The sequence below is a fragment of the Microbacterium jejuense genome (genome assembly GCF_019511665.1).
Classification (GTDB): Bacteria; Actinomycetota; Actinomycetes; order Actinomycetales; family Microbacteriaceae; genus Microbacterium; species Microbacterium jejuense_A.
On sequence record NZ_JAEUAW010000002.1, the window covers coordinates 114772 to 171921 of the forward strand.

Annotated in this window: 52 protein-coding genes and 1 pseudogene (2 of these 53 cut by a window edge); 24 read left to right on the top strand and 29 right to left on the bottom strand. The window is 69.7% G+C overall.

The window, feature by feature from the left end:
- Both JNB62_RS02480 and JNB62_RS02485 read left to right on the top strand, forming a co-directional pair.
- On the top strand, nt 1-654 hold the end of the coding sequence (locus JNB62_RS02480) for a YhgE/Pip domain-containing protein (protein WP_220299302.1). It extends 1200 nt beyond the left edge of the window; 654 of the gene's 1854 nt are visible here — the last part of the coding sequence; its start codon lies beyond the left edge, outside the window; the stop codon is at nt 652-654.
- 283 nt (nt 655-937) lie between these two features.
- Nucleotides 938-3559 (top strand): penicillin acylase family protein, encoded by a 2622-nt coding sequence (locus JNB62_RS02485; protein WP_220299303.1) that lies wholly within the window; start codon nt 938-940, stop codon nt 3557-3559.
- Between the two features lie 63 nt (nt 3560-3622).
- On the opposite strand, the gene JNB62_RS02490 is transcribed toward JNB62_RS02485, so the two are convergent.
- Both JNB62_RS02490 and JNB62_RS02495 read right to left on the bottom strand, forming a co-directional pair.
- Entirely contained in the window at nt 3623-4435 is an 813-nt protein-coding gene (locus tag JNB62_RS02490; protein ID WP_223230887.1) for a MerR family transcriptional regulator, read from the bottom strand.
- Nucleotides 4419-4964, bottom strand: a complete 546-nt coding sequence (locus JNB62_RS02495) for a VOC family protein (protein WP_220299304.1) — start codon at nt 4962-4964, stop codon at nt 4419-4421. Before JNB62_RS02495 ends, JNB62_RS02490 begins: the two co-directional genes overlap by 17 nt.
- A 91-nt stretch (nt 4965-5055) precedes the next feature.
- On the opposite strand from JNB62_RS02495, the gene JNB62_RS02500 reads away from it, so the two are divergent.
- Entirely contained in the window at nt 5056-5523 is a 468-nt protein-coding gene (locus JNB62_RS02500) for an SRPBCC family protein (protein WP_220299305.1), read from the top strand.
- 4 nt (nt 5524-5527) lie between these two features.
- Nucleotides 5528-6319 carry an SRPBCC domain-containing protein gene (locus JNB62_RS02505; RefSeq protein WP_220299306.1) on the top strand — a complete coding sequence of 264 codons (792 nt, stop codon included), beginning with the start codon at nt 5528-5530 and terminating at the stop codon, nt 6317-6319.
- 15 nt (nt 6320-6334) lie between these two features.
- On the opposite strand, the gene JNB62_RS02510 is transcribed toward JNB62_RS02505, so the two are convergent.
- Genes JNB62_RS02510 through JNB62_RS02520 form a run of 3 tightly spaced genes read right to left on the bottom strand, consistent with a single transcriptional unit; the run spans nt 6335 to nt 7475 of the window.
- Nucleotides 6335-6811, bottom strand: coding sequence for a hypothetical protein (locus JNB62_RS02510; protein WP_220299307.1), 477 nt, complete (start codon nt 6809-6811; stop codon nt 6335-6337).
- Nucleotides 6808-7005: a hypothetical protein gene (locus JNB62_RS02515; protein ID WP_220299308.1), complete on the bottom strand. Its 198-nt coding sequence runs from the start codon at nt 7003-7005 to the stop codon at nt 6808-6810. Before JNB62_RS02515 ends, JNB62_RS02510 begins: the two co-directional genes overlap by 4 nt.
- A 26-nt stretch (nt 7006-7031) precedes the next feature.
- On the bottom strand, nt 7032-7475 hold the full coding sequence (locus JNB62_RS02520) for a VOC family protein (RefSeq protein ID WP_220299309.1): 444 nt from the start codon (nt 7473-7475) through the stop codon (nt 7032-7034).
- Between the two features lie 130 nt (nt 7476-7605).
- Here JNB62_RS02520 and JNB62_RS02525 point away from each other — a divergent pair, with 130 nt between their 5' ends.
- Nucleotides 7606-8154 (top strand): CGNR zinc finger domain-containing protein, encoded by a 549-nt coding sequence (locus JNB62_RS02525; RefSeq protein WP_220299310.1) that lies wholly within the window; start codon nt 7606-7608, stop codon nt 8152-8154.
- Nucleotides 8155-8166: 12 nt separating this feature from the next.
- On the opposite strand, the gene JNB62_RS02530 is transcribed toward JNB62_RS02525, so the two are convergent.
- Nucleotides 8167-8607 carry a VOC family protein gene (locus tag JNB62_RS02530; protein ID WP_220299311.1) on the bottom strand — a complete coding sequence of 147 codons (441 nt, stop codon included), beginning with the start codon at nt 8605-8607 and terminating at the stop codon, nt 8167-8169.
- A gap of 74 nt (nt 8608-8681) precedes the next feature.
- Nucleotides 8682-10415, bottom strand: a complete 1734-nt coding sequence (locus JNB62_RS02535; RefSeq protein WP_220299312.1) for an L-aspartate oxidase — start codon at nt 10413-10415, stop codon at nt 8682-8684.
- Nucleotides 10416-10486: 71 nt separating this feature from the next.
- Between JNB62_RS02535 and JNB62_RS02540 the strand changes: the two genes are divergently transcribed.
- On the top strand, nt 10487-11464 hold the full coding sequence (locus JNB62_RS02540) for a LysR family transcriptional regulator (protein WP_374450199.1): 978 nt from the start codon (nt 10487-10489) through the stop codon (nt 11462-11464).
- A gap of 50 nt (nt 11465-11514) precedes the next feature.
- A complete protein-coding gene (locus JNB62_RS02545; protein WP_220299314.1) occupies nt 11515-11802 on the top strand; it encodes a DUF1905 domain-containing protein in 288 nt (95 codons plus the stop codon).
- A gap of 32 nt (nt 11803-11834) precedes the next feature.
- Here the strand turns inward: JNB62_RS02545 and arr are convergent, their stop codons facing one another.
- The 8 genes from arr to JNB62_RS02585 all read right to left on the bottom strand — a co-directional run bounded on the left by arr (nt 11835) and on the right by JNB62_RS02585 (nt 22049).
- A complete protein-coding gene (gene arr, locus JNB62_RS02550; protein WP_220299315.1) occupies nt 11835-12245 on the bottom strand; it encodes an NAD(+)--rifampin ADP-ribosyltransferase in 411 nt (136 codons plus the stop codon).
- A gap of 27 nt (nt 12246-12272) precedes the next feature.
- Nucleotides 12273-13205, bottom strand: coding sequence for an ROK family protein (locus JNB62_RS02555; protein WP_220299316.1), 933 nt, complete (start codon nt 13203-13205; stop codon nt 12273-12275).
- Between the two features lie 14 nt (nt 13206-13219).
- A complete protein-coding gene (locus JNB62_RS02560; RefSeq protein ID WP_220299317.1) occupies nt 13220-13933 on the bottom strand; it encodes a Type 1 glutamine amidotransferase-like domain-containing protein in 714 nt (237 codons plus the stop codon).
- Nucleotides 13930-16689: a beta-mannosidase gene (locus JNB62_RS02565; RefSeq protein ID WP_220299318.1), complete on the bottom strand. Its 2760-nt coding sequence runs from the start codon at nt 16687-16689 to the stop codon at nt 13930-13932. Before JNB62_RS02565 ends, JNB62_RS02560 begins: the two co-directional genes overlap by 4 nt.
- A 3-nt stretch (nt 16690-16692) precedes the next feature.
- On the bottom strand, nt 16693-17529 hold the full coding sequence (locus JNB62_RS02570) for a carbohydrate ABC transporter permease (RefSeq protein WP_220299319.1): 837 nt from the start codon (nt 17527-17529) through the stop codon (nt 16693-16695).
- Nucleotides 17526-18491, bottom strand: a complete 966-nt coding sequence (locus tag JNB62_RS02575; RefSeq protein WP_220299320.1) for a carbohydrate ABC transporter permease — start codon at nt 18489-18491, stop codon at nt 17526-17528. The genes JNB62_RS02570 and JNB62_RS02575 overlap by 4 nt, the downstream gene beginning before the upstream one ends.
- A 171-nt stretch (nt 18492-18662) precedes the next feature.
- On the bottom strand, nt 18663-20711 hold the full coding sequence (locus JNB62_RS02580) for a DUF6259 domain-containing protein (protein WP_220299321.1): 2049 nt from the start codon (nt 20709-20711) through the stop codon (nt 18663-18665).
- Nucleotides 20712-20786: 75 nt separating this feature from the next.
- Entirely contained in the window at nt 20787-22049 is a 1263-nt protein-coding gene (locus tag JNB62_RS02585; protein ID WP_220299322.1) for an ABC transporter substrate-binding protein, read from the bottom strand.
- A 181-nt stretch (nt 22050-22230) separates the two neighbouring features.
- Here JNB62_RS02585 and JNB62_RS02590 point away from each other — a divergent pair, with 181 nt between their 5' ends.
- Nucleotides 22231-23547 carry a DUF3863 domain-containing protein gene (locus tag JNB62_RS02590; RefSeq protein WP_220299323.1) on the top strand — a complete coding sequence of 439 codons (1317 nt, stop codon included), beginning with the start codon at nt 22231-22233 and terminating at the stop codon, nt 23545-23547.
- Entirely contained in the window at nt 23544-26057 is a 2514-nt protein-coding gene (locus JNB62_RS02595; protein ID WP_220299324.1) for a family 78 glycoside hydrolase catalytic domain, read from the top strand. Before JNB62_RS02590 ends, JNB62_RS02595 begins: the two co-directional genes overlap by 4 nt.
- Here JNB62_RS02595 and JNB62_RS02600 read toward each other — a convergent pair.
- Nucleotides 26042-26800 (bottom strand): SDR family NAD(P)-dependent oxidoreductase, encoded by a 759-nt coding sequence (locus tag JNB62_RS02600; protein WP_220299325.1) that lies wholly within the window; start codon nt 26798-26800, stop codon nt 26042-26044. The two genes, JNB62_RS02595 and JNB62_RS02600, sit on opposite strands and share 16 nt — an antisense overlap.
- A gap of 63 nt (nt 26801-26863) precedes the next feature.
- Between JNB62_RS02600 and JNB62_RS02605 the strand changes: the two genes are divergently transcribed.
- The 3 genes from JNB62_RS02605 to JNB62_RS02615 are packed head-to-tail and all read left to right on the top strand — an operon-like array spanning nt 26864 to nt 29726.
- Entirely contained in the window at nt 26864-27814 is a 951-nt protein-coding gene (locus JNB62_RS02605) for an SIS domain-containing protein (protein ID WP_220299326.1), read from the top strand.
- Nucleotides 27811-28770 carry an NAD(P)-dependent oxidoreductase gene (locus JNB62_RS02610; protein WP_220299327.1) on the top strand — a complete coding sequence of 320 codons (960 nt, stop codon included), beginning with the start codon at nt 27811-27813 and terminating at the stop codon, nt 28768-28770. The genes JNB62_RS02605 and JNB62_RS02610 overlap by 4 nt, the downstream gene beginning before the upstream one ends.
- On the top strand, nt 28767-29726 hold the full coding sequence (locus JNB62_RS02615) for a phosphotriesterase family protein (protein WP_220299328.1): 960 nt from the start codon (nt 28767-28769) through the stop codon (nt 29724-29726). Before JNB62_RS02610 ends, JNB62_RS02615 begins: the two co-directional genes overlap by 4 nt.
- A gap of 37 nt (nt 29727-29763) precedes the next feature.
- Here JNB62_RS02615 and JNB62_RS02620 read toward each other — a convergent pair whose 3' ends face one another.
- From JNB62_RS02620 to JNB62_RS02630, 3 genes are all read right to left on the bottom strand, one after another.
- Nucleotides 29764-30279: a hypothetical protein gene (locus JNB62_RS02620; RefSeq protein WP_220299329.1), complete on the bottom strand. Its 516-nt coding sequence runs from the start codon at nt 30277-30279 to the stop codon at nt 29764-29766.
- A 94-nt stretch (nt 30280-30373) separates the two neighbouring features.
- Nucleotides 30374-30871 (bottom strand): PaaI family thioesterase, encoded by a 498-nt coding sequence (locus JNB62_RS02625; protein WP_220299330.1) that lies wholly within the window; start codon nt 30869-30871, stop codon nt 30374-30376.
- A gap of 83 nt (nt 30872-30954) precedes the next feature.
- Nucleotides 30955-31515: a TetR/AcrR family transcriptional regulator gene (locus JNB62_RS02630; RefSeq protein WP_220299331.1), complete on the bottom strand. Its 561-nt coding sequence runs from the start codon at nt 31513-31515 to the stop codon at nt 30955-30957.
- Between the two features lie 52 nt (nt 31516-31567).
- Here JNB62_RS02630 and JNB62_RS02635 point away from each other — a divergent pair, with 52 nt between their 5' ends.
- Together JNB62_RS02635 and JNB62_RS02640 are read left to right on the top strand one after the other, a co-directional pair.
- On the top strand, nt 31568-32149 hold the full coding sequence (locus JNB62_RS02635) for a dihydrofolate reductase family protein (RefSeq protein WP_220299332.1): 582 nt from the start codon (nt 31568-31570) through the stop codon (nt 32147-32149).
- Nucleotides 32150-32278: 129 nt separating this feature from the next.
- Nucleotides 32279-32791, top strand: a complete 513-nt coding sequence (locus tag JNB62_RS02640) for a nucleoside deaminase (protein ID WP_220299333.1) — start codon at nt 32279-32281, stop codon at nt 32789-32791.
- 99 nt (nt 32792-32890) lie between these two features.
- On the opposite strand, the gene JNB62_RS02645 is transcribed toward JNB62_RS02640, so the two are convergent.
- Both JNB62_RS02645 and JNB62_RS02650 read right to left on the bottom strand, forming a co-directional pair.
- On the bottom strand, nt 32891-33637 hold the full coding sequence (locus tag JNB62_RS02645; protein ID WP_220299334.1) for a DUF4328 domain-containing protein: 747 nt from the start codon (nt 33635-33637) through the stop codon (nt 32891-32893).
- Nucleotides 33638-33936: 299 nt separating this feature from the next.
- Complete coding sequence (locus JNB62_RS02650) at nt 33937-34302, bottom strand: hypothetical protein (protein WP_220299335.1); 366 nt, start codon at nt 34300-34302, stop codon at nt 33937-33939.
- 837 nt (nt 34303-35139) lie between these two features.
- On the opposite strand from JNB62_RS02650, the gene JNB62_RS02655 reads away from it, so the two are divergent.
- Nucleotides 35140-35724, top strand: a complete 585-nt coding sequence (locus JNB62_RS02655; protein WP_223230888.1) for an HD domain-containing protein — start codon at nt 35140-35142, stop codon at nt 35722-35724.
- A 230-nt stretch (nt 35725-35954) separates the two neighbouring features.
- Here JNB62_RS02655 and JNB62_RS02660 read toward each other — a convergent pair.
- Nucleotides 35955-36101, bottom strand: a pseudogene (locus tag JNB62_RS02660) (recombinase family protein); the annotation flags it as partial.
- A 357-nt stretch (nt 36102-36458) separates the two neighbouring features.
- Between JNB62_RS02660 and JNB62_RS02665 the strand changes: the two are divergent.
- Nucleotides 36459-40067 carry a hypothetical protein gene (locus tag JNB62_RS02665; RefSeq protein ID WP_220299338.1) on the top strand — a complete coding sequence of 1203 codons (3609 nt, stop codon included), beginning with the start codon at nt 36459-36461 and terminating at the stop codon, nt 40065-40067.
- A 318-nt stretch (nt 40068-40385) separates the two neighbouring features.
- On the opposite strand, the gene JNB62_RS02670 is transcribed toward JNB62_RS02665, so the two are convergent.
- On the bottom strand, nt 40386-42866 hold the full coding sequence (locus JNB62_RS02670) for a glycoside hydrolase family 2 protein (protein ID WP_223230889.1): 2481 nt from the start codon (nt 42864-42866) through the stop codon (nt 40386-40388).
- Between the two features lie 121 nt (nt 42867-42987).
- Between JNB62_RS02670 and JNB62_RS02675 the strand changes: the two genes are divergently transcribed.
- The 8 genes from JNB62_RS02675 (at nt 42988) to JNB62_RS02710 (ending at nt 51294) form a co-directional block, all read left to right on the top strand.
- The gene (locus JNB62_RS02675) at nt 42988-43593 is read left to right on the top strand and encodes a glucose-6-phosphate isomerase family protein (RefSeq protein ID WP_220299339.1); all 606 of its coding nucleotides are present in this window, start codon (nt 42988-42990) and stop codon (nt 43591-43593) included.
- Entirely contained in the window at nt 43586-44275 is a 690-nt protein-coding gene (deoC, locus tag JNB62_RS02680; protein WP_220299340.1) for a deoxyribose-phosphate aldolase, read from the top strand. Before JNB62_RS02675 ends, deoC begins: the two co-directional genes overlap by 8 nt.
- Entirely contained in the window at nt 44272-45240 is a 969-nt protein-coding gene (locus tag JNB62_RS02685) for a shikimate dehydrogenase family protein (RefSeq protein WP_220299341.1), read from the top strand. Before deoC ends, JNB62_RS02685 begins: the two co-directional genes overlap by 4 nt.
- A gap of 4 nt (nt 45241-45244) precedes the next feature.
- Nucleotides 45245-46756, top strand: coding sequence for a xylulokinase (locus JNB62_RS02690; RefSeq protein WP_220299342.1), 1512 nt, complete (start codon nt 45245-45247; stop codon nt 46754-46756).
- Nucleotides 46753-47478 (top strand): SDR family oxidoreductase, encoded by a 726-nt coding sequence (locus tag JNB62_RS02695; protein WP_220299343.1) that lies wholly within the window; start codon nt 46753-46755, stop codon nt 47476-47478. The genes JNB62_RS02690 and JNB62_RS02695 overlap by 4 nt, the downstream gene beginning before the upstream one ends.
- Nucleotides 47478-47873 carry a D-ribose pyranase gene (gene rbsD, locus JNB62_RS02700; protein ID WP_220299344.1) on the top strand — a complete coding sequence of 132 codons (396 nt, stop codon included), beginning with the start codon at nt 47478-47480 and terminating at the stop codon, nt 47871-47873. Before JNB62_RS02695 ends, rbsD begins: the two co-directional genes overlap by 1 nt.
- Nucleotides 47870-48505 (top strand): bifunctional 4-hydroxy-2-oxoglutarate aldolase/2-dehydro-3-deoxy-phosphogluconate aldolase, encoded by a 636-nt coding sequence (eda, locus tag JNB62_RS02705; RefSeq protein ID WP_220299345.1) that lies wholly within the window; start codon nt 47870-47872, stop codon nt 48503-48505. The genes rbsD and eda overlap by 4 nt, the downstream gene beginning before the upstream one ends.
- A gap of 164 nt (nt 48506-48669) precedes the next feature.
- Nucleotides 48670-51294 carry a chitobiase/beta-hexosaminidase C-terminal domain-containing protein gene (locus JNB62_RS02710; RefSeq protein ID WP_220299346.1) on the top strand — a complete coding sequence of 875 codons (2625 nt, stop codon included), beginning with the start codon at nt 48670-48672 and terminating at the stop codon, nt 51292-51294.
- A gap of 53 nt (nt 51295-51347) precedes the next feature.
- Here the strand turns inward: JNB62_RS02710 and mnhG are convergent, their stop codons facing one another.
- The 6 genes in view from mnhG to JNB62_RS02740 are tightly spaced (at most 17 nt apart) and all read right to left on the bottom strand, a layout consistent with a single transcriptional unit that may run on beyond the window.
- Nucleotides 51348-51704 carry a monovalent cation/H(+) antiporter subunit G gene (gene mnhG / locus JNB62_RS02715; RefSeq protein ID WP_141896684.1) on the bottom strand — a complete coding sequence of 119 codons (357 nt, stop codon included), beginning with the start codon at nt 51702-51704 and terminating at the stop codon, nt 51348-51350.
- Nucleotides 51704-51970: a monovalent cation/H+ antiporter complex subunit F gene (locus JNB62_RS02720; RefSeq protein ID WP_191170788.1), complete on the bottom strand. Its 267-nt coding sequence runs from the start codon at nt 51968-51970 to the stop codon at nt 51704-51706. The genes mnhG and JNB62_RS02720 overlap by 1 nt, the downstream gene beginning before the upstream one ends.
- A complete protein-coding gene (locus JNB62_RS02725) occupies nt 51967-52593 on the bottom strand; it encodes a Na+/H+ antiporter subunit E (protein WP_220299538.1) in 627 nt (208 codons plus the stop codon). The genes JNB62_RS02720 and JNB62_RS02725 overlap by 4 nt, the downstream gene beginning before the upstream one ends.
- A 17-nt stretch (nt 52594-52610) precedes the next feature.
- On the bottom strand, nt 52611-54200 hold the full coding sequence (locus JNB62_RS02730; protein WP_220299347.1) for a Na+/H+ antiporter subunit D: 1590 nt from the start codon (nt 54198-54200) through the stop codon (nt 52611-52613).
- The gene (locus JNB62_RS02735) at nt 54197-54814 is read right to left on the bottom strand and encodes a Na(+)/H(+) antiporter subunit C (RefSeq protein WP_220299348.1); all 618 of its coding nucleotides are present in this window, start codon (nt 54812-54814) and stop codon (nt 54197-54199) included. Before JNB62_RS02735 ends, JNB62_RS02730 begins: the two co-directional genes overlap by 4 nt.
- Nucleotides 54811-57150, bottom strand: the 3' portion of a protein-coding gene (locus JNB62_RS02740; RefSeq protein WP_220299349.1) for a Na+/H+ antiporter subunit A. Its footprint extends 594 nt past the window's final position; 2340 of the gene's 2934 nt are visible here — the last part of the coding sequence; its start codon lies off the right edge, out of view; it ends in the stop codon at nt 54811-54813. The genes JNB62_RS02735 and JNB62_RS02740 overlap by 4 nt, the downstream gene beginning before the upstream one ends.

Consider the following 57150-nt stretch of genomic DNA (forward strand, 5'->3'; position numbering starts at 1 on the left):
GCGACCCCCGTCGACGTCGAGCGGTCGTCGCTCACGCAGGCGCAGAACTACGGTGCGGGCCTCGCGCCCTTCTTCGCGGCGCTCGCGGGGTGGATCGGCATCTACGCGCTGTTCCTCATCGTCAAGCCGGTCTCCAAGCGCGCGGTGACGGCGCTGCACTCCCCGATCCGCATCACCCTCGCCGGCTGGGCGACACCGGCCCTGCTCGGCGGCGTGCAGATGGTCGGCCTGTTCGGCGTTCTCGCGCTCGCCCTCGGCTTCTCGTTCGCGCATCCGCTGGCGACGCTCGGCATCCTGCTGCTCGCGTCGGCGACGTATGCGGCGATCGTCCTCGCGCTGAACGTGTGGCTCGGCTCGGTCGGCCAGTTCCTCGGACTCGTCCTCATGGTGCTGCAGCTCGTCACGGCGGGCGGGACCTTCCCGTGGCAGACGCTTCCGGCACCGCTCGCCGCGCTCCACCATGTGCTGCCCATGGGGTACGTCGTCGACGCGATGCGCCAGGTCATGTACGGCGGCAGCGCCGACCGGGTGTGGCTCGACCTCACCGTGCTGGTGGCATGGCTCGTCGGCGCCGGCGTCCTGGCCGCCATCGGAGTGACGCGCATGACCCACTTCCGCACGCTGCGCGACCTGCAGCCGAGCGTGATCGGCTGACACCTCGCGCGAGTGGATGCCGGGCGCCCGGCATCCACTCCCCCCACGGTTGACTTGGCTCAGATGTACGCGACACGCCAGCGTGTTGCGTACATATGAGCCAAGTCAGCGAGTGCGGGGAGGGACAGAGGGGCCGGTCGCGGGGCGAAAAGCGAGTGCGATTCGGCCCAGGGCGCCGGTCGGGGATACGATGCGGAACAGCGCCCGGGCGACCCGATGCCCGTGGCACCCCGTCTCGCGGCGCCAGGCACCGCGTGTCCCGCCCCAGCCCGGAAAGCTCTCAATGTCGAAGCCCCCCGCCTCGCCCTATGCCACCGACGACACCGTGCAGCGCCGCTCCGTGGGCCGCACCATCGGCATCACGCTCTTCACCATCGTCGCGATCGTCGTGGTCATCGCCCTCGTCGCCATCGGATTCGTCACCTACACCGTGCAGCGGTCGTTCCCGCAGCTGAGCGGCGAGGTGACGGTGACGGGGCTGGATGACGAGGTGACGGTGCAGCGCGATGCGCTCGGCATCCCCACGATCACGGCCGACTCGTCGCACGACCTGTTCTTCGCGCAGGGCTACGTGCAGGCGCAGGACCGGTTCTGGGAGATGGACTTCCGCCGCCATGTCACGAGCGGCCGCCTGTCGGAGCTGTTCGGCAAGTCGCAGCTCGGCACCGACAAGTTCCTGCGCACGCTCGGCTGGCACGAGATCGCCGAGCAGGAGGTCGAGGCCCTCAGCGACACCGAGCGCGCCTATTACGACGCCTACGCCGACGGCGTGAACGCCTACCTCGCAGACCACCAGGGCGCCGACGCCTCGTTCGAGTACGCCGTGCTCGGACTGCAGAACCCGGACTACGAGATCGAGCCCTGGACGCCGGCGGACTCCGTCGCGTGGCTGAAGGCGATGGCCTGGGACCTCCGCAGCAACATCGAGACCGAGACCGAGCGCGCCGTGCTCGCGTCGCAGTACACCCCGGAGCAGATCGACGAGCTGTACCCGGCGTACCCGTTCGACCGCAACCCGGTCATCGTGCCGAAGATCTCGACCGTGCCCGCGGTCGGCACCGCGCCCGACGCGACGGCCGAGGGCGAGACCGGTGAGACGGATGCCGACACGTCGGCGATCGAGTGGACCCAGGTCGACAGCGTCATCGAGGCCGTCGGCGAGCTCGTGGGCGACGCGGGCGAGGGCATCGGCTCGAACTCGTGGGTCGTTTCGGGCGCGAACACCGACACGGGGAAGCCGCTGCTGGCCAACGACCCGCACCTCGGCGCGTCGCTGCCGAGCGTGTGGCACCAGATCCAGCTCAAGTGCTCGGAGGTCACCGACGAGTGCCCCTTCGACGTGGCGGGCTTCTCGTTCTCGGGCCTCCCCGGCGTCGTCATCGGCCACAACGAGCGCGTGGCATGGGGCTTCACGAACCTCACGACAGACGTGACCGACCTGTACCTCGAGAAGATCCAGGGCGACTCGTACTGGTACGACGGCGCGCTCGTACCGCTGCAGACGCGCACCGAGACGTTCAAGGTGGCGGGCGGCGACGATGTCGAGCTCGAGGTGCGCTCCACCGCGAACGGCCCGATCGTGTCGGGGCTCACCGACGACTTCACCGAGATCGCCGAGCACCCCTACGTCGGCACCGGCGGCACCGTGACCGCGCCGCCGGCCGATGCGCCCGAGGGCGAGTACGCCGTGAGCCTGCGCTGGACCGCGCTGCAGCCGGGGACGACGGCATCCGCGATCTTCGCCCTCAACACGGCCAAGGACTTCGACGACTTCCGCGGCGCGGCTGCGCTGTTCGACGTGCCGGCGCAGAACCTCATCTACGCCGACGTCGACGGCAACATCGGGTATCAAACACCCGGCAAGCTGCCCATCCGGGGCGCGGCGGACGGCTCGATGCCGCAGCCGGGGTGGAGCTCGGCGTTCGCGTGGCAGGGGTACATCCCGTTCGAGGAGCTGCCGGTGTCGTACAACCCCGACGAGGGCTACATCGTCACCGCGAACAACGCGATCGTCGGTCAGGACTACCCCCACTTCCTCACGAACGACTGGGACTACGGCTGGCGCGCGGCGCGCATCACCGAGCTCATCGAGCGGGCGATCGCGAAGGGTCCGGTGACCGCCGACGACCTCAACGCGATCCAGGCCGACAACTACTCGTTCATCGGCATGCGCCTGACCGCTGCCTACGCCGACATCGAGACGGGCGATAGCCGCACCGACTCCGCACTGAAGCTGCTGCAGGAGTGGGACGCGCAGGCCGGTGCCGATTCGTCGGCCGCCGCCTACGCGAGCGTGCTGTGGGACACCCTCGCCCAGAACATGTTCGTGAACGGCCGCGAGAACCCGGCGCCGCTGAGCGGTCAGGGACGCCTCTTCCTCGTGATGGACACCCTGCTCTCGGACGAGTCCTCGCCGTGGTGGACCAACGACGAGCTCGGCGTGGACGGCATGCGCGAGATGCTGAAGCGCTCGGCGATCGACGCGTATGAGCGGCTCGAGGACGCCCAGGGCGACAACCAGTCCCGCTGGAACTGGGGCTCGCTGCACGCGCTGCCGCTCACCAACGGCACCTTCGGCGAGTCGGGCATCGCGCCCATCGAGTGGTTCTTCAACCGCGGCCCGTTCCCCGTCGGTGGCGGATCATCGGTCGTGAACGCGACCGGCTGGGACCTCGGCTCGGGCGACTTCTCGACGATCACCGTGCCGTCGATGCGCATGATCGTCGACCTCGACGACTTCGATCACTCGCGCTGGAACCAGCTGACGGGCGAGAGCGGCCACGCCTTCCACACGAACTACACCGACCAGGTGGAATCGTGGCAGAAGGCCGAGCTCACCCCGTGGGCCTACTCGCCCAAGGCGGTCTCTGCAGCGACCACCGACACGCTCGTGCTGAAGCCCTGACACGTTCGCCGTCGCGCATCCAGAACCCCCGGTCTCGTCGAGACCGGGGGTTCTGCGCGTCGCTCACCGCCAGACGGCCTGGTCGGGATCGATCCCGTGCGCTCGCGCGGACTCCTCGATGATGCGGGCGAACCACGAGGCGAGGCCCGGGCGGATGCCGTCGTAGTGTGCGGCGAAGCCCGGGTCGGACGCGAACATGCGTCCGAGGCACACCTGCATCTCGCGCGAGAGCGGGAAGAAGTGCGAGAAGATCTCGCGGTGCCGCTCGGCGAGTGCGCCGGCGTCGTCGCTCCCCGGCTCGACGCCCGCGTCGAGGGCGTCCCCGAGCGCCTGCTGCAGGGCCGCCATGTCAGCGGCGAGCGCCTGCCACTCCGCCTTGGTACGGGATGCCGACCGCTCGGCGAACTGCGCCCACTGCAGGGTTCCGCCCCACGCGGCGCGCGCTCCGGCCGCGTCATCCGCGTCCCACGCCGGGCCGAACGACTCGGTCTGCTCCTCGGGACTCAGGAGGATGCCGCGCTCGTGGGCATCGGTCAGCCGCTCGAGCTGCTCGTCGAGCCGCCGCAGCTCCTCGATGCGGTCGGCCAGCTGTGCCCGCTGCGCACGCAGCGTCGTGCCGATGTCGGTCGTCGCGTCGTCGAGCACCTCCCGTACGGCGTCCAGCCCGAGCCCGGCATCCCGATACGCCACGATCCGCTCCAGACGCCCGAGGTCGGCGTCGGTGTAGATGCGGTAGCCGGCGGGCGTGCGCTCGGACGGAGACGCGAGGCCGATCTCGTCCCAGTGGTGGAGCGTGCGGACAGTCACGCCGAGCAGCTCGGCGACGGCCCCGACCGTCAGACCGTCGTCGATCCGCGGGTCAGCCATGGTGACCATTGTGACCCTCCTTCCTGCGGTCGGGGGCGACGATGCCGGCGGCTTCGAGGGCGCGGTTCTCGGGGCTGTCGGGGTCGATGTCCCTCGGCGCCGTGAGGACGACGCGCACACCCTCGGGGGTGCGCACCTCCACGTCACGGGTGTTCCAGGGCGTGTCGTACGGCCCGGTCACGCTGTCGGGCATCATGCTGCGGCACGCGCCCGCGACCTCGTCCAGCTGGCTCATGACGCACGAGAAGCTCACGGTGACGACCGCGCTCCCGGCCTCGTGCGTCGGCGTCCCAGCGGGCACGAGCAGGACGTCCTGGAACGCCCAGCGCCGCAGGTGCACCACCTGCCCGGGAATGCTGAACAGCTCGATGAAGCCCAGCCCGCGCACCCAGAAGTCCGTCGATGCCGCGAGATCGCCCGTCTCGATCTTCACGAACGCGGGCATCGCGTAGATACCGCGGAACACCTCGGGCGCGACGGCGGCAACGCCCCGCTCGGTGGTGGCTCCTCTGTCGAATGCGTCGAAATACTCGCTCATGTCGTCAGGCTCGTGCCTCACGTTGCGTCATGGTCAAGTCCACGAGAGAAAACAGTTGACACATTCGTCTAGACGAATATATTGTGATGCCATGACCGAGATCATCGAACGCACCGTCACCGCCTCGCCCGCTCGCGTGTGGGAGCTCTGGACCACCGCCGAGGGCATCTCGTCCTGGTGGGCGCCCGAGGGGTTCCGCACCGACGTCACGAAGATCGAGCTGCAGCCGGGCGGCGAGCTCGTCTACACGATGACCGCGACCGCCCCCGAGCAGATCGCCTTCATGGAGCAGTACGGGATGCCGCTGACCACCGAATCCCGCAAGCACTTCACCGAGCTCGACGAGCCGCGCCGACTGGCGTACCGGTCGGTCGTCGACTTCGTGCCCGACCACGAGCCGTACGAGCAGCTCACGGTCGTCGAGCTGTCGCCCGTCGAGGAGGGCACGCGCATCGTCATGCAGATGGAGCCGATGCACGACGAGGTGTGGACCGAGCGGCTGGTCGCGGGTCGCGCGAACGAGCTCGACAACCTGGCCGCGCTCGTGGCGCAGGACTGATCGCGTGGAGGCTCCGCAGGTTCAGCCCCAGCTCGCGACGATCGCAGAGCCGACGCGCTTCCGCATCGTCCAGCTGCTGTCGACACGTGCGTGCACGGTCGGTGAGGTGGCCGAGCACCTCGGTGCTCTGCAGCCTCAGACGACCAAGCACCTCCAGGCTCTCGAAGCCGCGGGCGTCATCCGCGTGCACAGGCTGGGGCGCCGACGCGTGGCGCGGCTCGACCGCGGCACGATGTCGGCGCTGTCGGAGTTCTTCGGCGGCCTGGCGTCACCCGCGGGCGACGACACCGTGCTCGACGAGTACGAGGCCGCGATCGTCCGTGAGACGGCACGGCCCGTCGGCGACGACGGCGCCCGCACGCTGGAGTTCGACCGGCAGCTGGCCGCGACCGTCTCGGATGTCTGGCGAGCCTGGACCGACCCGGAGCGCGCGGTCCGGTGGTGGGCGCCGCAGCATTTCGAGGTGGATGCCTGGGAGCTCGACCCCCGTGCGGGCGGCGCCATCCGGTTCGTGCTGCGCGAAGGCGCCGGGGCGACCTACGCATCGACCGGCGTCGTCGACGAGGTCGAGCCCGGCGCGCGTCTCGTCTTCCGCCTGGCTCCCGTGGGAGCCGACGGTCTGCCGCTGTTCGCCGCGCGGCACACGGTGACGCTCACGGGGTCGGGCGAGACGACAGCGCTGCGCCTGCGCATCGACGTGTCGGACGTCCGCTCCGAGGCCGCTCCCGCGGTCGCCGGCCTCGAGCCGGGCTGGACGCAGCTGCTCGACGCGCTGCGCCTCACCGTCGAGGGCTGACCGGGGCTCCGCCTCTCACCAGTCCCCGTCAGCGCCCAGGTCGAGGCCGCTGAGGTCGAGATCGCCGAGGTCGACGGTTGTGCCCGGATCGGCTGCCATGCTGGACTCGCGGCCGGTCGACGCCGAGCCGGACGACGGCGCGGTGAGCACCAGGCTCGACGCCCACACCAGCGACGCCGTCACGAGCGAGGCCGCGAGCAGCACGGCCGTCCACGTGCGCCCCGACCAGGAGGAGCGGTCGGGGGGAGGTTCGGCATCCCTTCGCGGCACCCGCGGAGCGACGGCGGGAGCCGCAGGAGCAGGGCGGGGAGCCGACGACCCCGCCCCCTCGTCCACGAGCAGACCGACCAGCACGTCGAGCTGGCCGGGGGTCAGCTCGTCGAAGGCCGCAGCGAGCTCGGGCGTGAGGGCCGAGCCGCTGTCGCGCAGCGCGACGAGGTAGCGAGCGAGCGCCGCTTCGTCGGCGAGTTCCAGGCGCCGGTCGGCGTTCACGGCTCGCTCCGGACGATCGCGTGGCCGGCCGCGGCGAGGTCGCGCGCCATATAGGCCGCGTACCAGCGCGGCCAGTCCTCGTCGTACACACCGCCGAGGTCGTCGCGCTCGTGCACGCCGTGCGCGGCGGCGGTGCGGATCAGCAGCTCACGCAGGAAGGTCTCGGTGTCGGCCACCGGTGTCTCGTGCGACATCGTCGTGCTTCGTCTCACCTGGAGGATCAGCGGCCCGGGGCCCGCGTGACGATCTGCTGAAGCACCCAGCCGTTGCCGTCGGGATCGGCGAACGAGGCATACGTGCCGTAGCTGTCAGTGGCGGGGTGCGGACCGGCGACGCGGTTCTCGGTGCCCGCCCAGTGGAAGATGCCGTCGGCGTCGTGCCACAGGTCGCTGACCTCGGCACCGCCGGCGATGAGCTCCTCGCGCGCTGCTGCGATGTCGGCCGTGATGAGGTGCAGCCCCTGCGTGGAGCCCGGCTCGGCCGTCGTGAGCTTGTCACCGAAGATGATGGATGCCGCCGACCCGGGCGGAGTGACCTGCACGACGCGCAGCCCCCGCTCGGAGCGGAAGTCGGCATCGAGCCGGAACCCGATCCCCTCGTAGAACGCCTTCGCACGGTCCACGTCCGAGACGGGGATGACGACGACTTCGAGCTTCAGGTCCATGATCTCTCCTCAGGTTGCGACCGGATCGTCACCGGTTTGAACGGTGACTACTCTGCCGTCATTCCCGTCACCTGTCAAACAGGTGATGCAGTTCGACCCTCGCCGGCGTGTCACCTGTCAGAATGGTGATGTGATTCACGCCTTCCCCTGCGGCACGCTCGCCCTCGACTTCGTCGGAACGCTGCGCGCGCGCCGCAACACCGAGCCCACCGAGAAGCTCGCCGCGACGACCGACCTCGACGCCTGGTTCACCGAGTCGGGGCTGGCGCCGCGGGTCGAGGCATCCTCTCCTGCCGACCTCGACGCCGCCGTCGACGTGCGCGAGGCGATCTACGCGCTCGTGTGGGCACGCCTGCACGATCGGGCGCTGCCGCCCGACGCCGTCGCCGCCGTCAATGCGGTCGCGGCGGAGCCGCCGCTCACCGCCGCCCTCACCTCCGACGGCTGGGCCCGGTCGGGCACGCCGCGGCAGGCGCTGTCGCACCTCGCGCGCGAGGCCGTCGAGATCATCGGCGGCGACCAGGCCGCGCTGCTGCGCGAGTGCTCCCGCCCCGAGTGCACGCAGGTTTACCTCGACACGTCGCGCGGCCACCGCCGCGAGTGGTGCTCGATGGCCACGTGCGGCAGCCGCATGAAGGCCAAGGCCTACCGCGAGCGCCGCAAGGCCGACGCGGCCTGACTGGCGTCGGCTTCAGCTCAAGCGCTCGGCGAGCGCAACGGTGATCCCCTCGGGGCCACGGACGTAGGCCATGAGCCACACGCCCTCGTACTCGCCGATGCCGCCGATGAGTCCGTAGCCCTCGTCGGCGAGGCGCGCGACCTCTGCCCTGAGGTCGTCCACCTGGAAGGCGATGCTGCGCAGTCCGAGCTCGTTCGCCATTGCCGCGGGCGACCCCTCGACCGGCTCCGGACGCACGAAGCTCGACAGCTCGACGCTCGTCCCGCCGCCCGGCGGGTGCAGCATCACGATCTCGGTGCGCGAGTCCGGGATGCCGCACACCGTGTCGAGGAACTCCCCCTCGACGAACGTGCGGCCCTCGACCTCGAGCCCCAGCGCGACGAAGAACGCCGCCGCCGCATCGAGGTCGCGGACCGTCACGCCCACGTGGTCGAAGGTGGTGATCGGCGCCATGGCGTGGCCTCCTCGGCTCGTCGTGCGGGGGGTGCACGTCGGAGCCTACGGCCGCGCCATGGCGCCGTCGACCCCTACTCGACGAGCTTGCCGACGACCGACACCTCGCGCATGAGGGCGGCGATCTCGTCCGGGATGGGCGGGATCTCCTCGCGCACGACGCCCGTCCCGGGCGACCACACCAGATTCACCTGGAGTGCGGGATCCAGATCCGGGTAGTCGCTGCGGTTGTGGCATCCACGGGTCTCACGTCGCTCGAGAGCAGCTTCGAGCGTCGCACGGGCGGCGAGCGCCGCGGACTTGAGGTCGAACGCGTGCGCGAGGTCGTGGTACCCGGCGATGTCGGGGTGCACGCCGATGTCGGCCATGCGCGCCTCGATGGCGTCGAGCTCGACCAGGCCCTGGCGCAGGCCCTCCTCGTCGCGCACGACACCGGCATACTCGGTCATGACGTCGCGGATCGCGCGCTGCAGGGCGCGGACGTTCTCGGTTCCGGATGCCGCCAGCAGCTCCGCGATCTCGGCCCGTGCCGTCTCGACCGACGCCGCCGAGCGCTTCTGCGCCGGCAGGGCTGCCGAGTACGCCGCAGCCGCCTGGCCGACGATGCGGCCGAAGACCAGCAGCTCGATGAGCGAGTTGCCGCCGAGGCGGTTCGCGCCGTGGAGGCCCGACGACGCCTCGCCGATCGCGTACAGGCCGGGCACGTCCGTGGAGTGGTCGGACGAGCGGACCCACACGCCGCCCATCGAGTAGTGCGCGGTCGGCGCGATCTCGATCGGCTCCTTCGTGATGTCGAGCATCTGCAGCTCGAGCATCGTCTGGTACACGCGGGGCAGGCGGGTCATGATGACCTCGCGCGGCAGGTGCGAGACGTCGAGCCACACGCCGCCGTTGGGGGTGCCGCGGCCCTCCTTGATCTCGGTGTAGCAGGCGAGTGCGACGCGGTCGCGGGTCGAGAGCTCGAGGCGCTCGGGGTCGTACTTGTGCATGAACCGCTCGCCCAGGCCGTTGCGCAGGATGCCGCCCTCGCCTCGGGCGGCTTCCGAGATCAGCGTGCCGGCGGCGTTCTCGGGCTCGATGATGCCGCTCGGGTGGAACTGCACGAGCTCGGGGTCGCGCAGCCGCCCTCCGGCCTCGACGGCCAGGCGGAACGAGTCGCCGGTGTTCTCGTCGCGGCGCGACGACGTGCGGCGCCAGATGCGGTTGTGGCCGCCGGCGGCCAGGATGACGGCATCCGCGTGGATCAGGTAGCGCGTGCCGTCTTCGAGGTCGAACCCGTAGGCGCCGAACACGGCGCCGTCATCGTTGACGAGGATGCGCGTGACGTAGACCGTGTCGAGGATCGGCACCTCCAGCTGCGCGGCGCGGTTGATGAGGGTGCGCTGGATCTCGAGGCCCGTGTAGTCGCCGGCGAACGCCGTGCGGCGGTAGGTGTGCGCGCCGAAGAAGCGCTGCGAGATGCGCCCGTCCTCCTCGCGGGCGAACGGCATGCCGTAGCGCTCGAGGTCGTCGATGCCCTGGGCCGCGCCCTTCGTCACGACCTCGACGGTCTCGGGGTTGGCGAGCAGGTAGCTCTCTTTGAGGGTGTCTGCGGCATGCTGCTGCCACGTGTCTTCCGGGTCCATGGTGGCCAGCGACGCGTTGATGCCGCCGGCGGCGAGGGACGTGTGGGCGTCGGACTTGGGGCGCTTGCCGAGCGCGAGCACGTCGACGCCCGCCTCGGCGAGCTCGATGGCGGCGCGCAGGCCCGAGCCGCCGGTGCCGATGACGAGGACGGTGGTGGACAGCTGGCGTTCTGAAGTCTTCACGCGTTCGACGGTAGGCGCGCTCGTTCGATTACTCCAATGCATATTCCTGCTGGGATCGATGCGCGTAGGCTATAGATGTGAATCTGGAGCAGCTGCGCGCGTTCGTCGAGGTCGCCCAGGTCGGCAACTTCACACGCGCAGCCGAGCGTCTGCACCTGGCGCAGCCGTCGCTGAGCCGCCAGATCACGACCCTCGAGCAGGACTTGGGCACGGAGCTGTTCCACCGCGCGCGGCGCGGCAGCACGCTCACCGTCGCCGGCGAATCGCTGCTTCCCCTCGCGCGGCGCATGCTGGCCGACGCCGACTCGGTCCGCCGTGAGCTCGCCGAGCTGGCCGGCCTGCAGCGCGGGCGCGTGCGGCTCGGCGCCACCCCGACGCTGTGCGTCAGCCTCGTCGCCGAGGTGTTCGCCGCCTTCCACGCGGCGCATCCGGGCATCGAGCTGCACCTGTCCGAGAACGGCTCGCGGCGCCTGCTCGAAGAGCTGGGTGCGGGCGAGCTCGACCTCGCGCTCATCACGACCTCGCACGGCGTGGCCACCGACCGCTTCACCGTCGCCCCACTGCTGGTCGAGGAGCTGGTGGTCGTGTCGTCTCATGCGGTGCCGCCGGTGACGGCGCACGACGCCATCTCGCTCGCCGAGGTGGCCGCGCTCCCCCAGATCGTGTTCAGCCCGACGTACGACCTGCGCGCGACGACCGACGCGGCCTTCCGGGCCGCGGGTGTCACGCCGGCGGCCGTCGTGGAAGGAGCCGAGATGGATGCCGTCCTGCGATTCGTCGAGCGGGGCCTCGGCGTCGCGATCGTCCCGGCGATGGTGCTCATCGAGCGCCCGGGCCTGCGCTCCGTGCGCCTGCGCGAACCGACCCTCACCCGCACGATCAGCGTCGCGCGCCCCGCCGACATCGCTCCGGCCGCGGCGGTGCGGGTGCTCCAGCGCACCATCGCGCGGACCGCGGCCGACCTGGCCGCGGCCGCCGCCGACACGATGCGGCTCGCCGACGCGGTCGACGATGTCGATCGGGGCGGGGATCGATCGTCATCCCCGTGAGGGCCGGCCACGGGACATACTCGTGGAGACGGCACCGACGGAGGAACATCATGAGTCACACGACCGGACCGCTCGACATCCGCTTCACCGCCACGCTCGGCAAGGTGCGCGAAGGCGACACCTGGACCTGCGTGCAGCTGCCGGACTCCGCGAGGATCTTCGGCACCCGTGGCCTCGTCAAGGTCGCCGGCACCGTGGACGGTCAGCCGTTCGAAGGCGCATTCATGGCCCTCGGCGACGGCACCCACAAGCTGCCGATCGCCGGGACGATCCGCAAGGCGATCGGCAAGACCCACGGCGACGACGTCGACATCCACCTCACCGAGCGGCGATCCTGACGCCCCGCGCGCCGGGTCCTGCCCGCCGAGGTTCAGTTGATGATCTCACCGCGTTCGTCGGCGGCCAGCTCGGCGAGGCGGTCCCGCCACTGCTGCAGCGCCTCCGAGGTCAGCCGCGTCCAGTCCTGGACTTCGCCGACGATGCGCAGCGGCTCGGTGCTGCGGTACGAGCGCGTCGGATTGCCGGGGAACTTCTTGTCGGTCACGTTCGGATCGTCCTCGAACGGGCCAGTCGGCTCCACGAGGTAGACCCGCGGCTCGCCCTCTCCGGCGGCGAGCTCGGCGGCGAGCCCGGCGCCGTCGCGGAGGGCGGTGAAGTAGATGTGGTTCATCACGACCTCGGGGCGGTAGTTCGAGCGGAAGCCCGCCGTCAGGAGGTCGCCCTCCCGCAGATCGGCCTTCGTGCCGTGGAAGAACGGCCCTTCGTCCAGCGGTTGCGTCACGCCGACAGCCTACGGTCGGCGTCCGCGTCACGCAGCGCAGCCTGTTTCGGCGATCAGACCCCCGTGCACGAGATACGCGGCCCCGAGGAGGGGCGCCCGGCCGTCGAGCGGCGAGCCCAGCACCTTCACCTCCGCGGCGTGCGGCAACGGCGCGTGCCGCCGCACACTCGCACGGACGACGTCGATGTAGTCCGCCGCGACGTTGACGAAGCCACCGGCGACCACGGCCACTTCGAGGTCGAGGAGCGCCGCCGTGCTGGCGATGCCTTCGCCGACCGCAGACGCGGACCGATGGACGGCCGCGCGGGCGATGGCGTCGCCGGCGGCGTACGACGCTGCGAGCTCCTCGCCGCTTCGGCCCGCCCAGCCCTGCGAGCGAGCCCACTCGACCGTCGACGGACCGGACGCGAGCGCCTCCAGCGTCCCGTCGAGCACCTGGTCACCCGGCACGCGCAGACGTATCTGCCCCACGTGCCCGGCGTTGCCGGTGCGGCCCGTGACGACGTGCCCGTCCAGCAGCAGTCCACCGCCGACGCCCGTCGACACCACCATCGCCAGCGCGTTGCGCGCTCCCTGCGCCGCCCCCAGCCAGTGCTCGGCCATCATCAGGCACGCCCCGTCGAGCGCGAGCCGCACCGGCACTCCCGGTACGACGCGGCGAAGCGCGCCCACCACTTCGAGGTGCGCACCACCGGGCAGGTTGAGCGGCGAGGTGGTGCCCGCGATCGCGTCCACCGGGCCGGCGGATCCCGCGCCGACGCCGGTGATCACCGCGGCCGGCGCGCTGTCGACGGCCGCTGTGGCAGCCTCGCGGATCGCGGCGAGCAGCTCTTCGCGCGTCGCCGCACGACCCGTGGCGCGACGGTGTCGCGAACCCTCGAGGAACGCACCCGTCGCGTCGACGAGGGCCGCCTCGACCTTCGTGCCCCCGATGTCGACAGCCAGCGCGACGTGAGACATGTGCTGCGGACCCCTCATTTCACGAGGCGGGCGTCGACGCGCTGTTCCGCGACGCCACCCTCTCGGTGGACGCGGTGCACGACGGCGCCGTCGATCTCGGTCAGGAACTCGACCGGGTCCGCACCCGAGTACAGGACCGCCGTGCCCTCTTCGAGACCGAATCCGGTCGGCAGGGCGCCCGACGCGACCGCCCGCTGCAGGGCCGGTCGGCGATCGGGCTGCGAGTCGTAGTGGACGCCGAGCGCGTACGGCACGAGAGCAAGTCCGTCATCGATGACGGACACGGGGCCGAAGGTCGACGTCGGCCCGCCGACGTGCCAGCAGAGCGCGCCCGCGGACGTGCCGGCGAGGAGGATCCCCGACTCCCACGCCTCGCGCATCACGTCGTCGAGCCCGTGCGTGCGCCACACCGCCAGCAGATTGGCTGCGCTGCCGCCGCCCACCCAGACCAGATCGCTGTCGAGCACGGCATCGCGCAGGTCGGGCTGATTGCGCCCGAAGAGCCGGATATGGACGGCATCCACTCCCGCTCGCGCCGCGGCGGCGAGCTCGCGCCCCTCGTCGACGCGCTGGTCGCCCGAGGCCGTGTTGACGAACGCCACGCGGATGCGGCGCCCGCTGACGCCGGTCAGCTCGAGTGCATGGCGCTGCAGCGGGCTGAACTCGACATCTCCCCAGCGAGCGGGGCTCCAGCCGCCGCACGTGGCGAGGATCCGCCGCTCGGTCATGACGGCCGCACCGCGTCGGCGTTCCAGGCACGCACCGAGAGTCGGTCGAGCGACGCCCCGCCCGCATCGAAGGCCACGCGCCGCGACGCGCCGGCCGCGAGGCCGAACGCATTGTCGTCGAGCACGCGCCCGACGTCGTGCGGAAAGCCGTCGATCAGCACGAGCGGCGCAGGATGCGGGCCGAGGTTGCTCACCACGAGCGCGTCGCCCTCGATCCGCGCGGCGAGCCGCGTGCGCGGCAGCTCCCGCAGCGGGGAGGTGCCGTCGGCGTACGGCGCGAGCAGCTCCGCGACCGGCCGGTCGGCCAGGCTGTCGAGCGGCTGTTCCTCGAGCTCTCGTACCGCGGCGCTCTTGGGCTGGTGGTTGAACGGGTACCAGGCCGACGAGACGAAGGCTCCGTCGGCCGCCGTCAGCTCGACCGAGAGCACGAGGGGATCAAGACGCACGCCCACGAGTCCGACGGCGAGCTCGAAGGCGTCCACGCGGCCGTCGGCGCCGATGTCGATCTGTTCCGCGCGCGTCGCGATCACCTGCAGGTCGGCGTCGTACAGCCGGACCTCCAGCCGCAGACCGCGCACCTCGGCGGGGGTGTCATTGGAGACATGGATGCCGGCGCGGAAGGTGTCGCCGGCCGCCCAGTCGAGCCGGTCGTACACCGCGTAGGCCGACAGCGGGGCTCCGAACTGCTTCGCGCGGTAGTACGAGAGCTTCGGCACGCCGTAGTAGTCGATGACGGCCCACGACGCACCGGGGAACGCCTCGCCGACCTTGTAGAACCAGTACGCCGACGTCTCGGTGCCGCTGTGCGCGCGGATGCGCTCGGACGCGAACCGCAGCGCGTCGCCCTGCGCCAGCTGCGAGTACTCGATGAACGTGGGCCAGTCGCGGATCGGTCCGTAGTGCGCGTAGCGCGCCTGCTTGAACAGGTCGAAGAGCGAGAACTGCGCCTGGTGCTGCAGGATCGCACCGTGCTCGGGCGGTGGCCACTGCTCGAGCAGCGCGCCGTCCAGGAACCGGTGCATGCTCGTGAGATCGCACTGGCTCGACAGGCCGTACTCGCCGAAGACCGGCGGCACGTGATCGCGGTACGCCTCGACCGGCATCCCCTCGTGGTACACGCCGTAGAAGTGCTCGCTCCCGCCCCAGGGGTCGGTCCGGTGGAACGGCCGCGACGGGTCGTATTGCGTCGCGCGGCGCCCGATGACGGTGAGCAGGTCGTCCGACGTGATGGTCGCGGGCTGCTCGTTGCCGCCGCCCCACATCACGAGCGAGGGGTGGTTGCGCAGCCGGCGCACGATGCGTCCGGCCTGCTCGTCGATCGTCGCGAGGTCGGCGCCGGTGGAGTCGAGTCCGAACGTGAGGGGGAACTCCTGCAGCACGAGGATGCCGCGTCGATCGCACTCCTCGTAGAATTCGTCGCTCTCGACCGTGCCACCGCCCCACGCGCGCAGCATCTGCAGGTTCGCACGTACGACGAGGTCGAGGATGTGCCGGTCCACGTCGAACCCCCGCCGGGCCATGGGATCGGTCCAGCACCAGTTCGCGCCCTTGAGGAACAGCTCGCGCCCGTTGACGACGAACCGCCAGTCGTACGTGTCGGCACCGCTGCGCGCGGCGAGCGCGCGCATGTGGACCGTGCGGATGCCGAACGCTGCGTCGACGGACTGCCCGGCGCCCGAGATCTCGACGGAGTACAGCGGCTGCTCGCCGTACCCGAACGGCCACCACGGCTGCGGCGAGGGGATGTCGAGCTCGACCTCGTGGCGCGTGAGCGGCGCGCGTGCCGCGACCTCGACATCGGCGCGGGCCACGACGACACCCGCGGGATCGCGCACGACCACGCGCAGCGGCAGATCGCCGTCAGCCTCGTCGTGGCGCACGACGTCCCACTGCACGCCGACGCGGGCTGCGGCATCCGTCAGCTCACGCGTGGTCACGTACGGATCGGCCAGCTCGATCCTGGGGACGGTCTCCAGGCGCACGCCGCGCCAGATCCCGATCGAGATGAGGTGCCCGTAGTGCCAGCCCCAGCCGGGCGACGGCTTCATCACGCCGTGCCAGTCGCGCGGCGGCGGGTCGATGCGCACCACGACCTCGTTCTCGGCGTCGATGCGCACGAGCGCTGTCACGTCGACCTCGGGGCCGCCGTACATGCCGGTGTGCCGAGCGACCGGCTCGCCGTTGAGGTACACCGAGGCCGCGTAGTCGATGCCGTCGAACGCGAGACGGATGCCGCGCCCGGCCCAGTGCGCGGGCACGGTGAACCTGCGGGCGTACCACCACTCCTGCTGCTCGACGCGCGTGCGGCGGAAGAACCACGGCCACTCGGAGGGCTCCCCGTGCTCGACGAGCTCGGCGTGGGTGTTGTCGTCGAGCAGCGGATCGGGAATGACGCCGGCCGCGACGAGGGCGCCCTGCACGGTGCCGGGCACGGTCGCCGCGATCCAGGCGGAGCGATCGGTGTCTTCGCGGTGCCAGCCGACCGGCTCGCGCCGTGCCGCCTCCGACCGGTCGCCCGCCCACCGGTCGATCGAGAACTCACGGCCCGGGAGCGCCCCGGCGAGCAGCCACTCTCCGTCGAGCGACAGCGTCTCTCGCCGCGCGTCCGTCACCGGCGATCCGTCGCTCCCGCCGGCAAGCGACGCGCCGCGGGCGCGGCGGGGCGGGACGGCGGCGTGGACGTCGGTGAAGCGGTCGCCGAAGAGGGGCGAGTCCTGCCAGCGCCGCCGTTCGACGTCGTCGAGTGACGAGGCCACGCGCTACTTCACCGCACCCGCGTACAGGCCGCTGACGAAGTATCGCTGCGCGAAGATGAAGATCAACAGGATCGGAAGGCTCATGATGAGCACGGCTGCCATGATGTTGCCCCAGTCGGCCAGATACTGCGCCTTGAAGTACAGCACGCCGGTGGTGAGCGTGCGCTTGCCGGGGTCGGTGAGGAACAGCTGCGGGACGAGATAGTCGTTCCAGACCCCGACTCCCTGCAGCACCCAGAAGGTCGCGATCGCCGGACGGGCCAGCGGCAAGAAGATCTTCCAGAAGAGCTGGAAGTAGCCGGCGCCGTCGATGGTGGCCGCCTCGACGATCTCTTTCGGCACCTGGCGCATGAACGCGGCCATCAGGAAGACGCCGAACGGGATCGCCCCGGCGATGTAGATGAGGATGACACCCGCGTAGTTGTTGATGAGGCCGAGGTCGCGCACGACGCGGAACTGGGGCACGAGGGCGAGCTGCATGGGCAGGAAGATGCCTGCCGCGATGAGCAGGTACACACCGGAGCCGATGCGCGTGGCCGCACGCACGATGGCGTACGACGCGAGGGCGGCGACGATCGTCGCGATGGTCATGCTCACCACGGTCAGCAGGATCGAGTTGGCGAACAGGTTGGTGAAGTCGGCCTCGACCCACGACGTGATGAAGTTGTCGAACGTCGGCTGCTGCGGCAGGCCGGTCGGGTTGGTCAGCACCTCGAGGTTCGGCTTGAACGCCGTGATGACGATGATGACGATCGGGTAGATCATCAGGATGCTGAGCACGATCAGCAGCAGGTTGACCGGCACCCGCCGCGCCACCCGAAGCACGTTGCGGCTGGTCATCGGTCATCCTCCGCGATCTTGTTGTTGAGCTTGTTCTGCACGGCGGCGATCGCGATCAGCACGATCAGCACGAGCACCGCCATCGCCGACGCATACCCGAAGTTGTTGTTGACGAGCCCCTCTTGGAAGACCTGCGTCATATAGAGCTGGGTGGAGTTGCCCGGTCCGCCCTTCGTCATGAGGTAGACGGTGTCGAATGCGCGCAGCGCGCCGTTGATCGCGAGCACCAGCACGAGGCCGATCGACGGGATCATGAGGGGCAGGGTGATGTAGCGCAGCGTCTTCCACCCCCGCGCGCCGTCGACGCGAGCGGCTTCGAGGATCTCGGACGGGATGGTGCTCAGGCCCGCGAGGAAGATCACGATGTTGAAGCCGAGGCCGCTCCACAGGTCGACGAGGATGACGCTGTACAGGGCCAGGTCGTAGTTGCCGAGCCAGTCCTGCGCCAAGGCGCCCAGCCCGATGTTGCGCAGGATCGTGTTGAACGTCCCCGAGGTGGGGTCGTACATGAAGCTCCACGTGAAGACGATCGCGACCGGGCTGATCACCATGGGTGCGAAGAAGATCGCGCGGTAGATGTTGCCGAGCATCAGCTGGCGGTGCAGCAGCACGGCGATGAGGAACGCTAGGACCGTCTGCACCACGATCTTGAAGAACGCGTAGATCGCGGTGTTGCCGACGGCCTCCATCAGCACCGGGTCGCCCGAGAAGATGCGCACGAAGTTGTCGAGGCCGACGAACTCCCACGGCTGGTTGAAGCCCCGCGCGTCGGTGAAGCTCGCCACCACGACCTGGATCATGGGGTACACCGTGAACAGCAGGTACAGGATCAGCGCCGGAGAGACGGCGATCCAGAACTTGCCGGCCGAGCTGCGGTCTGTCCAGAGCCGGCGCTTCAGCGAGCGCGTGGTGCCGGGATCGTCGACCGCGAGGACGCGAACGTCGTCTACGCGTGTGCTCATGTTCGATTCCGTTCGTCTGCGGGCCACCGCGTCATGGCATCGTCCTATCGTCCTCGACCGGGGTTGTGTAGCGATACTACACGATCGGGTCCGTGAGGACGAATCGTGGCGCTTCCAGACCGCCATGTAGCGGAGGTAGCCCGCTTCCAGCCCCGTCAGACGCTAGTTTCGCTACTTGACGACCACGACGGACCGCGCCGGCAGCATGATTCCAGAGGCCGGCGCGGATGCCGCGGCACCATCGGGGCGGTGCACCTGAACCGCTTCCGCGAGCCCCGTGACGGCGACCGTGCAGGCCTCCTCGGCGTAGTTCGCGACGACGAGGCACGACGTGCCGGCTGCGTTGCGCCAGACCGCGGTGCGGAGGTCGCCGCCGCCGTCCACGACCCGCGCATCGATGTCGTCGCCCGTGGTCAGGCTTCCGTTCCAGAGCCACTCCGCCAGCTCGGTGCGCAACGCGTCCACCGCGGTGCCGTAGGCGACGGTCGCGGGCATGTCACCCGGGCGTCCCTTGAAGTTGAACGGCTCGAAGCTCAGGGCGTAGCCGTAGAGCAGGCTCTGGTTCACCATGTTGCGATCGTCGGAGCCGATGAGGGCGGTGACGATGCGGGCATCGGGCCGCAGCATCCTTCCCAGTGGCACGTGGTTGGCCGAGAAGCTGCGGAAGTACGACACGTCGTAGTGCTCGAACTGCTCGTCGTAGGCGCCCTCGGCGGCGATGACGAACTCGTCGGCGCCCTCGCCGATCGCCCGGCGGAGGTCTTCGACGAACTGGCCGTCCCACAGGAACGAGCTCGCTCCCGGCGCATGCCCGTGGTCTTCGGCGAAGCACATCAGCGAGCGTCCGTGGTACAGCGACTCGTCGGCCAGCACGCCGTCCGCCCCCCACGAGTGCAGCTCGGCGACCTCGCGCGCGAACCGGTCGCGCACGGCTTCGACACCGAAGCACAGCGGGACGTACCAGGGCGTGCTGATTCCATACCGTTTGCGCGACGAGTGGTACACGGGACCGGGCTGCGCATACGGCTGACCGTTGGGATCGCGGGCGACGGATGCCTCGAACTCGGCCCAGTACGGGCCGGGCTTCTCGACCCACACGTACTTGACGTAGAGCACCGTCTTGACGTCGAGCTCCCGGGCGCGCTCCAGGGCGCGGCGCAGTCCCGCGAGCCCGCCGAGCTTCTGGGCCGGGCGATGCACGGGGACGAGGCCGTCCTGGCCGCCCTCGTTCCATCCCGTGATCTGGATGGCGCCGATGCCGGTGGCCGCGCACTCCTCGATGATGTCGACGAGCGCGTCGAAGTCGTATCTCGGCTCGCCCTCGGTCGACATGAGCTGCACCTGCAGCCACGACCGCGGCTCGTCGAGCCACGTGGCACGCGAGCGCCGCGTGGGCCCCTGTGTCGCGCGGTACACGTCGGTGCCTGCGGTCCATTCGCCGCGGTACGGCGCCACCCGCATCGCCGGCAGTTCGCGCTCGTGAGCGGAAGGCGTCGGGAAGTGGATGGCTTCGAAGGTCACGGTGGCATCCGCCGAGGTCGTGCGGGACAGGCTGTCGAGGTATCCCGGCTCGAGCGACGTGCGCCACCCGATGAACTCGAGGGTGGGTGCGGCCGCGAGTACCGTCAGGCCCGCCTCGTCACCGGCCAGCACCACGAACGGCGAGGTGGGATTCGCGATGACCTCGGGCCGCAGGTTGCCGCTCGCGTGATCGGGGAACGTGGTGCCCCAGTACGGGGAGTTGTTGTCGAACACCGGCAGCAGCCGCACGCGAGTGCCGGTCGAGTAGTCCACGCCGCGGTACTCGAGCCCGCCGTGCGCCGGGCTGATGCCCCGGACCGCGGGGAAGCGGACCGCCTCGACGTCGGCATCCGGGATGGCGAAGCGCAGCGTCAGCTCGAGCGCGCCGTCGTCGACGGCGGCGCGCACCTCGATGCGACCCCCGAGGCGCTCCCCCGTGGACGTCGCGAGCCCGTCCCACGTCAGCTGGGCGGTCCGCCCGTCCGGCGACACCGTGCCCGCGCTCAGCGTCTGGGCGGCCGTCTCGACGACCACCGTGCGGTCGCCGTGCCGAGGCACCTCGAAGACGAACAGCGACCCGCCCGCAGGAGATCGCAGCCACGGCCCGACCCCCTCCTGCGACACGGCGACGATGCCGCCCGTCGCGGCGTCGAAGGTGATCGAGATCCGGTCGTCGGCAATGGTGATCGAGCGGGGCATGCGGCGTTCCTCTTCGGTGCGGGAACGCGCTCGCCCCGCCGGAGACGAACTCCGGCGGGGCGAGCGCGAGTCGTCCTACTTGTTGTTGGCGATGTACTGGTCGAGCGCGAGATCGAGGTCGGCGAGGACCTGCTCCGTCGTCTTCTGCCCGCTGATGACGTTCTGCAGTCCGACGAGCAGGGCGTCCTGGATGCTCGGGTCGGTCGGCGAGAACGCGGCGATGAACTGCTTGCCCTCCCACGACTGCTGCATGTCGGGGAACAGCGGGTCGACGTCCTCGCCGATCTCCACCGTGGTGGTGGTCGGGAAGAGCTTGACCTTGCCGAGGAACTCCTCGTAGACGTCGTCCTGCATGAAGAAGTCCAGGAACTTCTGCGATGCCGCGAGCTTCGCGTCGCCGTTGTTCGGGTTGACGCCGAAGCGCACCTGGTACGTGCCCCAGATCGCGTCCGTGGGCCCGTCGGTCGTCGGGAAGTTCATGTAACCGACGTCGAGGCCCGCGTCACGGGCATCCGACAGGATCCAGGTCGCGGGGAACATCGCGGACTGGCCGGCGAGGAAGGCGGACTGCGCGGCCGTCTGGCTCGTGCCGACCGGGTTGGGCATGTAATACGGAGTGAGCTCGCGGACGATGTCGAGCGACTCCTTCCACGGCTTGCTGTCTGAGAACGTGGCCTCGCCGGCGGCCATCTCGGCGCCGAGCTCCTCGTTCGCGCCGTGCTCGGCGAGCGGGTAGTAGACGATGAACTGCGGCCACCAGTTGTCCTGCGCGCTCATCGCGAACGGGATCGTGCCCGAGTCGGACAGCTTCTGAGCGTCTTCGAGGAGCTCGCTGTAGGTGGTGGGCTCTTCGGTGATGCCGGCCTTCTCGAACAGCGCCTTGTTGTAGATGATGCCGTTGCCCGAGAGCGAGATTGGCAGGTTGTAGGTGCCGCCCTCGCGCTGGCTGTCTTCTGCGGCCTCGGGGGTGAGCTTCTTCAGGTAGCTCTCGCCGCCGTCCGACAGGTCCGCGGCGAAGCCGTCGGCCACGAAGCTCTCGATGTTGCCCAGGTCGAAGCCGTAGACGTCGGGGCCCGCGCCACCGGACAGGCGCGTCTTGAGGATGTTGTCGTAGTCGTTCGTGTTGAAGAACTCCGCGTTCACCGAGATGTCGGGGTTCTCTTCTTCGAACGCGGCGATGACGTCTTCGTACGCCGTCTGCGTGTCACCGCCATCGCCCCACATCATGAAGCTGATCTCGGTCGTGCCGTCGCCGGCGCCGCCCGAGCATGCCGACAGCGCGCCGATCGTGACGATCGCGGCCCCGGCGGCTGCCGTGCCTTTGAGCCACTTCTTCATGGCCTCTCCTATCTCCGTCGATGGTCACGGAGGTGCGCCGTGACTCGGGAATGTGATGCTGTAGCGATACTACACAGATTCCCTCGAAATACCACTCGCATGTCGACTTCTGGACCACTTTCTAGCCGATCTCGCTAGTGCGACTACTTTTTCGCCCGTCGACACCGGTACATTCGACCGGGTGACCTCCTCATTCGAGCCTCCCGCCCTGGGCCGGCGCCTCACGATCAACACCGTCGTCCGCCGCCATCAGATCGAGGCCACCCGCACCCGCTCGCTGTGGGACGACGAGTCCGAGCTGCACTCGGCGCAGCTGGTGGAACGATTCTCCCGCGCCGTGCGCGAGGCGATCCCCGGCGCGCGTCTCACCTGGGCCCTGTCGTGGGGCGCTCTGACCGACGAGTCGGCGCGCTACCGCGACATCCGGCGCCTGCTCGCCGAGATCGTGCGCGAGACCGGCGACGACGTCACGTTCGTGCCCGGAGGCTTCTTCGCCAACCTCTACGGCACCCGCGACGAGGTGGCCGCCGACATCTCCGACGCGGTGGGGCGGGTCACCGACGAGATGGGCGTGCCGCCGCGGTCGCTGGTGGCCGGATTCCTGTCGGCCGACAACATCGCACGCGCGCGCGAGCAGGGCATCCGCACGGTGCAGGGCAACATCTGGAGCCAGTTCGACATCGACCTGCAGGACGGCGACGGCTCGCTCGCGTACCCCTACTACCCGTCGCGGCACCACTTCCTCGTGCCCGGGCGGGGCGAAGACCGAGTGGATGCCGTGCAGCTGGACGGGTGGACGGTCGACCTCGTGGCGGCCCGGAGCGCCGGCATGTCGTCGGACTACAACTCACGCCTCGGCCTCGGCCCGATCGAGACCCTGCACCGCCTTCCGCGCGCGGACGCACTGCGCGAGCTCGAGGCGACGAGCGCCGCGCATCTGAACGACCGCAACGTCGAGCGCAACGGCCTCGGGTGGCTGACGGTCAACTACGAGATCAGCGAGGTCGCCCGCGGACTCGAGACGGACGCCGGGATGCTGGATGCCTGGGCCGGATGGCTCCGATGGCTCGCGGCCGAGTGGCCCGACCTCGAGGTGCCGACGATCGGCGAGTTCGGCGAGCAGTGGCGCGGCCTGCACGCGGACAACGAGGACCTCGCCTACCTGCTGCAGCAGGAGGGGAGCGGCATCCAGGCCTCCCGTGCCGGCGAGACGGTGACCTGGTTCATGACAGCCGACTTCCGTCTGGGCGTCGCCGAGGCGGAAGGCCGGGCCGAGGTCTTCGACTTCACGGCGTACACGGCCGAGGCGCGCGAGCCCGTCGAACTCGGCGATCGCCGGTGGAGTCTCCTGGGCGAGCTCAACCAGAAGCGCACCCGGCCACAGGACGAGCCCGTGCCGTTCGGCCGGTTCCTCGCCACGCACCAGGACGTCGACGCGTCCCTCACGGAGCGGTACGGCTCCGCGCCCGAGCTCGCGCGACTGCGAGACCTCGCGTGATCGCGCTCGACGCGCTCACGGTCGAGCATCAGGCGGACCCGGTCGGCGTCGACGTGACGCCCCGGTTCGGGTGGAACGTCATGAGCGACGTCGCCGGCACTGTCCAGACCTCGTGGCGCCTCACCGTCACAGGCCCGGTGGGCGCGGTGTGGACGATGGATGCCGCGGACGAGCGCTGCGTCGACATCGAGTACGCCGGCCCGCCGCTGGAGTCGCTGCGCCGCTACCGCTGGAGCGTCGCGGTCGAGACGACGGCGGGCGCGGCGACCGGCACGGGCACGTTCGTCACCGGCGTGCTCGACGGCGACTGGCACGGCGCCGCCTGGATCGGCGCGCCCGACCCGACCGCCGCCGCACCGCTGCTGCGCACGACGTTCGCCATCGACGGGCAGGTCGCCGAGGCGTACCTCGTGGTGGGCGCGGGCGGCTATGCCCACGCCGAGCTCGACGGCGCGCCGATCGGGCCCGGGGTGCTCGCGCCCGGCTTCACCGACTACGACGTCACCGCGCAGTACACCGTCGTCGACGTCACCGAGCGGCTGACACCCGGCGCGCACGCCCTGGGCCTCGAGCTCGGCCGCGGGTTCTTCGGCATGCGCGGACGCAACACGTGGAACTGGGAGACGGCGCCCTGGCATGCCGACCCCTGCGCGCGCGTGCTGCTCGTGATCCGCAGCGCCGAGGGCGTGCGCACGGTCGTCAGCAGCGCCGACTGGCGCGTGGCCGACGGTCCGACGACGTTCGACGACCTCTACGCCGGCGAGGACTACGACGCGCGGCGCGCGCGGCCCGGATGGAGCCGCCCCGGATTCGACGACACCGCCTGGCAGGCGGCCGCCGTCGTGGCGGGCCCGCGCGGCACCGCCGTGGCACAGCGGCAGCCGCCGATCGAGATCGCCGCGGTGCTGGAGCCGGTCGCCGTCACCGAGCTCGACGCCGGTCGCTGGGTGGTCTCGTTCGAGCGGGTCATCGCCGGCTGGGTCGAGATCGACGCCGACGGCCCCGCCGGTGAGGTCGTCGAGCTGCGCTTCGGCGAGACCCTCCGCGATGACGGCACGCCGAACTGCGTCGACGAGAAGGGGTACTTCGACGGCCGCTTCCAGACCGATACCCTGACGCTCGCGGGCGGCCCGGTGACGTGGCATCCCCGGTTCACGTGGCACGGGTTCCAGCACGTCGAGGTGCGCGCGGCGCGGCTGCCCGGCATCCGTGCGCACGTCGTCCACACCCGCGCACCTCGCATCGGCGCGTTCTCGTCGTCATCGCGACTGCTCGACACGCTGCACGAGCTCACGGTGCGGACGGTGCTCAACAACCTGCACGGCATCCCGACCGACACGCCCAAGTACGAGAAGAACGGCTGGACCGGCGACGGGATGCTGGGCGCGAGGCTCATGCTGCAGAACCTCGACACGCACGAGCTGCTGGCGAAGTGGTCCGCCGACATCGCCGCTTCACGGCACGGCGAGGGCGCACCGCAGGTGATCGCCCCGCACGGCGGCTGGACCATGGACTGGTCGCCGGCGCCGACGTGGCACTCTGCGCTGCTCCTCGCGCCGTGGGAGCTGTACCTCCAGCGAGGCGACGAGCGCGTACTGCGCGACGTGTGGCCCGACGCGCGTGACTACCTGCGTTTCGAGCTCGCCCGCACGGTCGACGGCATCGCCGACACGACACTCGGCGACTGGGTGAGTCCTGAGACCGATCCCGGCGGCGGCAACGCCCCCGAAGACCGGCGGGTCGCTGCGACCGCGTTCGTCATCGCGATGTGCGACGCGGCAGCCGCGATGGCGCGCGTCCTCGGCGAGTCGGTGACGGAGTGGACGGATGCCGCGTCCCTGTGCCGCGCCGCGTTCGTCGAGCGGTTCTGGCACGAGGCCACGGCAGAAGTGCGCGGCGAGGGCGATGAGGGGTACCGCCAGGCGCACACCGTGCTGGCGCTCGCGTTCGGCCTGCTGCCCGAGGACGCGCGACAGCGTGCCGCCGACCGCCTGGCGCGCGACGTCGCCGAGCGCGGTGACCACCTCAGCACGGGCGCCCTCGCGACGAAGTACCTGCTGCCGGTGCTCACCGAGTGGGGCCACGCCGACCGTGCTGCGGCCGTGGCGCTGCAGACCACGTTCCCGAGCTGGGGGTACTGGGTCGAGCAGGGCGCGACGTCGCTGTGGGAGCACTGGAAGCCCGAGTCGCGCTCGCGCGGGCACTACTTCCTCGGGACGATCGACGACTGGCTGTTCTCGCACCTCGCGGGCATCGAACCCGTCGAGCCGGGCTGGCGGCGGGCGCGCATCGCGCCACGCGTCGTGGGGCACGGGATCGATCGGGCCGCGGCATCCCTCGTCACTCCTTACGGAGAGCTCGAGGCGGCCTGGCGCCTCGACGGGGACGAGATCGTGCTCGGCTGCCGCGTGCCGGTCGGGGTGACCGCCGACGTCGAGCTGCCCGGCCTGCGCATCACCCTCGGCTCAGGCGCGCACGAGGTGCGGTCGCCGGCTCACCAGGCCGAGTAGCCGCCGTCGACCAGCACGATCGAGCCGGTCATGTACGACGCGGCGTCCGAGGCGAGGAACGCGACCAGCGACGCGATCTCTTCGGGGCGGCCCAGCCGCGCCATCGGCGTGCGGCGCACCCAGTCGTCCCACCAGTCCGAGGGCACGCCGTCCTTGGTGAGCTCGGTGCCCACATAGCCGGGCGCGACCGCGTTGATGCGGATGTTCTGCTCGGCGAACTCGATCGCCAGCGACTTCACGGCCAGGTGCACGGCGCCCTTCGACGCGTTGTACGCGGCCTGACGCTGCGGCGCGTTGGCCAGCTCGCCCGACATCGAGCCGATCGCGACGATCGAGCCGCCGCGGGACGCCATGTGCCGCGCGGCCTCGCGGGCGCACCAGAACGTGCCGGTCGCGTTGACCGCGAGCACGCGATCCCACGTCTCGCGTTCGAGCACGAGCGACGGCTGGTGGTTGGCGATCCCCGCCGAGGTGACCAGGATGTCGACGGCGCCGTGGCGCTCGGCGATGCCGGCGAACGTCTGCTCGACCGAGGCCGCGTCGGTGACGTCGAGGTGGGTGTATTCGACGCGTCCGCTGGGGAAGGATGCCGCAGCCGCCGCGCCCGCGTCGTCGAGCAGGTCTGCGATCACGACGTGGGCGCCGAACTCCTCGAGGGCGGTGACGACAGCGAGTCCGATGCCTCGCGATCCCCCGGTCACGACGGCGATTCTGCCGGTCAGATCGAGCAGTTCTCGGTACATCGAGGATCCTTCCGCGGGGCGTGCGCTATGGTTTGTAGCGATACTACATGGAGGGAGTCGACCATGACGCTCGAGGTGGAGCAGGCCGAATCCGGCGCCGAGGACTCGACCGACACGCTGCTGGAACGCATCACGCGGCAGCTGCCGCATCTGCGCCGGTCCGAGCAGCGGGTCGCGGCGATCGTGCTCGACAACCCCGTCGGCGCGGTGCAGTTCACGATGGCGGGGCTGGCCGAGGCCGCCGAGGTGAGCGAGCCCACCGTCATGCGCTTCTGCGCGTCGGTCGGGTGCGAGGGCTTCCAGGACTTCAAGATCCAGCTCGCGCAGACCCTCGCTCTCGGGCTTCCGGTGACGCACTCCTCGATCAGTGCCGAGGATTCGAGCGCAGACCTCGCCGAGAAGATCTTCGACCACACCATCTCGAGCCTCGACCGCGCGCGCCGCACACTCGACGCCGACGCCGTCGAGCAGGCGATCACGGCGCTGCTCGGCGCGAGCGACATCCTGTTCGTGGGGTTCGGCGCGAGCGGCATCATCGCCCAGGACGCGCAGCAGAAGTTCCCGCTGTTCGGGGTGCCGTGCCAGGCGCCCGAGGACTTCCACCAGCAGTTCATCGCCGCGACCATGAGCGGGCCGCGCAGCGTCACCGTGGCGATCTCGAACACCGGCCACACCGAGCAGACGCTCATCGTCGCCGAGGCGGCGAAGAAGGCCGGAGCCACCGTCATCTCGCTCACCGGCCGCACGAGCCCGCTGTCGGAGCTCGCCGACATCGCACTCGTGGCCCGCACGTTCGAAGACACCGATGTCTACACCCCCTCGACCAGTCGCCTCGCCGGTCTCGTCGTCGTCGACGTGCTCGCGACCGGCGTCGCCCTGCGCCGCAGCCCCGAGCACACCGCCGCGGTGCGCCGCATGAAGAGCGAGCTGGCGAGCATGCGCCAGGGCGTCGCGGTGGCCGCCCCCGAGGGCGAGCACAGCGACCCCGAAGCCGCCGGAGAAGCGGTGTCGTGAGCGGCACCGTCCTCGTCACCTCGCGGTCGTTCGGCTCGGGGGCGCTCGACCTCGAGCGACGCATCTCGGATGCCGGCTTCCACGTCGTGCGCGCGGGCGCGGCCCACGAGCTCGACGAGCTGGGCCCGGTGCTCGGCGACGCCGTCGGGTGGATCGCCGGCACGGGACCGGTGACCGAGCGCCACCTGTCGCTCGCCCCGCACCTGCGCGTCGTCGCGCGCTACGGCGTCGGCTACGACAAGGTCGACGTCGGCGCTGCCGCGCGGCGCGGGATCGTCGTGACCAACACCCCGGGTGCCAACACGTCGGCGGTCGCCGAGCACACCGTCGCGCTGCTGCTGGCCGCACTCCGCGGCATCCCGGCCGCGGACCGCCGCGTCCGGCGCGGCGACTGGTCGGCCTGGTACACCCGCGAGATCTCGGCACTCACGGTCGGCGTCGTCGGCCTCGGTCGCATCGGGCGCTCGGTGATCGACCGGCTCGCCGGCTTCGGGCCGCACGTGCTGGGCGCCGACCCGTGGGTACCCGCCGACGACCCGCTGTTCGAGCGCCTCGAGCGCTCCGACGCCGACGCGTTCGCGACGGAGTGCGACGTCGTCACGCTGCATGCGCCCGGCGGCCAGACCGTCGTCGACGAGCGCTGGCTGGCGGCATCCGATCGGCCCGTCCTTCTCGTCAACACCGCGCGCGCCGATCTCGTCGACGAGGCCGCCGTCGCTGCGGCGCTGCGCCGCGGACGCGTGCTCGCGTACGCGGCCGACACGCTCGCGACCGAGAACCACGGCGAGGGAGCGTCGCCGCTGCTGGCCGACGACCTCGCCGACCGGGTGATCGTCACCCCGCACCTGGCCGCGCAGACCCGCGAGGGCGTCGACGGCATGGGCGGCATGGCAACCGAGAACCTGCTCGCCGTGCTGTCGGGCGAGCCGCCCGCGAATCCGGTGCCGGTGCCGTGACCGGCTTCGTCCGCACCGTCACCGGCGACATCGATCCCGCCGAGCTCGGACGCGTCGACTACCACGAGCACCTGTTCCAGGTGTCGCCACTGCTGCCCGGCGACGACCTCGACGACGAGGCGGCGAGCGCCGGCGAGGCCGTGCAACTGCGTGCGTCGGGCTTCGAGGCGATGGTGGATGCCACGCCCCTGGGCCTCGGCCGCCGCCCCGGCGCGATCGCACGCATCTCACAAGCGACCGGCCTGCGGGTCGTCATGACGACGGGCGTGCACCGGCGCGAGCATTACGCGACGGGGCATCCGCTGCTCGAGGCGAGCGCCGAGCGACTGGCGGCCGCTTTTCTGCGCGACCTCACGGAGGGCGCCGCGGAGTTCGGAGAGACGGATGCCGCGAACCCGGCAGGGTCGGAAGCCTCGGTGCCACCGAGGGCCGGGGTGCTCAAGGCCGGACTGGGCTACTGGCGCATCGATGCCGCCGCCGCCCGCACCATCGAGGCGATCGGCGCCGCGCACCGAGAGACCGGCGCGCCCGTGATGGTGCATCTCGAACATGGAACCGCGGCCTTCGAGGCGCTCGAGGCTCTCGCCGCGGCCGGCGTGCCGGCGCACCGCGTGGCCCTGGCGCACGTCGACCGCAATCCCGACCCCGGCCTGCACGCCGAGCTGGCGGCGGCCGGCGCGTTCCTCGGCTACGACGGCGCGGCCCGCGCGAAGGACTGGCCCGACTCGGTGCTGCTGGGCTGCCTGCTTGCGACGGCCCAGGCCGGCGGCGCGCACCGCATCCTGCTCGGCGGCGACGTCGCCCGGCGCACCCGGTACGTCGCCTACGGCGGCATGCCCGGTCTGCGCTACCTCGGCGAGCGCTTCGTCCCCCGGCTGGTGGCTCGCGCAGGTGCGGACCTCGCAGACGCGGTGCTGCGCCGCAACCCGGCGGAATGGCTCACCTGGCAGGTGTGATCGCGCAGATCGGCGCCGACGAGAGCCGACGGCACACTCAGCAGGAGTCGGAGAAGACCCGCCTCGGCGCGTCGGGCCGCGAGACGTCGTAGATCGCGTCGGCAGCACCGCGCGGATCCTCATCGCGGACGTAGCGCAGACGTTGCTCGTACGCGTCCTGGTCGAGCGTCGCGTCCTCCTCCAGCCACACGCGAAAATGCCATGCTCCGCGCAGCCTGGGGTTCAAGAGGAATCGTCCGTCCACGATCAGGAGTGCGTCGGTCGGCACCGCAGCGCTCGCGCCGTCCTGTTCCAGCGCCCCTTCCCGGAAGCCGGCCAGCACCGAGCGGAGCTGCGAGTCGTCGCTGCTGCCGTACACCTCTGGGACGGCGGGGCTCGCTCGGAACGTCGTCTTGCCCTGCGCTCGCGCCGCGTCGGCGAGGGCGTCCGCGAACCGGCCCGTTGACTCGGCGAGCGCGCCGTCGACGGCGACGACGATGCGCCCGCGGGGATTGTTGTGGGCGATCTCCGCCAGGAGGGCGTCGAAGACCGTAGGACTGTCGGTCGTGCTCATGTTCTGATCCTCTCCCGATTCCGCTTGGCGCCGGCCCGCTCACGCCTCATCCGGCGCCGGCTCATCGCCTTGCCGATCCCTGCTCGACCGGAGCTCACGGCCGGAGGACGAGCAGGGAACTCGTCGCCGTCGCGAGTGCGCGACCGGCGGCATCCTCCAACACTCCCTCAGCGAAGATCACGCGCTGGCCACCCTTGACGACGCGTCCGCGTGCGCGGAGCACACCCGTGGTCGACAGGACCGGGCGCAGATACGAGACGTTCAGGTCGATCGACGTGTAGCCGACGCCCTGGGCGAGAGTGGTATGCGCGGCGCAGCCGACGGCCGAGTCCAACAGCGTGCAGGCGAGCCCGCCGTGAACCATCCCGAGCGGGTTGTCGTGGTACTCACCCGGATCGCACTCGAACACCGCCTCACCCGGGTCCGCGGACACCAGCCAGAAGTTCATCAGGCGCGAGATGGGAGGGGGCGGATAGTCGCCGGCGATCATCGCGCGCAGAAACGCCAGCCCATCGAGTTCGCGGGATGCCGCGAGCGGCGGTTTCGGATCATCCCAGGTGATGGTGCGCTTTCGGTCGGGGTCGGGCGCCATGCTCACAGGATAGGAGTCCGACGGCGCGGACCGAAGCCCCGCGGCGCTACGGACATGCGGTCGAGCGGCGCCGTTGCTCGGGGCTATTTGTTCGGCGACACGAGAAGGTCGACGAAGGCGCGGAGCTTCTCGTCGAGGTAGGCGGGGAGAGGCCGGTCGGTTCGGTACGCACCCCAGAGCACGGCCCCCTGCCAGAAGGCGGCGAGCGCGTAGCCGGCTCCAGTCGTGCCGGGGGGCAAGCGTGCGTCCAGCGCAGCCACCAGCTGTTCTTCCCAGGCGACGCCGCGCGCGCGGAGCGCCGGATCGCGCACGTCTTCCCGCAGTAGGAGTAGGCCGTCTGCGTACGAGTCGGCGTCGCCGAAGTCCTGCGAGAGTCCGATTAGCAGCTCCACTGCTCCGGCCGGTGTCAGTGGCGTGGTCTCGGCCAGCTCTCGCGTCTGCGCTTCGAGCTGATCCCAGGCGTGCAGCAGCGTGCGCCGCGTGAGAGTCGCCTTGTTCGAGAACCGTTGCACGAGCGTCGGCGCGGAGAGCCCGCATCGCTCCGCGACCGCCGAGAACGTCAGCCCGCGCACGCCCGACTCCTGAACGATCTGCAGCGCGACGTCGAGCACCTGCTGATCGGACTGGGTCTTCGTGCGCGTCACCCTCTAATCCTATAAACTAACGCGCGTTCATATATGAGCTTTGGAGGGCGCGATGTTCGCGGAGACTGCTGGTTCGGCCGAAACCACAACGGGCGCGGGCGCCACGACCTTCCACGCCTTCCTCGGCTGCAGCCTCGATGGCTTCATCGCCGGGCCGCACGGAGAGCTCGACTGGCTGCTGGCGTTCGACGAGCGCCTGGGTGACGCCGGCTACGAGGACTTCTTCGCGTCAATCGACGTGCTCGCCATGGGCCGGGCCAGCTACGACACCATGAGGAACTCCGACCCTGAGTTCTACCGTGGCAAGCCGATCCATGTGCTCTCGACCACCATGCCGGCGGGCCCGCAGCCCGCGATGGGTCGGTCCTCGGTGACGGTGCACCCCGACATCGCCAGTCTGCGTGAGGCGCTCGCGACCGCAGGCGTGCGCCGCGCGTACGTCGACGGCGGACGCACCGTGCAGGCGTTCATCGCGGAGGGCCTTCTCGCCGACATCATCATCACGCGCGTGCCGGTGCTCATCGGCGACGGCATCCCCTTGTTCGGTGCCGTGCCCGCGGCCGTCTACCCGACGCTGGTGGACAGCCGTCAGATCAATGCGGGCGCCGTGCAGTCCACGTACCGGTTCGGCTGAGTCCGGCACGCCCAGCGTGCGAGCGTCTACCGTGTACCGCAGCGAAGTGGCAGGGATGGATGCCGTCGCCTCGGGTGGATCGGCGGCGATGCGCTGTCGCGAGAAGCCTTCACGGACGGGATGACGAGGATGAGCAGCGAGATCTCCAGCGCCGACGAGTATCACCTGCGGCGATGCGTCGAACTCGCGAAGCAGGCGCTCGAGAACGGCGACGACCCGTTCGGGTCGGTGCTCGTCGACGCGAACGGCGCCGTGTTGGCCGAGGAGATGAATCGCGAGCAGTCCGATCGCGACCCGACCGCGCACCCCGAGCTCGCGCTCGTGCGCTGGGCGATCGCGCACCTGACGCCCGAGCAGCGGGCGACCTCGACGGTCTACACGTCAGGCGAGCACTGCCCGATGTGCGCTGCCGCGCACGGGTGGGCGGGGCTCGGGCGCGTGGTCGCGGCAGCGTCGGCGGCACAGCTCGCCGAGTGGCGAGCGTCGTGGGAGCTGCCTGCCGGCCCGGTGGCGCCGATGCCGATCACGGACGTGTTGCCGGACGCCGTCGTGATCGCGCCCGTGGCACCGTTCGACGCCGAGATGCGCGAGGTGCACCGGCAGGCGGCCTTGCGAGGTACGCGCCGACGAGCTTGCGGGTAGTCCCTCGGCGTCCTCGCTGCCCGCGAGGGATGGGTCGTGCTAACGGCGCTTGTACAGCTCCGCACGATGTCGGAGCCCGAAGCCAGGTACGGTCCGTGGTCAGGCTGCCAGCGATCGCGAGAGGGCTTGCGATGGCTGGAGGACTCCCTGCGTGATGCTACGGATGGTGAGCCATGCCAATGGCGCGGCGGCAAGGAGGAGAAGCTCGCCGGCAAGGCTCATCCACATTGCGACACGGAACTGTTCGAGGTCCGCGGCGGTGATGTAGATGCGGGTCGAGACCTGGATCAGCCAGTTGCTCACAGCCCAGAGCAGCCACCAGAGGATCTGCCACGAGGGCCGCGCTCTCCCAACCGCTCGTAAGAGGTCCGAGATGTTCTGATACGGGAACCAGAAGCTGATGATCGGTACGAACCACGATGCGACGTGCCAGCCAGGTGAGCGCCGGGTCTGGCCAAGCACCTGCTTGGCGACTCGGTACTGCCAGATGACCCAGACCACACCGGTCACAACAAGGAAAACGCTCCCGAGGACGCTGGCCACAGCCGTCATCTGGTCGTATGCGTCGAGCAAGTCGATGGCGGACTGGTTGCCGGTAAGGAAGCCGGTGATCGCGCTGATCCCGAACGCCTCAACTCCGATGGTGGCGACGGACAGCACGCCGCACACGATCAACAGCACTTGCGTTGCCGCGGCGAGTCTTGCGATCCCCTTGGTCGCCGCGAGTGGCCGGCTGGACTCCTGCTCCGGCCCCACCCAGCGCGCACCGTCCCACCACCACGTTGTGGACGATCCGTCCGGCGCTGGGTACCAGCCAGCTGGAGGTGGCACGGGGGTACTGGTCATCGGCTCGCTTCCTCGGGTGGATGGCCTCTGTGTATCGTGCGATCCGGAGGGCCGAGTCCGGTAGATCGCGTGCCACTATAGCGACCCACTTCAGCGCGTCAGGATCACCGAAGACGCCCTGTGGAGAATCCTTATCCGTGCGGGATCGAACCGCCGGCAAGCGGCGACAAATGCTCTACTTCGCCCGCTCAGCACAGCCCACAGATGCACGACGCAAGATCTGAAGCACTCCATGAAGGCCGCACTCGCCACCTCTTCCGGGCGCTGTCCCGAAGACCATCCCGTGAGCCTCTTGCGGTCTAGCTGTTGGTGATCCAGCCTTCTTCTCCTGACTGGACGCAGGACATCGCCATTCCCGATTCGGTGTCGGCGACCGTCAGGTACGCGGTTCCGTCGGGCGCGTTCGGGACGTAGCTGATCCGAACGTAGGCCGGCACCACGGCGGACAACGTGGCGTCCGTGGCGCTTACTCGGCCGTCGTCCTCGACGGTGAGTGAGTCGGGAAAGGCGCCGTACTGATCGCGATACGCGTCGAGGCCGACGCAGATTTCGTAGGCGGTCGCGACGAGGTTCGTCTGCAGTTGATAGACCGGATCGACCTCTACCGCGTTCGGCGCTGGGGGCACCACTCGTCCGGGTCGAGGCTCGTAAGTGTGGTCGTCCACGGCATCTGGTCCGATGGCCGACGTCGGGACCGACGAGGTGGAAGGGGCAGGTGGGATCTGCGGTGCCGCCAAACCCGGAGAGACGAACGCGCCGGCGAACGCGACCTGGGGTGGGGCCGGAAGCCCGGGAACCTCTGTCCACAACACTCCCCACACCAGAAGTGCACTCGCTGCCGAGCCAGCGGCGATCCCCACCCACGCGAGGACTCGTCCCCGTGCGAGACCTCGCCGCCATCGCGAAAGATGGACAACGCCGAAGAAGATCCCGGTCAACCCGACGGTCGTCCAAACTAACCGCACCGACTCGTTCGACCACATCGGTAGCAGGGTCAGAACAATCGCTGCACCGCCGAACAGCAGGGAAAGGATCGCCGTCGTCGCGCCGCGGCGCCGCCGCGGAGGCGCAAACACTCCAGTTGTTGCCTTAGCCGTTGAAGGCGAGCTCGGCGCGGACCTATCTTCCCAGTAGCCCGGCGGGCTCCAATCGCGTGGACCTTCCCCCATTACGCACCCCTTGCGTCGAGCATCCCCAGTAGCTCGGTTCCCGCATGCTATCGGCCCGTCGCGGTCCAGTCACTCACGAAATCGCGCCGCGCTGATGTCGACGGCCCGTGGCTGCCGTACTCGCGCTCAGGCTACGAGTGAGCGGCGCCAAGTCCCGATCCCTGTGCTCCGTCGAGCTCACACCTGCGCAGCACCGAATCGATCGGTGAGGCTTCCACTTGCGCACGATCCCCGCAGAGAGATGGCTGTTTTCAGACGATCGCTGTCACACCGAGCTGTGTCGGATGCCCTCACGCGCCCGGAGGCTGTGTGCATGCGCATCGCAGACTCCCTGTGCCCAATACTCCTGCCGCCCGGGGTGCCCTCGAGCTCGCCACGCAGTACCAATCCGCCGCGATCACGGCTCACGCGCTGCGGTCCTGGCTCTGGGCCGAGGCCTTCGCGCACGTCGACGGCATCCCCGGCATCGACCACGAGCTGCTGTATGTGTCTGCCGTGCTGCACGACATCGGCACCGTGGCGGAGTTCGATAATCACAGAATTTCCTACGAGCACGCCGGCGGGCACGTCGGTGTCGCGCTTACGGCGGGAGCGGGCTGGCCCGCGAACCGGCGGGAGCGGGTACTCGAGGTGATCGTGCGGCACAACTGGCCGAGTGTCGATCCCGCGTTGGACGCCGAGGGCTACCTGCTCGAGATCGCCACGGGTCTGGACATCTCCGGCGCGAGGCCGAATGCTCTGCCGGTGGGCTTCCGGCGCGAGGTGCTCGCGACCTACCCACGAGGAACGCTCGCCGCGGAGTTCGGCTCGTGCGTGAGCGACCAGGCAGCACGCAAGCCCGATACGGCGGCGAAGCGGCTGATCGATGGCGGCCTCATCGACAAGCTCGCGGCCAACCCCCTCGAACTTGTGGGCTGACTCAGCAGCATCGGTGCGGGCATTGATGGTAAGTGGACAGAAACACCGCGGGCCTGCCCGGCCTGGCCTTTTCGTAAGTTACGTGCAGGCGGATGATCCGGAGCCGACACCGCCGCAGCACGCTACCGTCCCTCTATCGCGCCGCGCCCGAATAGGGATCCCCATACGGGCGCCCGTGCATGACGCGGAATACATCTCGATCGTCAAGCTGCAGGCAGACGCCCTCGTAACGGTCTTGCACGATTCGTGCCGGTCAGTCCGTGATCGACGTAGATGTTCGAATCGAGGACTCCCAGTCGCAGCAGCGCGCCTCGCTGCGAGGTAAGGTCCTGATCCGCCGTGGGGACCCTGGCGTAGCCAATCTGTAATCCGTTCATGCCGCCGAGGGTGCCATCGTCAGCGCAACACCGCACCGAGTTGGATCCCTAACCGCGCGATGCGCGCTGAGCGTGTCTTGATGTATTGCCGGAAGGGCCAGGACCTCCGCGGTGGCCCGGGGTCCTCGGGTAACTGGCTGGGCTAGCGGGATTCGCATCTTCCAGGCCTAGGCTTTCGCCGAGGAGGTCGTGCACATGACGGCAGGCGGGGGTTCGCCGCACTTGGCGGACGGTACGGACCTTGTTCGATGGGCCGACCAGCGATCGGCGCAATCCGATCTCCCGCGCTTGGTACGTCGGCTGATCCGCCACGAAAACGATCAAGTCCAGCGGGTTGAGATGCGAGGCGGGGAAGGCGTGGGTCTGCCCGGCTACGACGGGACCGTCGAGGCGACGAGGGGAACGTCGTTTGTGCCCGAGGGTCTGAGCGTCTGGGAGATGGGTACCAACAAGGACCCCGCGACTAAGGCGAGCAAGGACTACGAAGGACGCACCGCCGACCCGCTCGGCGTCGACAAGTCCAGCACGACCTTCGTCTTCGTGACGCCACGGCGCTGGTCCAAGAAGAAGGAGTGGGAGGAAGCGCGTCGCGCTGAAGGTGAATGGAAGGACGTGCGGGTTCTCGACGCCGACGATCTCGAGCAGGCGCTGGAAGAATCCGCTGCAGTTCGGATATGGCTATCGGAACTTCTCGAGATGCCCGCTGGCGGAGTCGCGACGATTGAGGACTGGTGGCGTCGGTTCTCGGGCGGGTTTGATCCACGGCTGACTTCACAAGTGGTGCTCGCCGGGCGGGAAGACAGGGCGGCGGACCTACTCAGACGGCTGTCGGTCGACGTGGGCCAGACCCTAATCAGAGCCGCAAGTGTTGACGATGGGTTGGCGTTCGCCGCATGCGCGATGATGGCACAAGAGCCCGATGCTGCTGAGCCGATGCTCTCGCGCTCGCTGTTGGTGCACGACGGAGCGTCCCTCCGACGACTTGACCAGACATCAAGCCTCCTGATTCTTCTGCCGTATGAAGAGCGGCTACAACACGAGGCGTACCTTATCGAAAATCACCATGTTGTGTTTGTCGTGACTGAGGGCGACGCCGACATCGAACTACCTCCACATGACCACCTAACCTTGCGTGCGGCCTTGCAAGAAGCAGGGGTTCCTGACGAGAGCCTCGATCGCTTCGTGCGGGCTGGCGCGAGGAGTCTGCTTGCGCTTCAGCGGGTGGCTAGGCGCTTCGGGCAGCCCGAACCGGAGCAGTGGGCGACCGACATGGCGGCGCCAGCGATCCGGCGGGCGTGGCTCGCGGGTGCTTGGAATCAACTCCGGAGTGGCGACGTAGAGGTGATTGAGGCGCTCACCGGTGAGAGTCACGCCGACCTGACAGAGCTCTTGGATAGTGCCGCGCGCCAGGCGGATCCCATCTTCACCCGGGTCGGAGCAACCTGGGCCGTTGCGTCGCCTGAGGACTCCTGGCGCACGGCCCGCCTCAGCGTCCGCGAGGGCGACCTCGAGCGACTGGAGTTCGCCGTCCAGACGGTTCTCGGTGCTGTGGACCCGCGACTCGAGTTGCCGCCCGAAGACCGTTGGAGTGCCGAGATCTATGGGAAGACACGGGTGCACTCCACAGATCTTCGCGGCGGCCTTGCCCGGTCGGTAGCGCTCCTCGGTAGTCGTGGGGACGAGGTGCGCCTCCCCGGCGGTCGCTCGGCGCGCCAGTGGGCCGAGCGGGTGGTGTGGCAGCTCGTGGTCCGCGCCAATGAGGACTCATCTGCGCAGCTCTGGGAATCGATGGCGGACGTGCTGCCGTCGCTAGCAGAGGCGGCGCCTGATGTTTTCCTCCGAGCAGTGGCTGAAGCGACCGCCGGACCGGCACCGTTGGCTCGCAACTTGTTTCAGGACCAGACCGATTCCTGGCACGTCAGCAGCCCGCACACGGGGCTCCTCTGGGCGCTCGAGTGTGTGGCTTGGTCGAGTCGGCATCTGGGCTTTGCGGCAGAGGTACTCGCTTCGCTAGCCGAGATCGACCCGGGCGGGAAGCTAAGCAACCGTCCCGCGGCAAGCCTGCACGGGCTATTTAGGCCGTGGCTTCCGCAGACGAGCGCGCCTGCGGAAACTCGTCTATTGGTGCTCGACGCGCTTCTCCTCCGGCATGAGGCCGTTACTTGGAAGCTACTGCTTCAGTTGCTACCTCGCCCCTCCGAAATGGCGATGGAGACGTACAAGCCTCGGTTCCGGGACTGGGCCAAGGGGGTGAACGAGGAACTTACCTTCGCTGAGATCTACAGGTTTGTCGAGGCGATCGCCGACCGGGTCGTGTCCGGGGCGGCCGGGGATCCGACTCGCTGGTCCAAGGTGATCGAGGTTTTCGATCGGTTGCCCGACGACGCCAAACGATCTGCGCTCGAGGCATTGCGAAACCTCCAAGGGGATGAACTCGAGTCGTCTGAAGCAGTGCGTTTATGGGACTCGATCGAGGACTTTGTGCGCAAGCATCGCCAATTCCCCGATTCCGACTGGTCCCTTGCAGAGGACTGGTTGCGACCGCTAGCCGAGGCGGCCGCGCGTCTGGCCCCGTCGAGCGCTGCCGAGCGATACAAGTGGCTTTTCGACGATTGGACGCCTGACATCGGCATTTCGATCGGGGACGGCTACGACACTTATGAACTGAAACTTCAACGGGTAAGGGAAGAGGCGGTGAGCCGCATCATCGAAGCGGAAGGTTTCGAGCGACTGGTGGATCTCGCCACAGACGTCGCGATGCCTTCAGCCCTCGGCTTCGCCGCGGCTCGCGTCGACCAGGAGCATGATGCTGTCGCGCTCGATGAGTTGGACAGCCCGACTGAGGCGCGCGCAACCTTCGCGGATGCCTTCGCGCGCGCGCGATTCGAGCGAGAGATCAGCCAAGTGCTCCCATGGATGAGACAGCTCGACGGGCGTCCGTTGGCACAAGCGCGGATTCTCCAGACGGTGGAGGACGTGACGCAGGCGTGGGCCGCACTCACTGATCTCGATGATGCGGTCGACGCTGCATACTGGGCCGAGTTCGTGCCTTATGGGCGAGGCGCTGACTTCGCCCAGACGAGCGAAGTGGCGCGCCAGCTGTTGCTCCACGGTCGCGTTGCCATGGCCGTGGACACGCTAAGTCTCTATGTCGAGCAGCTGGAGGCCGACGACGCTGAGCGACTCGTGCTCGACGCCCTGACACAGTATGGACCTGGGGATCCGGAATCTGGGCGAGTGTCAGAGCACGACTTGTCGAGGCTCCTCGCCTTCCTGCGCTCCCGGGGCGTCGACGAGAGGGAGGTAGCGCGTCTCGAGTGGAAGTTTCTTCCGCTACTTCACTTCGAAGGCGGAGCCACATCGCTACAACGACTGCTGGCGGAAGATCCTCGGTGGTTCATCGAAGTCCTTGAGTTGGCTTTCAAGCCGGCCACTCCGCGCGGTGACGACGAACCTCGACAAGTCGACTCGGCGCTCGCTACGAACGCCTGGCGCTTGTTACACGAATGGCGCGTGGTGCCCGGCACGGACGCCAACGGCGCTGTGGATGCGGCCGGGCTTCAAACGTGGCTCGATTCAGCGCGACAGCTACTGACCGAGAGCGACCGACTGGAGATCGGAGAGTTGCAGATCGGTGAGGTGTTCGCGCATGCCCCGACCGATCCTGACGGCACGTTTCCGACGCGCGCTGTAAGGGATGTACTTGAAGTAGCGCCGAGCGATCGGATGGAGCGAGGTTTCATGGTCGGCGTGCACAACAAGCGTGGCGTCACCTCAAGAGGCATGACCGAGGGCGGCCAGCAGGAGTTCACCCTCGCCGCCGACTTCGAAGCCAAAGCCGAACTCATCGAGGCGACACATCCTCGAACCGCCGGTGCGCTCCGCCAGATCGCCGATTCATACCGCGCGGAAGGACAGCGAAACGACGAGGAAGCTCGCCGTTTCCTCGAGGGACTCGAGTTCTAGCCCAGGAGCATGCTCCCCACGAGTCGGGGACTCGAACGGGCGAGTTCGGACACGCGCCCGTGCCGTGTCGAAACCCCGGGTGCGCCGCATGCTCCCCGATCCGGATGAGCTCGACGCGCGCAGATTCGTCGGCAACTCAAGCGAGCTGCGCCACGACTCGCTGCACTGCTCCGCGGCCAGCACCCGGAGGCGGCTCGTTGTAGGACGCACGCAGCCGGGTCCCTCGGCGCGCACCAATGGGCGTCTTCTCGGCTTCTCACCCCGATGCGCGGCAAGTGCCCGTATACCCAGCCCGCTGAAATTGCACGTTCGGGTCCCCTAACCGCACGCCCCTGCGAATTCCCATGACCCCGCGTCAGACCCCCACGGTCGCCGGCACCAGATCGTTCGCCGACCGCACCACCAACGGTCCCGTGAACACCTCCGGATCGAGCCCCGCCGGCGCGCCGTCACCCGGAACACCGCCTCCTCCCCAGGCAGCAACGTCACCATCCCCCGGTCGACCCGTGCAGCGGCATCCGCTCGATCCGCGAGCAGCGTCACGTCCTTTGCGAGCGATGTCGCCCGCACCCGCACCTCGTAGCCACCCTCGACCGCCGAAGCCGAAGCGACCACCGGTGAGGGCGACAGCCGCAGCATCGGGTCCTCGTCGAAGTACCAGAACGCCCGCTCGCCGGTCGACAGCTCGGCGACCACGAACTCCCCCGTCGGGTCGTCCGACGACACCTCCAGGGCCACCGACACCGCCGAGCGTGCGGGCACTGAGGCCGAGGCATCCATCGATGTCCGCTCGTCACCCGCGAACGTGAGCACCCGCACCGACGCCGAGGCGTCCCACGGCGAGTCGGAGTCGTTGTGCAGCACCAGTGCCAGGCGGCCGTCGCGGGGCTGGATGGTGGCGAAGCGGTCGGCGTAGACGTCGCGCAGGGCGTACCAGAGCGGCTTGCGGATGCCGTGACCGTCGACGGCGGCCCACGAGATCACGGGCCAGCAGTCGTTGAGCTGCCATACGATCGCGCCCTGGTTGAGGGGGTGGAGCGAACGGAAGTGCTCGATGCCGAAGCGCACCGCGCGGGCCTGGTTGAGCTGCGTGGCCCAGTGCCAGTCGTCGATCGACTGCGGCTCGGCGACGTGCGCGCCGAGGCCGCGCTCCAGCTTGCCGTTGCCGTCGTTCGCCTTCTGGTGCACGAGCATGAGCGGGCCATACGGGTCGGCGGGCTCGTCGTGCACGACCGAGAACAGCGTCGACCACGCCGGCGGACCCTGGAAGCCGAACTCCGACACGAACCGGGGCCGGTAGGTGCGATACACGTCATAGTCGACCTGGTTCCAGACGTCCCAGATGTGCACGGTGCCGTGCTTCGGGTCGTTCGGGTGCACGAAGCGGCTGAAGCCGTACGGGCTTCCGGCCGAGTACGGCGTCGTGGGCGCGAGCTCGCCGATGACGCGCGGGAACAGGTCGAGGTAGTAGCCCTCGCCCCACGTCGCGCCCTTCAGCCGCGGGCGCCAGCCCCAGTCGACCCAGCCCCAGATGTTCTCGTTGCCGCCGTTCCACACCACCAGGCTCGGGTGCGAAGACAGGCGCGTGACGTTGTCGCGGGCCTCGGCCTCGAACTCGTCCCACAGCTCGGCGTCCTCGCTGTAGGCGGCGCACGCCAGCAGGAAGTCCTGCCACACCAGCACGCCGCGCTCGTCGGCGAGCTCGTAGAAGTCCTCGGACTCGTAGATGCCGCCGCCCCACACCCGCAGCAGGTTCATGCCCGACTCCTCGGCGTCGGTGAACCGCTCGGCCAGCCGCTCGCGCGTGATGCGCGAGAAGAAGGTGTCTTCGGGAATCCAGTTCGCCCCGCGGATATAGATGGGCTTGCCGTTGACGATCACCGTGAACGGGCTGCCGTCGGCATCGGCCTCGACGTCGATCTCAGCGGTGCGGAAGCCGATGCGGCGGCTCCACTCCGCCGCACCCGCCTGCACTGTCAGCTCGTACAGCGGCTGCGCGCCATGCCCCCGCGGCCACCACAGTTCGGCGCCGGTCGCGGTGATCGGCAGCACGACAGATGACGTGCCGATGGATGCCGCAACCGCCGCGCGTTCGCCGGCCACCTGTGCGACCACCTCGGCGTCGGGAGCGCCGTCGCTCCACTCCAGGTCGATGTGCACGTCGACGCGGCGGGCGTCGCCGTCGACACCGACCACCGGGCGGACCGACGCGAGGCGCACGCCGCTCCAGCTCTCGATGCCGATGCGGCGCCAGATGCCGCTCGTCACGAGCGCGGGACCCCAGTCCCAGCCGAAGTTGCAGGCCGTCTTGCGAATCGTGTTGTACGGGAAGACGTAGCCGTGCGGACGCTCCCCGAGCACGGCCTCGCGCTCCTCGGCGAAGGCGATGGGCGAGCGGAACGTCACCTCGAGCCGGTTGCCCTCGGGGCGGAGCAGGGCCTCGATGGGCCACCGGTAGGTGCGGTGCTGATTGCGGGTCGTCGCCACCTCGACGCCGTTGAGGACGATGCGCGCCACGGTGTCGAGCCCTTCGGCGACGAGGTCGTGGCGGGCCGCCGGCTCTTCCGGGGCATCGAAGGTCAGCTCGTACGTCCAGTCGCACCGCCCGATCCACGACAGCAGCGACTCGTTGTCGTCGACGTACGGGTCCGGGATCAGACCGGCCGCGAGCAGGTCGGTGTGAACCACTCCGGGGACGGTCGCGGGAACCGTCCGGGCGGCGATCTCCTCGAACTCCGAAGGAATGTCGCCGCCGTCGTGGCGCAGTGTCCAGCCGTTATGCAGCTCGCGGAAAGTCATAACCCTAGAAGTAGCACAACTACCTGTTTGGCGCGGTTTCTCGGGTACCGCCGCAGAGATTCCTGAAGTTTGGCGCCAATGTTGTAGTCTTACTACCCTGTCCACCGACGAAGGGATGCCCATGCGCGCCGCTGCACCAGTCGCGGAACCCGCTCTGCTCCAGGTCGACGCGGTCAAGGGCCTCTTCGCGGGACGCTCCGAGCGCTATGAGAAGCACCTGGCCGACCTCGACGGGCTCTACCGCGACGCCGAGGCGTTCGAGACCGCCCTGCAGGCCGATTCGGGCGAGCCCGTCTACTGGGTGGAGAGCAGCACGCCCGAACAAGGCCGCGGCGCTCTGACCATCGGGCTCAGCGTGCTGCAGCCGGGGCGCATCGGCGACGAGTTCGCGATGACGCGCGGCCACCTGCATGCCCAGGCCGAGTTCGCAGAGCTCTACTACGGCATCGCCGGCAGCGGCGTCATGCTGCTCGAGAGCGTGGCCGGAGAGTCCCGCGCGGTGCCCATCACACCCGGCGTCGCCGTGCACGTGCCCGGGGGCTGGGTGCACCGCAGCGTCAATGTCGGCGCCGACAAGCTCGTGACGCTCTTCGCGTACGCGACCGAGGCGGGCCAGGACTACGGCATCATCGAGCGGGCAGGGGGGATGCAGCAGCTCGTCGTCACCGACGGCGACGGCGGCTGGACCACCCGGCCGAACCCCGACCACGGAGGCTACGTTGCCTGAGCAGGACGTCCTCGCCGACCTCGCGGCGCACATCGACATCAGCTGCGTGCAGGCGCGCCACAATCGCGCCGACCTCGAAGAGCTCGCGCAGCGCGCCATCACCGGCGGCTTCGTCAGCGCCCACGTGCTGCCGAACTGGCTGCCCGTCATGCGCGAGCTGCTCGCCGGCTCGACGGTGCTGGCCGGGTCTCCGGTCGGCTTCCCGAGCGGCGGGGCCACGACGGCGACCAAGGTCGCCGAGGCGCGCGAACTGCTCGACCTCGGCGCGCAGGAGCTCGACGTCGTCGTCGCGATCGGCAGGCTGCGCTCGGGCGAGTCGGACTACGTCACGCGCGAGCTCGCCGCTGTCGTGGAGGTCGTGGGCGACCGCGTTCCCCTTCGCGCGATCCTCGAGGTCGGCTACCTCGACGACGACCAGATCCGCGCGGGCGTCGACGCCGCGATCGCGGCGGGCGTGCCCTGGATCAAGACCGGCACCGGGTGGTCCGGCATCCCGACCACCGTCGACCACATCCGCGTGATCGCCGACCAGGCCGCAGGCCGCGCGGCACTCAAGGCGGCGGGCGGCGTGCGCGATCTCGCCACGGTGCGCGAGATGGCGCGCCTCGGCGTCACCCGATTCGGAATGAACGCCGATGCCGCCGTCGCGGCGGTGACTGCGGCATCCAGGAGCGAAGCATGACTTTTCCCACCATGAATGCCCACGATCTGCGGCCGGCAGAGGCGCCGACGCTCTACTTCATCGGTGTGACCACCGGGCGCTCGTCGATCCAGTACGTCTTCCCCCGCTGGGCCGACGAGCTGGGACTCGAGGGGGCTGTACTGCAGGGCATCGACCTGCCGCTGCACGCGCCGGCGGAGGACTACCGCCGCGTCGTCGAGTTCATCGCCGCCGACCCGCTGAGCCTCGGCGCCCTCGTCACGACGCACAAGATCGACCTCTTCGCCGCGTGCCGCGACCTGTTCGACGAGATCGACCCGTTCGCGCTCCTCATGGGCGAGACGAGCTGCATCTCCAAGCGCGACGGCAAGCTGATCTGCCACGCCAAGGACCCGATCTCGAGCGGCCTGGCTCTGGACGCCGTCATCCCCGACGGCCACTGGAGCCGCACCGGCGCCGACGCGCTGTGCATGGGCGCCGGCGGCTCGACCATCGCCATCAGCTGGTACCTCTCGCGCCCCGAGTCCGGCGCCGAGCGCCCCGGCCGCATCATCGTGACGAACCGGTCGCCGCAGCGCCTGGAGCACATCCGCGAGATCCACGCGCAGCTCGACACCGACACCGTGTTCGAATACGTGCTCACCCCGACCTCCGCCGACAACGACCGCGTCGTGGCGGGACTCGCACCGGGATCGCTCGTGGTCAACGCGACGGGCCTCGGAAAGGATGCCCCGGGCTCGCCGCTCACGGATGCCGGCGTCTTTCCCGAGCGCGCCATCGCGTGGGACCTCAACTACCGCGGCGACCTCGTGTTCCTCGATCAGGCACGCGCTCAGGAGGACGCGCGCAGCCTGCAGGTGGAGGATGGTTGGATCTACTTCGTGCACGGATGGACGCAGGTGATCGCCGAGGTGTTCCACATCGACATCCCCACCGCGGGGCCCTCGTTCGAGCGCCTGAGCGAGCTCGCCCTCGCGACGCGGTGACGCCGTGACCGCACTCGCGCTGGCCTTCGACCTCGGCACCGGAGGCTGCAAGGCCTCGCTGTGGGACGAGCACGCGCACATGCTCGCCGAGACGGTCAGCGAGTACGACACCCTGCATCCCGCCCCCGGCCGCAACGAGCAGCGCCCCGAGGACTGGTGGCGCGCCATCGTGGCGTCCACGCGCGAGATCATCGAGAGGGTCCCGGATGCCGCGACCTCCGTCGCCGGCATCGCGCTGTCGGGGCAGAGCCTCGGTGCCGTGCAGCTCGACGACGCGCTCGAGCTGGTGCGACCGACGACGCCGATCTGGTCGGACGCGCGCGGACTCACCGCGCACGTGTTCGCCGAGCTGCCCGAGCCGGAGTGGTACCGGCGCACCGGCAACGGGTTCGGTGCGGCGCTCTACCCGGTGTTCAAGGCCGCAGCCTTCGCGGCCGAAGAACCGGAGGCGTGGGCACGCACGCGGCACCTGGTCGGCTCGAAGGACTGGATCAACCTGCGGCTGACCGGACGCCTCGTCACCGACCATTCGATGGCATCGGGATCGGGCGCGTACTCGCTCGAGCGCGGCGGCTACGACGATGAGATCCTCGCCGCCGCGGGCCTGTCGCGGGAGCTCTTCGCCGAACCCGTCGAGTCCGCCGACGTCGTCGGCGCTCTCACAGGCGACGCCGCCGATGCGCTCGGCCTGAGGGTCGGCATCCCGGTGTTCGCGGGCGCCGTCGACAACGCGGCCATGGCGCTCGGCTCACGCGGCACCGGCGAGGGGCGCCTCTACGCCGCGCTCGGTTCGTCGAGCTGGATGACCGTCACGAGCGCTCGCCCCGTGCTCGACGAGCACTCCCGGCCCTACGTCTTCCGCCACGCGATCCCGGGCCTCCACGTGAGCGCGCTGTCGACCTTCTCGAGCGGCACCACCATCGGGTGGCTGCGGGACCTGCTGGCACCCGGCGAGCCCATCGGCACCTTCGTCGACCGTGCCGCGGCGAGCGCGCCCGGTGCCGGCGGCGCGGTCATGCTCCCGACACTCGCGGGCGGCACGCCGCTGGAGGGCGGCTCCGGTGTGCGCGGAGGCCTCGCCGGGCTGGAGCTCGGCACCACGTCTGCCGACCTCGTGCGCGCGTGCCTGGAGGGCATCGCGTTCGCCCTCGACCGCAGCCTGCGGCTCATGCGCGAGCTGAGCGGCAGCGACGACGAGCTGCTCATCTCGGGCGGCGGCAGCCGGTCGCCCGTCTGGAACCGCATCTACGCCGACATCCTGCAGACGCCGCTCGTGCGCACGAGCGTCGACCAGCAGGCCGCAACGCTCGGCGCCGCCGCGATCGCGTTCGTCGGCATGGGCGCGTGGACCGACTTCGGCCGCGTCGACGACGCCCACTCCGTGATCGAGCGCATCCTGCCTGCCGACGACGCCGAGGCCGCCTACCGAGCCGCACGCGCGCGCTTCGACGCCGCCTCGACTGCCCTCGCCGCCCTGCCCCCACAGACCCCTTCCCACCACCTGGAGTCCTCATGACCACGAAGCCCCTGGTCGTCATCACCGGAGCCAGCTCCGGCATCGGCGCCGCCACCGCGCGCGCCTTCTCGGCCGCCGGCCACCCCCTGCTGCTCATCGCCCGGCGCCTCGAGCCGATGCAGGAGCTCGGCCTGCCCGAGACCGAGCTGGCGACCGCCGACGTCAACGACACTCCCGCCGTCGCCGCCGCGATCGCCCGCGCTGAGGAGCGGTTCGGGCCCGTCGATCTGCTCATCAACAACGCGGGCCTCATGGCGCTGTCGTCCGTGGCCGAGCAGGATCCGGCACTCGTGCAGGAGCAGTTCGACGTCAACTGCGTCGCGCTCATGAAGAACAGCCAGCTGGTGCTGCGGGGCATGCAGGAGCGCAAGCACGGCACGATCGTCAACATCGGGTCGATCGCCGGCAAGCAGCTCTACGCCGACCACACCGTCTACAACGGCACCAAGTACGCCGTGCATGCGATGACCGAGGGCCTGCGCCGCGAGAACGCCGCGCACAACGTCCGCGTGCTGCTGGTGGCCCCGGGCATGGTCGACACGGGCCTGCTCGGCAACACCGGCGAGGGCGACGTGCTCGACGGCTACCTCGACTACAAGAAGAGCATCGGCGGCGGCCTGGTGCCCGACGACATCGCCCGCGCCATCCTCACCGCCTACCAGCTGCCTCAGCACATCTCGTTCCGCGAGATCGTCGTGGCACCCACCTCGCAGGACGCCTGATGAAGAAGAGTGGAATCCTCCACGCCGAACTCTCCGGGCACCTGGCCCGGCTCGGTCACACCGACCAGTTCCTCGTCGTCGACTCGGGCTTCCCCGTGCCGCCGGGCGTGCCCGTAGTGGACCTGCGGGTCGTCTACGGCCTGCCCGCCTTCGCCCCGGTGCTGACGGCGATCGCCGGCGAGGTCGTCGTCGAACATGCCCTCGTGGCGACCGAGCTCGCCGGCGCCAACCCCGCCGCGCACGATGTCATCGCCGACCGGTTCGGCGAGCTCGACACCGTCGACCACTCCGAGCTCAAGCGCCGTGCCGCCGCAGCCCGCTTCGCGGTGCGCACCGCCGAAGACACCCCGTACGCCAATGTCCTCCTCACGGCGGGCGTGGGGTTCCCGGTATGACCGCGGCGCCCGCCGTTCTCGGCGCCAACCGCATCGTGCCGGTCGTGGTCATCGACGGCGCAGACCGCGCGCCCGACCTCGCCGACGCGCTCACCGCCGGCGGCATCCGCTGCGCCGAGATCACCCTGCGCACGCCCGCCGGCCTCGACGCCATCCGCGCCACGGCCGGGCGTTCCGACTTCGTCGTGGGTGCGGGCACCGTGCTCACCACGGACCAGGTGGATGCCGCCGCCGACGCGGGCGCGCAGTTCCTGGTTTCGCCCGGGCTCGACGACGCCGTGATCGCCCGCGCCGCCGAGCGCGGCATCCCGATCGTGCCGGGTGTCGCGACCGCGACCGAGATCCAGCGGGCACTGAGCCACGGCATCCATCATCTGAAGCTCTTCCCGGCGGGGCTCGTCGGCGGACTCGCCGCCGTGCGCGCATTCGCCGGCCCCTTCCCCGACGTGAAGTTCCTGCCGTCGGGCGGCGTCTCGGTCGACAACGCCGCGGAGTACCTCGCCTCGCCGTCGGTCTTCGCCGTCAGCGGGTCGTGGATGGTGCCCACCGCCGCAATCTCGGCGGGCGATTTCGACACGGTGCGGTCACTGTCGGCCGCCGCGACGGCCGCCATCGACAGCTCGGCGAAATAGTAGCCGTACTACCTTCACTACCTTTGCAATAGGCCTTGCGCGGCCCATTTGCGCCCGTCTAGCCTGGCTCGCACCACGATGTGCGTAGTGTCACTACATCTGGGTGACCATCGGCGGTCACACCGGCGGCGCTGCGCTCTATCGACGTCGATAGGAGAAATGGAATGCGACGACGGCGAATCGGCACCGCGATCGCGGCGACGACAGCCTTGGCGGTGGGGACGCTGGTGCCCGCACTGCCCGCTTTCGCGGCGAGCACGGATGCGCAGCGAACGGTCACGGTGAACCTGGACGAGGTGCTGCAGGAGGACTACCTCGGCATCGGGGTCAACGTCATCCCGTGGAGCCTCATGGGCGACACCGCCGCCTACGGCTACGACGACGCCGACTGGGAGGTCGACGTCGAGCGGATCCTCACCGTGCAGCCCAAGGTGGCGCGCGTGTGGTTCCAGATCGACTGGATGGAGCTCGAGAAGGGGCAGTACGACTTCGAGAGCCCCGAGATGAAGGCGTTCTACCGCTACCTCGACGCCTTCCAGCAGGCGGGCACCGAGGTGCTGCTGAACTTCGGGTGGAAGGTCGGCGAGCGCGTGCACGACTGGTTCCTCTACCCCGGCGTCCAGAAGCCGTACGAGAGCGCCCCCGGCGACCTCGTGGCGTACGGGCACTCGGCCTCGGCCCTGCTGAACGAGCTCATCAACAACCGCGGCTACGACAACGTCGACTACCTCACGTTCTACAACGAGCCCAACGGCAGCTGGGACTTCGAGGGTCCCGCCGACCAGAAGGCGTACTACGCCGAGATGGCGCGCAAGGTGCACGAGCAGCTGCAGGCCGACGGCCTGCGCGACGACGTGCAGATCTGGGGCCCGGAGGAGGTCAACGCCCCCGACTGGACGAAGTACATGGCCGAGAACGCGGGCGACGTGTTCGACCAGTACTCCTTCCACCTCTACGGCGAGTCGTACGACTTCATGAGCCAGGCGATCGACCAGCGCCGCTCGTCCATCGGCGACGCGCCGCTGAACCTGTCGGAGATGGGCTGGACCAACCCCGGCACGAGCGTCTGGGAGACCGGGTACCCGAACTACATCATCCGCAGCGCCAACGGGGGCGTGCACTCGAACCTCGTGTGGCAGCTCAACGGCGTGATGACCGACGACCCCCGCGGCGACACCAACGGCTCGTTCAACATGTGGGACTCGCTCGTGCTCGGCCTCAAGCCGACCGCCGCGTTCTACGAGGCCGGCCTGCTCATGCGGTACATCCCCGCCCACAGCACGGTGCTCGGCACGGAGGTGTCGGACGACGACGTGCGGGCCACGGCGTTCCGCGACGCGGACGGAGAGCTCACCGTCCTCGTCGAGACGGCCGACGGGCGCCCCAAGGACGTCACCGTGCGGTTCGCCGGCGGCAAGGTCAACGACCGCTTCAACCGCTTCGTCTTCGACGACTCGGTCGCCCAGCCGGAGGCCAATGCCCTGCTGCCCGCGTCGACGGGTCAGTTCGCCCTGAAGAAGTCGGCGTTCACCGACGCCGAGATCGGCGGCGCCCACACGTTCGCGATCTACACGACCGCTCCCGCCGAGACGCAGGTCGCGCTCACGCCGGCGCAGTCGACGGTCGCGGGTGGCGCGCAGGTCGACCTGGATGCCTCGATCATCGACGGCACCGGAAAGCTGACGTGGTCGGTCGTGGGTGAGGGCAACGGCTCGGTGGATGCGAACGGCGTCTTCACCGCGCCGGCCGTGGAGTCGGAGCGGTCGGTCGCCATCCGTGCCACCACCAAGAGCGGCGCCTACGGCGTCGCGCAGGTGCTCGTCACCCCGGCACCGCGTGCCGGCGTCGCGGACGCCCCCGTGTTCAGCCTCGAACCCGGGCTGTACCCGTCGGTCGAGGGCGTGACGATCACGACCGGCACGCCGGGCGCCGAGATCCGGTACACGACGGATGGCAGCAGCCCGACCGCCGAATCGACGCTCTACACGGGACAGATCATCCTGAACCCGCTGCAGACGACCTACCTGCGCGCGATCGCGGTCGCGCCCGGGCTGGAGCCGTCGGGCGTGACGTCTCGGCTGTACAAGGTGCTCGACGTGCAGAACGCCCCCGACGGCTACGAGTTCTGCCAGTACGCCGACCGCGGGACCTGCGAGTTCGACGGTGAGGCGAGCGTCGCGTTCGGCTCGGAGGGCCTGTTCCGGTTCGGCACGTTCACCGACGGCGTCGACTGCACGGCGGCGTCGTTCGGCGGCGACCCGAACCCGGGCGGCGACAACCGGTGCTTCGTGAACCCCGAGATCCCCGACGAGGAGCCGGTGGTCACGATCTTCAACGCCGGCTTCGAGAGCCCGGCGACGAACGGCACGGCCAACGGTCCGATGGTCAACGGCTGGACGTTCAGCGCTCGCGCCGGCATCCAGCACAACGACAGCGTCTTCAACCCGGCGTTCCCGGCGCCGGAGGGCGAGCGCACGGCGTACCTGAAGACCGACTCGGGCCTGAACAGCCGGATCGACCAGACGGTCATCTTCCCGGCGGGCACCTACGCGATCACGTTCTACGCCGCGAACCGCGCCGACTTCGGCGGGCTGCAAGAGATCGACGTGTTCGTCGACGACCAGCTCGTCGGCCACGCGGCGCCGGACGACAGCGGCGCGTACGAGTTCCATCAGACGAACTCGTTCACCGTCGAGTCAGGCCAGCACACCATCTCGTTCGTCGCCACGACGTTCGAGGGTGACAACACCGGCTTCGTCGACGACGTGAAGGTCATCGTCGCGGAGTGACTGCCTGAGACGGCGCGTCGGCTTCGGCCGGCGCGCCGTCTCTGTGTCGTGGCTCAGCCGCCCGCGGCGGGAGGTGTGCGTTTGGACTCGGCGAGTTCGTCGACGTAGAGCCCCGTCTCGTCGATCGTGCCGTTGCGGTACGCCTGGCGCCCCACCATGTGCGCCGACAGCGGCGCGGTCGCCAGCTGGATCAGCACCACGGGCACGAGGAACGCGACGACCGGCCATGACCGCAGCGACAGCGCGATCGCGAGGCAGATGAGGATCAGGCCCAGCACCTGCGGCTTGGTCGCCGCGTGCAGGCGCGTGGGCACGTCGCGGAAGCGCAGCACGCCGATCGCGGCGGTCAGGCAGAGCAGCGCCCCGATGAGGATCAGGACCAGCGCAGTCACGTCGAGTGCGGCATCCATCAGCGTTCCTGGTCCCTTCTCGCGACGAACCGCGCGATCGAGATCGACCCGAACACGCCCACCGCGGCGATGATGAGCAGCACCGGCAGCGTCCGCGTGTGGTGGTTGATCGCCATCTCGGCGCCCAGCACGCACATCACCTCGGTGAGCAGCACGTCGGACGCCACCGCCCGGTCGAGGATCGACGGTCCGATCACGATGCGCCACAGCGTCAGCAGTGCCGCGACCGCGAAGATCACGTAGATCGCGATCAGCATCACGTTCATCGCGCACCTCCTCGCGTTTCGTCTCGCTTCGCTCGCTCAACGACCGGAGACCGCCGGGACGAGGCATCCACGATCGCCCGCATCTGCGCACGCGAGCCGACCGCACGGACGATCCGCTCCTCCCAGTGATGGACGCTCGCCCGCTGCTTCTCGACGTCGGCGTCGTCGCGCACCCCGATGACGTGCAGATAGAGGATGCGGCGGTCGCGATCGGTCTCGACGATGAGCGAGCCCGGGATGAGGGATGCCGTCACACCGACGTGCGTCATGATCAGGTCGTCGTCGGTCACGAGGTGCACCGCGATGATCGCCGTCCCCGGCCGGCGGCGGAAGTCGAGCACCTGCCACGCCACGAGGAGCGAGCCGTGCACGACCGCGGCCAGGAACTCGAGCACGAACACGAGGCCCCACCACAGGTTGACGCGGCCCGACAGCTCGACCGGCGGAAGGCGGAACACGCGCGTCACGATGACGGCGGCCGCGAGCCCGGTGACGAACGCCAGCCACGTGAACTGGCCCCACAGCAGCATCCACAGCGCGATGAGCCACACGAAGAACGGCAGCTGACGCCACACGGCGGCCGCCACGCGACGAACGCGGCTCCGGGTCGGGTCGGGGCTCACCGTTGCCCTGTCCTGGCTCACGGGGCCTTCTCCGTCCCGGTGGAGTCGTCCTGCAGCTGCGTCAGCGTCACGGGCTGGAGCAGCGCCTCGCCGATGCGGTTGCACACGTCGTACAGCGGACCGGCGAACACCGTGAGCGCGACGGTCACCGCCACCATGCCGGTGGTCGCGGCGGTCATGATCTTGGGGATCACCCGGCGCTCCGTCTCGACGCCGGCCGCGGGTGCCGAGCCGAGGTACGAGATGCGGGCCTCGGTCTCGGCCGAGTCCTCGTCCTCGCGCCAGAACGACAGGTTCCACGCACGCATGAGCGCGTACAGCGTGAGCAGCGACGTGACGATGCCGCCCACCATGAGCACGATCATGATCGGCGTGCCGACCTGGGCCGCCGCATCGAACAGCGCGTACTTGCCGATGAACCCCGAGAACGGCGGGAGCCCGCCCAGGTTGATCGCGGGGATGAAGTACAGCACGGCGATGACCGGCGCCGCCTTCATGAGGCCCTTGACCCGCAGGATCGAGGTCGAGCCGGCTCTGCGCTCGACGAGCCCGACGGCCAGGAACAGGGTCGTCTGCACCACGATGTGGTGGACCATGTAGTAGATCGTCGCGCCGATCGCGGCGGGCGTCGCGATCGCGAGCCCGAAGATCATGTAGCCGATGTGGCTCACGAGCGTGAACGACAGGATGCGCTTGAGCTCGGCCTGCGCGACCGCGCCCAGCACGCCGACGATCATCGTGGCGAGCGCGATGAACATCAGCAGCAGGTTGACGTCGTTGTCGAGGAACAGCTCGGTCTCGGTGCGGATGATCGCGTACACGCCGACCTTGGTCAGCAGGCCCGCGAACACCGCGGTGACGGGCGCGGGGGCGGTCGGGTACGAGTCGGGCAGCCAGAACGACAGCGGAAAGACGGCGGCCTTGATGCTGAAGGCCAGCAGCAGCATGAGGTGCAGCACGAGCTGCGTCTCTTGCGGCAGCTCGCCCATGCGCTCGGCGATCTGCACCATGTTCACGGTGCCGAGCGCGCCGTAGATCATCGCGATCGCCGCGAGGAACAGGATCGACGACACCAGCGACACGACGATGTAGACGACACCGGTGCGGATGCGCGACTCGGTCGACCCGAGTGTGATGAGCACGTACGACGCGACGAGCAGGATCTCGAACCCGACATAGAGGTTGAACAGGTCGCCCGCGATGAACGCGTTGAAGATGCCCGCGCCGAGGATCAGGTACGAGGGGTGGAAGATCGAGACCGGGGTGTCATCGTCACCGTCGGCCGCACCCTGTCCGATCGAGAAGAGCAGGACCGCCAGCAGCACGACGCTCGACACGACGACGAGCAGCGCCGACAGCCGGTCGACGTACAGCACGATGCCGAACGGGATCGGCCAGCCGCCCACCGACACCGCGATCGGCTTGTCGCCCACGTCGACGACGTACAGCAGGATCGCCGCGATCACGAGCACGGCCGTCAGCGTCACGACCGACACCACGACCTGTGTCCGGCGGTGACGGCCCGAGATGAGCGCGATCGCCGCGCCGAGCAGCGGCAGCGTCACCAGCAGCGGGACGAGGGCGGGCGCGATGGTCGTGAGGTTCATGCGTCGCCTCCGTCCTCATCGCGGTTCTGATCGGTGTGGATGCCGGTCCCCCTGGCCTCGTCGCCGGCCCGGGTGGCGGCATTCCGGCCACCGCCCTGCTCAGGACGATCGACCGGAGCGTCGTCGCGGAGCCCGGCGAAGTCGCGGGCGCCGAGGATCGTGATGGGCGCCGTCGCGGTGCCCACGAAGTCGGTGGTCGTCTCGTCGTCGGCGTCTTCGATCTCGGTCTCTTCGTCCATGGCGTCCTCGGGGAGGGCGCCGCGGCCGCGCACCTCGAGGTCGGCCTCGTCGTCGGTGACGGTGTCGGCCTGACCGAGCTGCCAGGAACGGTAGATGAGGGCGAGCAGGAATGCCGAGACGGCGAACGTGATGACGATCGCGGTGAGGGTCAGCGCCTGCGGCAGCGGGTCCGACATGTCTTCGACGTCGGCGGCGGCACCGAAGAAGGGCGCCACGCCGGGCGGGCCCATCACGATCAGCAGCAGCAGGTTGGTGGCGTTGCCGAGCAGCAGGAACCCGATGAGCACGCGCGTGAGGCTGCGCTCGAGCATGGCGTACACGCCGCACGCGAAGAGCACGGCCATCACGATGATGAGGATGAGCGAGACGTTCACGGCACGCTCACCTCCGTGCGCGGCTCGCGGGCCTCGTGCGCCTGCCGGTCGACCTCGGCGCCGAGGCTGCGGAGCACGTCGAGCACCAGGCCGATCACCACGAGGTAGACGCCGATGTCGAAGAACGTCGAACTCACGAACTCGCCGTGCCCGAGCACCGGGATGTCCCACTCGATCCATGCGCTCGTCAGGGGCGCGGCACCGAAGAACACGGGCACGACGGCGCACGCGACGGCGATCGTCATGCCGGTGCCCAGCAGGCGTCCGGCGTCGGTGGGTGCGGCGGCGCCGAGCTCGTACCGGCCTCCGGCGATGTACCTCATGACCAGGGCCATTCCGGCGACCAGTCCGCCGGCGAAGCCGCCGCCGGGCAGGTTGTGGCCGGCGAAGAGCAGGTACAGCGACACGATGATGATGGTGTGGAACAGGATCCGCACGATCACCTCGAGCATGATCGAGCGGTTCTCGGGCCGAACGCGCTGTCCGCCGACGAGCCACGCCATCGGCCCGCCGCGGGAGCCGCGGGGCTTGACGCCCTCTTCGGTCTCGACGAGCGGGCGGCGCGTGCGGATGGCGTCCGTGGGCAGCGACGAGATCGCCCGCGACAGGGTGTCGGCGCGGTGCGTGACGAAGACGAGGGATGCCACACCCGTCGCCGCCAGGATCAGCACCGACAGCTCGCCCATCGTGTCCCACCCGCGCAGGTCGACGAGGGCCACGTTGACGACGTTCTTGCCGTGGCCGAGCTCATATGCCAGATCCGGGAAGCGCTCCGAGATCGGCTTCTCGACCCGCGCGCTCGTGGCGACGATCGCCACGAGCGCCATCGTGAGGCCGACCGCGGCACCGAGCACCGCGCGGGCCACCGGCCACACCGACGCGTTGTGCTCGCCCATGCGCGAGGGGATGCGGCGCAGCACGAGGGCGAACGCGACGAGCGTCACGGTCTCGACGAGGATCTGCGTGAGCGCGAGGTCGGGGGCGCCGCTCGTCGCGAACAGCAGCACCATGCCCAGGCCGGTCACCGAGACCAGGACGACGCCGGTGTACCGCTTGCGCGCACGGATCGCGATGAGGCCCGCGGCGATCATGATCGGCGCCACGAACAGCTGCATCGGCGTCTGGAACGCGTCGAGCTGCGCACGCCACTCGTCGCTCGCGAGCAGCGCGGTCGCCTCGGCGGCGACGAACACGACGAAGATCGTGCCGACGTACACCGGAAGCGATCCGCGCTGGGTGAGGCTCGTGGTCACGACCGACAGGCGCGCGATGACGCGCAGCGTGCCGTTGTACGCGTCGGCGGCTGTGAAGGGCAGCAGGCGCTTGGCCGGTCGCCACCCGCGTGTCAGCCAGAAAACCACGACGCCGAGCACGATCGACGCGAGCGAGATCCACAGCGCCGGCTCGAGCCCGTGCCACAGCGCGAGGTGCGCCGCGTGCTCGGGCGCGGGGACGCCCGGCGTCGAGGCCGGAGCGGTGTCGGCGTACGGCGCGAAGACCTCGTCGAGCCACGGTGCGGCCAAGCCCGAGACGAGCGTGAGTCCCGACAGCACGAGCGGCGCCACGAGGAACCCGATGGGCGGGTCGGGCCACTCGGTGTCGGTCAGGCGGTCGCCCTGCGCGTCCCGCTTGGTCGCGAACGCGCCCCAGAGGAACCGGATGCCGTAGGCCGCGGTGAGCACGGAGCCCAGGGCGATCCCCGACACCGCCACGATGCCCCACGCGTCGCCGCCCAGCGCCTCGTACAGGAGGGCCGCCAGCGCCCCCTCCTTGGCGACGAACCCGATCGTGGGGATGAAGCCCACCATCGACGCGACGGCGATGATCGAGAACGTCGCCATCACGGGCGCCTGCCGCCCGACTCCCGAGAGCTCGGTCAGATCGCGCGTCGACAGCTGACGGTCGATGACGCCGACGACGAGGAAGAGGGCCGACTTGAACAGCGCATGGCTCAGCAGCAGGGCGAGACCTGCCAGGGCGGCATCCCTCGTCCCGAACCCGAGCACGACGGTGAGCATGCCGAGCTGGCTGACCGTGCCGAACGCGAGCACGCGCTTGAGGTCGGTCTCGCGCAGCGCCTGGAAGCCGCCGAGCAGCATCGTGAAGACGCCGAGCGCCACCACGATCGGCCGCCACGGCGGGGCGATCGCGAAGACGGGGGCGAACCGCGCGATGAGGTAGATGCCCGCCTTCACCATCGCCGCGGCATGCAGGTACGCGCTCACCGGCGTGGGCGCTGCCATCGCGCCGGGCAGCCAGAAGTGGAACGGGAAGATGGCGGACTTGCTGAGCGCGCCGACGAGGATCATGACGAGCGCGGCGTCCACGACCGCCCC

What these genes read in the sequence shown, in the direction of transcription:
- JNB62_RS02640 (WP_220299333.1), top strand. Translation starts at nt 32,279, where the DNA reads ATGAGCAGCGAGATCTCCAGCGCCGACGAGTATCACCTGCGGCGATGC.
- JNB62_RS02500 (WP_220299305.1), top strand. Translation starts at nt 5,056, where the DNA reads ATGACCGAGATCATCGAACGCACCGTCACCGCCTCGCCCGCTCGCGTG.
- JNB62_RS02580 (WP_220299321.1), bottom strand. Translation starts at nt 20,711, where the DNA reads ATGCCCCGCTCGATCACCATTGCCGACGACCGGATCTCGATCACCTTC.
- JNB62_RS02570 (WP_220299319.1), bottom strand. Translation starts at nt 17,529, where the DNA reads ATGACCAGCCGCAACGTGCTTCGGGTGGCGCGGCGGGTGCCGGTCAAC.
- JNB62_RS02645 (WP_220299334.1), bottom strand. Translation starts at nt 33,637, where the DNA reads ATGACCAGTACCCCCGTGCCACCTCCAGCTGGCTGGTACCCAGCGCCG.
- JNB62_RS02710 (WP_220299346.1), top strand. Translation starts at nt 48,670, where the DNA reads ATGCGACGACGGCGAATCGGCACCGCGATCGCGGCGACGACAGCCTTG.
- JNB62_RS02600 (WP_220299325.1), bottom strand. Translation starts at nt 26,800, where the DNA reads ATGTACCGAGAACTGCTCGATCTGACCGGCAGAATCGCCGTCGTGACC.
- JNB62_RS02530 (WP_220299311.1), bottom strand. Translation starts at nt 8,607, where the DNA reads ATGGCGCCGATCACCACCTTCGACCACGTGGGCGTGACGGTCCGCGAC.
- JNB62_RS02575 (WP_220299320.1), bottom strand. Translation starts at nt 18,491, where the DNA reads ATGAGCACACGCGTAGACGACGTTCGCGTCCTCGCGGTCGACGATCCC.
- JNB62_RS02605 (WP_220299326.1), top strand. Translation starts at nt 26,864, where the DNA reads ATGACGCTCGAGGTGGAGCAGGCCGAATCCGGCGCCGAGGACTCGACC.
- JNB62_RS02555 (WP_220299316.1), bottom strand. Translation starts at nt 13,205, where the DNA reads ATGTCTCACGTCGCGCTGGCTGTCGACATCGGGGGCACGAAGGTCGAG.
- mnhG (WP_141896684.1), bottom strand. Translation starts at nt 51,704, where the DNA reads ATGGATGCCGCACTCGACGTGACTGCGCTGGTCCTGATCCTCATCGGG.
- JNB62_RS02560 (WP_220299317.1), bottom strand. Translation starts at nt 13,933, where the DNA reads ATGACCGAGCGGCGGATCCTCGCCACGTGCGGCGGCTGGAGCCCCGCT.
- JNB62_RS02485 (WP_220299303.1), top strand. Translation starts at nt 938, where the DNA reads ATGTCGAAGCCCCCCGCCTCGCCCTATGCCACCGACGACACCGTGCAG.
- JNB62_RS02730 (WP_220299347.1), bottom strand. Translation starts at nt 54,200, where the DNA reads ATGAACCTCACGACCATCGCGCCCGCCCTCGTCCCGCTGCTGGTGACG.
- JNB62_RS02635 (WP_220299332.1), top strand. Translation starts at nt 31,568, where the DNA reads ATGTTCGCGGAGACTGCTGGTTCGGCCGAAACCACAACGGGCGCGGGC.
- JNB62_RS02515 (WP_220299308.1), bottom strand. Translation starts at nt 7,005, where the DNA reads ATGTCGCACGAGACACCGGTGGCCGACACCGAGACCTTCCTGCGTGAG.
- JNB62_RS02545 (WP_220299314.1), top strand. Translation starts at nt 11,515, where the DNA reads ATGAGTCACACGACCGGACCGCTCGACATCCGCTTCACCGCCACGCTC.
- JNB62_RS02670 (WP_223230889.1), bottom strand. Translation starts at nt 42,866, where the DNA reads ATGACTTTCCGCGAGCTGCATAACGGCTGGACACTGCGCCACGACGGC.
- rbsD (WP_220299344.1), top strand. Translation starts at nt 47,478, where the DNA reads ATGAAGAAGAGTGGAATCCTCCACGCCGAACTCTCCGGGCACCTGGCC.
- JNB62_RS02495 (WP_220299304.1), bottom strand. Translation starts at nt 4,964, where the DNA reads ATGAGCGAGTATTTCGACGCATTCGACAGAGGAGCCACCACCGAGCGG.
- JNB62_RS02685 (WP_220299341.1), top strand. Translation starts at nt 44,272, where the DNA reads ATGACTTTTCCCACCATGAATGCCCACGATCTGCGGCCGGCAGAGGCG.
- JNB62_RS02620 (WP_220299329.1), bottom strand. Translation starts at nt 30,279, where the DNA reads ATGAGCACGACCGACAGTCCTACGGTCTTCGACGCCCTCCTGGCGGAG.
- JNB62_RS02720 (WP_191170788.1), bottom strand. Translation starts at nt 51,970, where the DNA reads ATGAACGTGATGCTGATCGCGATCTACGTGATCTTCGCGGTCGCGGCA.
- JNB62_RS02585 (WP_220299322.1), bottom strand. Translation starts at nt 22,049, where the DNA reads ATGAAGAAGTGGCTCAAAGGCACGGCAGCCGCCGGGGCCGCGATCGTC.
- JNB62_RS02490 (WP_223230887.1), bottom strand. Translation starts at nt 4,435, where the DNA reads ATGGTCACCATGGCTGACCCGCGGATCGACGACGGTCTGACGGTCGGG.
- eda (WP_220299345.1), top strand. Translation starts at nt 47,870, where the DNA reads ATGACCGCGGCGCCCGCCGTTCTCGGCGCCAACCGCATCGTGCCGGTC.
- JNB62_RS02625 (WP_220299330.1), bottom strand. Translation starts at nt 30,871, where the DNA reads ATGGCGCCCGACCCCGACCGAAAGCGCACCATCACCTGGGATGATCCG.
- JNB62_RS02675 (WP_220299339.1), top strand. Translation starts at nt 42,988, where the DNA reads ATGCGCGCCGCTGCACCAGTCGCGGAACCCGCTCTGCTCCAGGTCGAC.
- JNB62_RS02695 (WP_220299343.1), top strand. Translation starts at nt 46,753, where the DNA reads ATGACCACGAAGCCCCTGGTCGTCATCACCGGAGCCAGCTCCGGCATC.
- JNB62_RS02520 (WP_220299309.1), bottom strand. Translation starts at nt 7,475, where the DNA reads ATGGACCTGAAGCTCGAAGTCGTCGTCATCCCCGTCTCGGACGTGGAC.